The organism is Blochmannia endosymbiont of Camponotus pudorosus (assembly GCF_059934925.1).
This window is the reverse complement of the sequence record NZ_CP011793.1, coordinates 634,386-692,056: the sequence shown is the minus strand read 5'-3', so window position 1 is coordinate 692,056 and position 57,671 is coordinate 634,386. Positions and strand designations below refer to the sequence as shown.

The 57,671-nt window shown below is 26.7% G+C and carries 51 protein-coding genes and 7 tRNA genes (2 of these 58 cut by a window edge); 43 read left to right on the top strand and 15 right to left on the bottom strand.

The genetic code is table 11. From position 1 onward, the window contains the following. The 3 genes from ubiD to polA form a co-directional block, all read left to right on the top strand. Positions 1–927, top strand: the 3' portion of a protein-coding gene (gene ubiD, locus Bpudo544_RS03135; RefSeq protein WP_500825314.1) for a 4-hydroxy-3-polyprenylbenzoate decarboxylase. It extends 555 nt beyond the left edge of the window; the window shows 927 of its 1,482 coding nt (coding positions 556–1,482); the start codon falls outside the window, past its left edge; it ends in the stop codon at positions 925–927. 150 nt (positions 928–1,077) lie between these two features. Next, positions 1,078–1,722, top strand: coding sequence for a thiol:disulfide interchange protein DsbA (dsbA, locus tag Bpudo544_RS03130; protein WP_500825313.1), 645 nt, complete (start codon positions 1,078–1,080; stop codon positions 1,720–1,722). Between the two features lie 166 nt (positions 1,723–1,888). Next, a complete protein-coding gene (polA, locus tag Bpudo544_RS03125; protein WP_500825312.1) occupies positions 1,889–4,738 on the top strand; it encodes a DNA polymerase I in 2,850 nt (949 codons plus the stop codon). 460 nt (positions 4,739–5,198) lie between these two features. On the opposite strand, the gene rpoZ is transcribed toward polA, so the two are convergent. The 5 genes from rpoZ to dut all read right to left on the bottom strand — a co-directional run bounded on the left by rpoZ (position 5,199) and on the right by dut (position 8,859). Next, on the bottom strand, positions 5,199–5,381 hold the full coding sequence (rpoZ, locus tag Bpudo544_RS03120; protein WP_500825311.1) for a DNA-directed RNA polymerase subunit omega: 183 nt from the start codon (positions 5,379–5,381) through the stop codon (positions 5,199–5,201). Positions 5,382–5,476: 95 nt separating this feature from the next. Further along, complete coding sequence (gmk, locus tag Bpudo544_RS03115) at positions 5,477–6,109, bottom strand: guanylate kinase (protein WP_500825310.1); 633 nt, start codon at positions 6,107–6,109, stop codon at positions 5,477–5,479. 218 nt (positions 6,110–6,327) lie between these two features. Then, entirely contained in the window at positions 6,328–6,762 is a 435-nt protein-coding gene (locus Bpudo544_RS03110; protein ID WP_500825309.1) for a MarR family winged helix-turn-helix transcriptional regulator, read from the bottom strand. Positions 6,763–7,348: 586 nt separating this feature from the next. After that, positions 7,349–8,206, bottom strand: coding sequence for a YicC/YloC family endoribonuclease (locus Bpudo544_RS03105; RefSeq protein ID WP_500825308.1), 858 nt, complete (start codon positions 8,204–8,206; stop codon positions 7,349–7,351). A gap of 200 nt (positions 8,207–8,406) precedes the next feature. Next, complete coding sequence (gene dut, locus Bpudo544_RS03100) at positions 8,407–8,859, bottom strand: dUTP diphosphatase (protein WP_500825307.1); 453 nt, start codon at positions 8,857–8,859, stop codon at positions 8,407–8,409. A gap of 336 nt (positions 8,860–9,195) precedes the next feature. On the opposite strand from dut, the gene rpmB reads away from it, so the two are divergent. Both rpmB and rpmG read left to right on the top strand, forming a co-directional pair. Then, entirely contained in the window at positions 9,196–9,441 is a 246-nt protein-coding gene (rpmB, locus tag Bpudo544_RS03095; RefSeq protein ID WP_500825306.1) for a 50S ribosomal protein L28, read from the top strand. A 4-nt stretch (positions 9,442–9,445) separates the two neighbouring features. After that, positions 9,446–9,607 carry a 50S ribosomal protein L33 gene (gene rpmG / locus Bpudo544_RS03090; RefSeq protein WP_500825305.1) on the top strand — a complete coding sequence of 54 codons (162 nt, stop codon included), beginning with the start codon at positions 9,446–9,448 and terminating at the stop codon, positions 9,605–9,607. Positions 9,608–9,896: 289 nt separating this feature from the next. Here rpmG and waaA read toward each other — a convergent pair whose 3' ends face one another. From waaA to rfaD, 4 genes are all read right to left on the bottom strand, one after another. Further along, positions 9,897–11,186, bottom strand: a complete 1,290-nt coding sequence (gene waaA / locus Bpudo544_RS03085) for a lipid IV(A) 3-deoxy-D-manno-octulosonic acid transferase (protein WP_500825304.1) — start codon at positions 11,184–11,186, stop codon at positions 9,897–9,899. 422 nt (positions 11,187–11,608) lie between these two features. Then, a complete protein-coding gene (waaC, locus tag Bpudo544_RS03080; protein ID WP_500825303.1) occupies positions 11,609–12,598 on the bottom strand; it encodes a lipopolysaccharide heptosyltransferase I in 990 nt (329 codons plus the stop codon). A 27-nt stretch (positions 12,599–12,625) separates the two neighbouring features. Continuing rightward, positions 12,626–13,708 (bottom strand): lipopolysaccharide heptosyltransferase II, encoded by a 1,083-nt coding sequence (waaF, locus tag Bpudo544_RS03075; RefSeq protein ID WP_500825302.1) that lies wholly within the window; start codon positions 13,706–13,708, stop codon positions 12,626–12,628. After that, positions 13,686–14,681 carry an ADP-glyceromanno-heptose 6-epimerase gene (gene rfaD, locus Bpudo544_RS03070; protein WP_500825301.1) on the bottom strand — a complete coding sequence of 332 codons (996 nt, stop codon included), beginning with the start codon at positions 14,679–14,681 and terminating at the stop codon, positions 13,686–13,688. Before rfaD ends, waaF begins: the two co-directional genes overlap by 23 nt. Before the next feature lie 708 nt (positions 14,682–15,389). On the opposite strand from rfaD, the gene Bpudo544_RS03065 reads away from it, so the two are divergent. From Bpudo544_RS03065 to pfkA, 5 genes are all read left to right on the top strand, one after another. Continuing rightward, positions 15,390–15,872, top strand: a complete 483-nt coding sequence (locus Bpudo544_RS03065; RefSeq protein WP_500825300.1) for a rhodanese-like domain-containing protein — start codon at positions 15,390–15,392, stop codon at positions 15,870–15,872. 13 nt (positions 15,873–15,885) lie between these two features. Next, positions 15,886–16,155, top strand: a complete 270-nt coding sequence (gene grxC / locus Bpudo544_RS03060; protein ID WP_500825299.1) for a glutaredoxin 3 — start codon at positions 15,886–15,888, stop codon at positions 16,153–16,155. Between the two features lie 377 nt (positions 16,156–16,532). Further along, positions 16,533–17,573, top strand: coding sequence for an NAD(P)H-dependent glycerol-3-phosphate dehydrogenase (gene gpsA / locus Bpudo544_RS03055; protein ID WP_500825298.1), 1,041 nt, complete (start codon positions 16,533–16,535; stop codon positions 17,571–17,573). A 35-nt stretch (positions 17,574–17,608) separates the two neighbouring features. Further along, positions 17,609–18,358 (top strand): serine O-acetyltransferase, encoded by a 750-nt coding sequence (gene cysE, locus Bpudo544_RS03050; protein WP_500825297.1) that lies wholly within the window; start codon positions 17,609–17,611, stop codon positions 18,356–18,358. 420 nt (positions 18,359–18,778) lie between these two features. Further along, positions 18,779–19,741 (top strand): 6-phosphofructokinase, encoded by a 963-nt coding sequence (gene pfkA / locus Bpudo544_RS03045; protein ID WP_500825296.1) that lies wholly within the window; start codon positions 18,779–18,781, stop codon positions 19,739–19,741. 32 nt (positions 19,742–19,773) lie between these two features. Here the strand turns inward: pfkA and tpiA are convergent, their stop codons facing one another. Next, the gene (tpiA, locus tag Bpudo544_RS03040; RefSeq protein ID WP_500825295.1) at positions 19,774–20,580 is read right to left on the bottom strand and encodes a triose-phosphate isomerase; all 807 of its coding nucleotides are present in this window, start codon (positions 20,578–20,580) and stop codon (positions 19,774–19,776) included. Positions 20,581–20,838: 258 nt separating this feature from the next. Further along, a complete protein-coding gene (locus Bpudo544_RS03035) occupies positions 20,839–21,594 on the bottom strand; it encodes an FAD-binding oxidoreductase (RefSeq protein WP_500825294.1) in 756 nt (251 codons plus the stop codon). 438 nt (positions 21,595–22,032) lie between these two features. Here Bpudo544_RS03035 and rpmE point away from each other — a divergent pair, with 438 nt between their 5' ends. From rpmE to Bpudo544_RS02940, 19 genes are all read left to right on the top strand, one after another. Next, positions 22,033–22,272: a 50S ribosomal protein L31 gene (gene rpmE / locus Bpudo544_RS03030; protein ID WP_500825657.1), complete on the top strand. Its 240-nt coding sequence runs from the start codon at positions 22,033–22,035 to the stop codon at positions 22,270–22,272. Positions 22,273–22,400: 128 nt separating this feature from the next. After that, a complete protein-coding gene (metB, locus tag Bpudo544_RS03025; RefSeq protein ID WP_500825656.1) occupies positions 22,401–23,561 on the top strand; it encodes a cystathionine gamma-synthase in 1,161 nt (386 codons plus the stop codon). A 292-nt stretch (positions 23,562–23,853) separates the two neighbouring features. Further along, positions 23,854–24,753, top strand: a complete 900-nt coding sequence (gene metF, locus Bpudo544_RS03020; RefSeq protein ID WP_500825293.1) for a methylenetetrahydrofolate reductase — start codon at positions 23,854–23,856, stop codon at positions 24,751–24,753. 341 nt (positions 24,754–25,094) lie between these two features. Beyond that, positions 25,095–25,931, top strand: coding sequence for a glutamate racemase (gene murI, locus Bpudo544_RS03015; RefSeq protein ID WP_500825292.1), 837 nt, complete (start codon positions 25,095–25,097; stop codon positions 25,929–25,931). A 262-nt stretch (positions 25,932–26,193) separates the two neighbouring features. Then, positions 26,194–26,266 (top strand) — tRNA-Ala (locus tag Bpudo544_RS03010). Between the two features lie 173 nt (positions 26,267–26,439). Further along, positions 26,440–26,513, top strand: a tRNA-Asp gene (locus tag Bpudo544_RS03005). Positions 26,514–26,580: 67 nt separating this feature from the next. Then, positions 26,581–26,653: transfer RNA gene (locus Bpudo544_RS03000), tRNA-Trp, on the top strand. A gap of 396 nt (positions 26,654–27,049) precedes the next feature. Further along, positions 27,050–28,714, top strand: coding sequence for an acetolactate synthase 2 catalytic subunit (ilvG, locus tag Bpudo544_RS02995; RefSeq protein WP_500825291.1), 1,665 nt, complete (start codon positions 27,050–27,052; stop codon positions 28,712–28,714). Between the two features lie 57 nt (positions 28,715–28,771). After that, positions 28,772–29,011, top strand: a complete 240-nt coding sequence (gene ilvM / locus Bpudo544_RS02990; RefSeq protein ID WP_500825655.1) for an acetolactate synthase 2 small subunit — start codon at positions 28,772–28,774, stop codon at positions 29,009–29,011. A gap of 55 nt (positions 29,012–29,066) precedes the next feature. Further along, positions 29,067–29,990 carry a branched-chain amino acid transaminase gene (locus tag Bpudo544_RS02985; protein WP_500825290.1) on the top strand — a complete coding sequence of 308 codons (924 nt, stop codon included), beginning with the start codon at positions 29,067–29,069 and terminating at the stop codon, positions 29,988–29,990. A 108-nt stretch (positions 29,991–30,098) separates the two neighbouring features. After that, positions 30,099–31,955 (top strand): dihydroxy-acid dehydratase, encoded by a 1,857-nt coding sequence (ilvD, locus tag Bpudo544_RS02980; RefSeq protein ID WP_500825289.1) that lies wholly within the window; start codon positions 30,099–30,101, stop codon positions 31,953–31,955. 35 nt (positions 31,956–31,990) lie between these two features. Then, positions 31,991–33,541, top strand: a complete 1,551-nt coding sequence (gene ilvA, locus Bpudo544_RS02975; protein ID WP_500825288.1) for a threonine ammonia-lyase, biosynthetic — start codon at positions 31,991–31,993, stop codon at positions 33,539–33,541. A 63-nt stretch (positions 33,542–33,604) separates the two neighbouring features. After that, a complete protein-coding gene (gene ilvC / locus Bpudo544_RS02970; RefSeq protein ID WP_500825287.1) occupies positions 33,605–35,086 on the top strand; it encodes a ketol-acid reductoisomerase in 1,482 nt (493 codons plus the stop codon). A 220-nt stretch (positions 35,087–35,306) separates the two neighbouring features. Then, positions 35,307–35,648, top strand: coding sequence for a thioredoxin (gene trxA / locus Bpudo544_RS02965; protein ID WP_500825286.1), 342 nt, complete (start codon positions 35,307–35,309; stop codon positions 35,646–35,648). A gap of 352 nt (positions 35,649–36,000) precedes the next feature. Next, positions 36,001–37,260 carry a transcription termination factor Rho gene (rho, locus tag Bpudo544_RS02960; RefSeq protein WP_500825285.1) on the top strand — a complete coding sequence of 420 codons (1,260 nt, stop codon included), beginning with the start codon at positions 36,001–36,003 and terminating at the stop codon, positions 37,258–37,260. Between the two features lie 203 nt (positions 37,261–37,463). Then, positions 37,464–37,537: transfer RNA gene (locus Bpudo544_RS02955), tRNA-Arg, on the top strand. Positions 37,538–37,631: 94 nt separating this feature from the next. Further along, a tRNA-His gene (locus Bpudo544_RS02950) sits at positions 37,632–37,704 on the top strand. Between the two features lie 66 nt (positions 37,705–37,770). After that, a tRNA-Leu gene (locus tag Bpudo544_RS02945) sits at positions 37,771–37,856 on the top strand. Between the two features lie 63 nt (positions 37,857–37,919). Continuing rightward, positions 37,920–37,993: transfer RNA gene (locus tag Bpudo544_RS02940), tRNA-Pro, on the top strand. Positions 37,994–38,031: 38 nt separating this feature from the next. On the opposite strand, the gene hemD is transcribed toward Bpudo544_RS02940, so the two are convergent. Both hemD and hemC read right to left on the bottom strand, forming a co-directional pair. Then, the gene (hemD, locus tag Bpudo544_RS02935) at positions 38,032–38,790 is read right to left on the bottom strand and encodes a uroporphyrinogen-III synthase (protein ID WP_500825284.1); all 759 of its coding nucleotides are present in this window, start codon (positions 38,788–38,790) and stop codon (positions 38,032–38,034) included. A gap of 47 nt (positions 38,791–38,837) precedes the next feature. Continuing rightward, the gene (gene hemC, locus Bpudo544_RS02930) at positions 38,838–39,752 is read right to left on the bottom strand and encodes a hydroxymethylbilane synthase (RefSeq protein WP_500825283.1); all 915 of its coding nucleotides are present in this window, start codon (positions 39,750–39,752) and stop codon (positions 38,838–38,840) included. Positions 39,753–40,150: 398 nt separating this feature from the next. Between hemC and dapF the strand changes: the two genes are divergently transcribed. The 4 genes from dapF to Bpudo544_RS02910 all read left to right on the top strand — a co-directional run bounded on the left by dapF (position 40,151) and on the right by Bpudo544_RS02910 (position 44,407). Further along, entirely contained in the window at positions 40,151–40,984 is an 834-nt protein-coding gene (gene dapF, locus Bpudo544_RS02925) for a diaminopimelate epimerase (protein WP_500825282.1), read from the top strand. Positions 40,985–41,016: 32 nt separating this feature from the next. Continuing rightward, positions 41,017–41,760 (top strand): 5-amino-6-(5-phospho-D-ribitylamino)uracil phosphatase YigB, encoded by a 744-nt coding sequence (gene yigB, locus Bpudo544_RS02920; protein WP_500825281.1) that lies wholly within the window; start codon positions 41,017–41,019, stop codon positions 41,758–41,760. A gap of 686 nt (positions 41,761–42,446) precedes the next feature. After that, positions 42,447–43,388, top strand: coding sequence for a magnesium/cobalt transporter CorA (corA, locus tag Bpudo544_RS02915; RefSeq protein WP_500825653.1), 942 nt, complete (start codon positions 42,447–42,449; stop codon positions 43,386–43,388). 212 nt (positions 43,389–43,600) lie between these two features. Continuing rightward, the gene (locus Bpudo544_RS02910) at positions 43,601–44,407 is read left to right on the top strand and encodes a Cof-type HAD-IIB family hydrolase (protein ID WP_500825280.1); all 807 of its coding nucleotides are present in this window, start codon (positions 43,601–43,603) and stop codon (positions 44,405–44,407) included. Positions 44,408–44,805: 398 nt separating this feature from the next. On the opposite strand, the gene Bpudo544_RS02905 is transcribed toward Bpudo544_RS02910, so the two are convergent. After that, on the bottom strand, positions 44,806–45,399 hold the full coding sequence (locus tag Bpudo544_RS02905; RefSeq protein ID WP_500825279.1) for a YhgN family NAAT transporter: 594 nt from the start codon (positions 45,397–45,399) through the stop codon (positions 44,806–44,808). A gap of 225 nt (positions 45,400–45,624) precedes the next feature. On the opposite strand from Bpudo544_RS02905, the gene asd reads away from it, so the two are divergent. Then, on the top strand, positions 45,625–46,740 hold the full coding sequence (gene asd, locus Bpudo544_RS02900) for an aspartate-semialdehyde dehydrogenase (protein WP_500825278.1): 1,116 nt from the start codon (positions 45,625–45,627) through the stop codon (positions 46,738–46,740). Between the two features lie 161 nt (positions 46,741–46,901). On the opposite strand, the gene Bpudo544_RS02895 is transcribed toward asd, so the two are convergent. Further along, the gene (locus Bpudo544_RS02895) at positions 46,902–47,510 is read right to left on the bottom strand and encodes an NfuA family Fe-S biogenesis protein (RefSeq protein ID WP_500825277.1); all 609 of its coding nucleotides are present in this window, start codon (positions 47,508–47,510) and stop codon (positions 46,902–46,904) included. 798 nt (positions 47,511–48,308) lie between these two features. On the opposite strand from Bpudo544_RS02895, the gene aroK reads away from it, so the two are divergent. From aroK to tuf, 9 genes are all read left to right on the top strand, one after another. Beyond that, positions 48,309–48,869 carry a shikimate kinase AroK gene (gene aroK / locus Bpudo544_RS02890; RefSeq protein WP_500825276.1) on the top strand — a complete coding sequence of 187 codons (561 nt, stop codon included), beginning with the start codon at positions 48,309–48,311 and terminating at the stop codon, positions 48,867–48,869. Between the two features lie 63 nt (positions 48,870–48,932). Beyond that, on the top strand, positions 48,933–50,030 hold the full coding sequence (gene aroB, locus Bpudo544_RS02885) for a 3-dehydroquinate synthase (RefSeq protein WP_500825275.1): 1,098 nt from the start codon (positions 48,933–48,935) through the stop codon (positions 50,028–50,030). 189 nt (positions 50,031–50,219) lie between these two features. Next, on the top strand, positions 50,220–50,885 hold the full coding sequence (gene rpe, locus Bpudo544_RS02880) for a ribulose-phosphate 3-epimerase (protein WP_500825652.1): 666 nt from the start codon (positions 50,220–50,222) through the stop codon (positions 50,883–50,885). Between the two features lie 236 nt (positions 50,886–51,121). Beyond that, a complete protein-coding gene (trpS, locus tag Bpudo544_RS02875; RefSeq protein WP_500825274.1) occupies positions 51,122–52,120 on the top strand; it encodes a tryptophan--tRNA ligase in 999 nt (332 codons plus the stop codon). 201 nt (positions 52,121–52,321) lie between these two features. Beyond that, positions 52,322–52,906, top strand: coding sequence for an anthranilate synthase component II (locus Bpudo544_RS02870; protein ID WP_500825273.1), 585 nt, complete (start codon positions 52,322–52,324; stop codon positions 52,904–52,906). Positions 52,907–54,211: 1,305 nt separating this feature from the next. Next, positions 54,212–54,583 carry a 30S ribosomal protein S12 gene (gene rpsL / locus Bpudo544_RS02865; protein WP_500825272.1) on the top strand — a complete coding sequence of 124 codons (372 nt, stop codon included), beginning with the start codon at positions 54,212–54,214 and terminating at the stop codon, positions 54,581–54,583. Between the two features lie 144 nt (positions 54,584–54,727). After that, the gene (gene rpsG, locus Bpudo544_RS02860; protein WP_500825271.1) at positions 54,728–55,198 is read left to right on the top strand and encodes a 30S ribosomal protein S7; all 471 of its coding nucleotides are present in this window, start codon (positions 54,728–54,730) and stop codon (positions 55,196–55,198) included. Between the two features lie 164 nt (positions 55,199–55,362). Next, entirely contained in the window at positions 55,363–57,507 is a 2,145-nt protein-coding gene (gene fusA / locus Bpudo544_RS02855) for an elongation factor G (RefSeq protein ID WP_500825270.1), read from the top strand. A gap of 134 nt (positions 57,508–57,641) precedes the next feature. Next, positions 57,642–57,671 carry the start of an elongation factor Tu gene (tuf, locus tag Bpudo544_RS02850; protein WP_500825269.1) on the top strand. Its footprint extends 1,155 nt past the window's final position, so 30 of the gene's 1,185 nt are visible here — the first part of the coding sequence; its start codon is at positions 57,642–57,644; the stop codon falls past the right edge of the window.

Here is a 57,671-nt window from a genome sequence, read left to right as displayed (position 1 = left end):
ATTATCATAAGATGGCTTCCTCATCGAGGTGGAGCATTAGACTTTCAAGAATGGTATACAACTTCTTCGGAAAAAAAATTTCCTGTCGCTATAGCATTAGGAGCAGATCCAGCAACCTTAATTAGCGCAGTAATTCCTATTCCTAATTCACTGTCAGAATATGCTTTCGCTGGATTACTCAGAGGAAGTAAAACTGAAATTACAAAATGCATTTCATGTGATTTATATGTTCCATCAACTTCAGAAATTGTATTAGAAGGATACATAGAACGTGACAATATGGCCCCAGAAGGGCCATTTGGGGATCATACAGGATACTATAATGCTATTGAACAATTTCCGGTTTGCACTATCACTCATATAACTCATAGAAATAATCCAATTTATCACTCCACATATACTGGTCGACCTCCAGATGAACCTGCTATTTTAGGTATGGCCATGAATGAATTATTTATTCCAATTATACAAAAACAATTTCCAGAAATTATAGACTTTTATTTACCTCCAGAAGGTTGTTCCTACAGATTAGCTATAATTACTATAAAAAAGAAATATATAGGACATGCTAAAAGAATAATTTTTGGGATATGGTCTATTTTATATCAATTTATGTATACAAAATTGGTAATAATTTGTGATAACGATATTAATGCTAGAGATTGGCAAGATGTAATATGGGCTATTACCACTCGTATGGATCCAAATCGTGATATAATTATTGTAAAGAATACTCCCATAGATTATCTTGATTTTTCTAGTCCTATTTCTGGATTAGGATCAAAAATGGGAATAGACGCCACAAACAAATGGCCTGGAGAAACTCAAAGAACATGGGGTACTCCTATTAAAATGAATAAAGACATACAATCTCGCATTGACAATATATGGGATGAACTAAATATAATAAAATCTATTAAAAAATAATTTCTTACAAAGAAAAAGCATTCCCTTATTAAATTTATAAATGTGTAATGTGTTTTCAAAATACACAAAAATATTAACTTTTATTTATACAATTTTATTAAATGATTTAAACAATATATATTATATTAATAATAGCTGCATACACACTATATGACTAACAAAATTTTTATAAAAAAAATATATTTTTTAATAGTTATTTTTTTTATATCTTCAAATAATGTTATATCTTTACCAATTATAGAAGGAAGACAATATATTAAATTAAATAAACCTATTCATAACGCTCCAAAGATACTAGAATTTTTTTCTTTTTATTGTTCGCATTGTTATCAATTTGAACAAATTTATAATATTCCAAATACTATACAAAAAAAATTACCTAAAAATACTATTTTTTATAAATATCATGTAAATTATCTAGGAAATTTAGGAAAACAATTAACACATGCCTGGGCTGTAGCAATAGCCTTAGGAATAGAAAATAAAGTTAGCTCTATTTTATTTGCAGCAATACAAAAACAACAATCTATTCATACTGTAGAAGATATTCGAAAAATATTTATCAAATTTGGTATTGATGCTGATAAATACGATTCAGCTTGGAACAGTATTTTAGTTCAATCTTTAATTTTAGATCAAGAACAAGCAGCTATTAATTTTCAATTAAAAGGTATTCCTGCAATATTTGTAAATGGAAAATATATGGTAAAAAATGATCAATTAGATATTTCTTCAATTCCTGTGTACATCCAACAATTTTCTGAATTACTTAATTTACTAATAGAAAAAAAATAACAATACGTACTTATTAAAAAAAATATATAAACAAAAATAAACAGATATTTCAATATTTAGCCTTCTGTTTTAATAATAAATATGATAATTTAATTATCACAAATAAAATAGACAATGTCTTTTTATTCAATTCATATAAATAAATCATATGAAGTGAAAATATTGCATGATTAAAATTACGAATAGTCCAATTATTTTGATAGATGGGTCGTCTTACATATATAGAGCTTACCATGCATATCCATCTTTGACTACAAGTAAAGGATACCCTGTTCAGGTTATTTATGGGGTAATAAATATGATTACAAGTTTATTAATAAAATATCAACCTGATCGTATAGGTATTGTGTTCGATGCTCCAGGAAAAACATTTCGTGATGATTTATTTGAACAATATAAAGCACACCGATCTAAAATGCCTGCAGATTTATACACTCAAATTACTCCATTGAATAAAATAATTAGAGCAATGGGAATTTCTACATTCTATATATCTCATGTAGAAGCAGATGATGTTATTGGTACATTAGCCACTTTTTATGCTCAACGCAATGAAACAGTACTCATCAGCACTGGGGATAAAGATATGGCTCAAATTGTATCTTCTAAAATTATTTTAATAAACACCACATCAAATATGGTATTTGATTCCGCAGAAATAGAAAAAAAATTCGGAGTACCTCCGAATTTAATAGCAGATTATTTAGCATTAATTGGAGATCGTTCTGATAACATTCCTGGAGTACCAGGGATAGGAAAAAAAAACGCACAAATCCTATTGACTAAAATAGGAACTCTCAAAAAGATATATCAAAACTTAGATAAAATTCCTATATTAAATATTCGAAATTCTCAGTTCATTCAAAATTCATTAATCACAAATAAAAAGTTAGCTTTTCTTTCTTATAAATTAGCATCTATTAAAATAGATGTACCTTTAAAAAAATCTGATTATATATTATCAATACAAAATATTGATTTTAAAAATTTATTCCTATTATTCCAAAAATATGAGTTCAAGACATGGGCATCAGAATTAAAATTAGGTACATGGTTAAAAAAATATAAATATTATAAAAAATTAACTCAAAATTATCAGATAAAAAATATTTCGTTCTGTACAGACATGACACAACATACATTTAATCATTATTTATTTCACTCAAAAAAAAATACAAATTATATCATATCTAATATTTCATCCTTAACGGATTGGATACAACAAAACAACACCCATAATTCTTTTATATTCAATATATATGCAAATAATTCTAACATTTTTGAACCTCAAATACTTGGTTTATGTTTATCTACATATACTATGTATGCTATACATAATATATATATACCAATTAGTATTAATAATACTATCCTGAATAACAATAATGATAAATTAAAATACGGTTTAAATCTTACAGAGGTATTACCTATACTAAAACCAATTTTGGAAAATACAGAAATAAAAAAAATTGGACAAAACATGAAATTAAATTTTTCTTTATTAAAACAATATAATATTAATTTATCTGGATTAATTTTTGATGTAATGTTAGAACTATATGTATTATACGGAACTTCTGATTATCAAAATATAAAACGTTTCATACGTGAAAAAATAATATTGGATTCAATTTCAAAATTTAAACAAACCTATGATAATTATCATAACAGTTACATGATTAAAAATACTAGAAATATACAATTAGAATCATCATGTTCAGCACAGCTAATGTATTCTATATCAAATTTACACCATACTTTGTGGTCAGAAATTACAAAACATAACAAACTAAAAAAAATATTTATAAATATAGAAATGCCGTTAATTTCCGTTCTTTCCAGGATTGAAAATTATGGAGTACTAATAGATAAAAAATTTTTAACTTCTCACTCAATAGAATTAAATTCCCAACTAAATAATTTGCAAATACAAGCATATCAATTAGCCGGTACTTCATTTAATTTAGATTCAACTAAGCAACTACAAGAAATATTATACAACCAACAGAAATTACCAATTTTAAAAAAAACTCCTAATGGAGCTCCATCAACCAATGAAGAAGTATTAAAAAAATTATCCAAAACATACTCTATTCCAAAAATCATTTTAAAATACAGGAGTTTATCTAAATTAAAATCAACATATACAAATAAACTAATATCTATGATTAATAAAAAATCAAATCGAATACATACCTCGTACTATCAAACTAGAACTTCCACAGGACGACTTTCTTCTGCAAACCCTAATCTCCAAAATATCCCTAATCGAAATTACGATGGAAGGAAAATACGTCAAGCTTTCATTGCTCCATCAGATTCTTTAATTATATCAGCTGATTATTCTCAAATAGAATTAAGAATTATGGCTCATTTATCTCGTGATTTTAAATTAATTAACGATTTTCTTGAAGAAAAAGATATTCATACTACAACGGCCTCTGAAATATTCGTTACATCCTTAAATTTAGTTACAGGAGAACAAAGACAACGAGCGAAAACTATTAACTTTGGTCTAATTTACGGTATGACTGCTTTCGGATTAGCAAAACAGTTATCAGTTACATTTAAAGAAGCTCAAAAATATGTGGATCGTTATTTTCAACGATATCCAGGAGTTATGAAATATATGCAATATATTAAAGATAGTGTTTATGAATACGGGTATGTATCTACTTTAGATGGACGTAAATTATATTTACCAGATATTTATTCCTCTAATATATCTCAAAAAAAAAGCGCAGAAAGATCAGCAATTAATGCTCCTATGCAAGGAAGTGCTGCAGATATTATCAAAAAAGCAATGATAGCTATTGATTCTTGGATTCAAAAAGAAAATAATATTCCTATTCATATGATTATGCAAGTACATGATGAGCTAGTTTTTGAAGTTCAAAACACATTTGTAGATACTGCAATAAAACAAATAAAAAAACTGATGGAAGAATGTTTTATTTTAGATGTTCCTTTAAAAGTAGATATCGGAGTTGGTAAAAATTGGGAAAAAGCTCACTAAATACTAATTGTATTATTATATAATGCAATATATTATAGTTGGTATTGTTGTCGTATATAAAAATTACCTTATTCGTCGTCTTTAATCAATCAAGAATTATTTTATTCATTATAAAACTACTTGTTATACGATGCTAACAAAACTTTGATTTATTCATTACCTTATAAATAAGTACCTGTAATTATTAAAAATAATTATACATAACAATATTTAATATTCATGATGATACCTAAATTAAATGAAAACTTTTCGAAAGAAAATTTAAATAAAAAATCTTTATGAATAATTATGTTTATATTAATTTAATTGAATATATTACTGAGTTCGATCCTTATAATTATTTTATAAATAACCATACATAATTTACTAAAACAATACCGTATTACAATCAGTTAATACATAAACTTCTACTCTCATTTCTTAAATAAGAAATTAAGCAATTATAATACTTCATACTATATCATTCTTTCTTAATTATTTTTTTTAAGTATATATATTCTATTTCTTTAAGAGCACGAACAGTACATTTACTTTTAGGCTGTTTGATCATATAATTCTCTTTCTCTTCATTTTGTATTTGTCTTGCTCTTCTAGAGGCTTCTAATATTAAATCAAATTTATTACTAATTTCTTCTGCTTTCATATTTTTCTATATTTATTTCATCTATTTTTATCTTATACATAACAATAATTAAAGTATACACTATATCTTTGTTATATCTTATTTTTGATAATTATTCATTTAGATAATAAATCAACAATTAAGCTATTACGTTGTCTTTCTTGATATATTAAGCGTAATTGTTCAGATAGTATTATTGATTGCAGATGAACTAATGCAATATCAAAATTATCATTAATAATGATATAATCATACTCTTTAAAGTGACAAATTTCATTAATCGCTTGAGTCATTCTTTTAGAAATAATTGAATCCGTATCTTGTCTTCTTGAATACAATCTTTCTTTTAATTCTTTTTTTGAAGGAGGAAGAATAAAAATCGCATAAAAATTATTTTTCTTTTCTTTTATTTGTTGCAATCCTTGCCAATCAATATCTAAAATTACATGAATTCCAGAATTCAACATAGATTTAATTTTACTTTCTTTAGTTCCATAATAATGATTAAAAATTTTCGCATATTCAAAAAACATATTTTTGTTAATCATAAATTCAAATTCTTCTAATGAAATAAAGTAATAATCTCTACCATGTACTTCTCCAGAACGTTTTTTACGTGTAGTATAAGACACAGATAACTGAGTATCAAACAATAAACAATTTTTTTCTTTCAAAGCACGTATTAACGTTGATTTTCCTGTTCCACTAGGAGCAGATATAATACACAATGAACCTATATTTTTTTTCATAAAATAAAAATTATTCCATATCCCATATTAATACACATTATACCCTGTATAAATGATATCTTATATAGGGTATAATGTGATTTTATTTTCTCTCATAAATTCATTAAATAATAAATTTAAATTACTATTTAAAATCAGAAAAATATAAATAAAATATTTTATTATATCTCACATATTTATGTAATAATTTTTAATAAATAAAAAATGAGCATAATAATTTATCTAGCTATTTTTTGCTGTATTTCTAATAAATTGCACACCTCATAAAAGTTTTTAAGTTGCACATCAGATAAAGGAGAAAATATTCGATCTAAAATTACATTATGAGTATGTTTAGCTATACGTAACTTATCTTTGCCTTTTTCTGTAATATGCACATATTTTACTCGCCTATCTGTAAGACTTTGCTGTCTACGTAACATTTTATCTTTTTCTAATGCATCTAGCACTGTAACTACAGTCCTAGATGAAAATCCCATATAATTTTTAATATCTGTTGCACTAGTTTTACCGGTTGTAATAAGATGAAGTATTTTCATTTTAGACATCGATAAGCCTTCATTAATTAACTGTCCATTTACTTCTTTACGAAGACGATGATAAACTCGGGACAAAGATTCTACCATGTTTGAAATATCCGTTAATCTATTCATAATTATGTATCTCTAAATTTCATTAACAATGATCATAAGATTTTTATTTATAGCAACTCTATAGTTGTAATATCCTAAAAAACTTAAACAAGAAATTAATTGATATACTATATAGATTAAAATATAGTAATTTAAAAAATTTTCTTGTACCTATAGATGGTTTAATATCAATTAATAAATTATTATTAAATTTTTACCTCCTCGCTATAACTCAATAAACAATACACGTAAGCATCTATAAAAATTATAGATAATTTTTATTCTATCGAAGTTTTAAAAAATTTGAAATATTCCTGATTGGAAAAAGAATTACTAAAAAAAAGATTAATTTTGATATATTTTTTATATTTTATGAGTTTTTATTATGAAATTATTAGCATATATGCTAATAATTTCATAATATTTCAATATTTTTATAAGATATAGAAATATTTTTTTATATTTTTTTATATTTTAAAAAATAAAAAAAATATTTCTATATCTTATAAAAATTATATTTTATATTAATTTAATTTCAAAATTTATTAAATAAACTATCTAAAAAATTATTTTAAATAAAAACTGAAATAATTTTATATATTTTATATTATTCAATATTTTGTACTTGTTCTCGGATTTGTTCAATTAACACTTTTAAAGAAATAGATAAACGTATTATATTTGCATCTATTGATTTAGAAATTAAAGTATTAGTCTCTCTTTGCAATTCTTGAGTTATAAAATCTAATTTTCTTCCAATAGGTCTCAACTTTTCAGAAAAAATACAATTATTCATACTGTCAACATGGATAATAATACGATCTATTTCTTCTGAAATATCAATTTTTTGAGTGATTATTAACAATTCTTGTTCTAGTCTTGTTCTATCTATCGTAGCGTAAATACCTTGTACCTGTTCTAAAAGTTTCTTTCTTTTTTTTATTAGAAAATTAGGAACGACTAGCTTAATATCTGCTATTATTTCTGAAATTTTTAATAACCTACTAATTAGATGATTTTTTAATAAAATTCCTTCTTCATTTCTACTGTTTATCAATTTATTTAATACTGTTTTAAAACTTATTAATAATTCCTTATTAATAAGATGTGTATCCTGTCGTTTACAGGAAATTACTCCTGGGTAAAATAAAATCTGAATAGGATCAATATTCCCTTCTTGAGTCTTTAATTTAATTTGTTTTGCTGAATTTATTAAAAATTCAATTAAACTTTCATTAATAAACAAATTATTTTTATAACAAGAATCCATATTAATCTTTAAATTACATTCAATCCTACCTCGAAATATTTTATTCTTAATTATTTGTCTGATTTCCCATGATAAATCCTGAAAATTTTTAGGTAAATCAATACCAATATCTAAATAACGTTGATTTAAAGAACGAATTTCCCAAAATCCATATCCCCATGTGCAAGATATTTCCTGCCTTGCAAACGCAGTCATACTATTAACCAAAATTTCCACTCACTCATATATAAATACTAGTTATTAACAATAATGTATACAAATTATTTTATATTACTTATTAATTCATATAATCGACATATGATAAATAATAAAATTCACCCATTATCAAAACACAATTAAAGATTTTAAAAGATGAATACAATAATTAATAACATACTTTAAAAAATTTTTTCTATTTATGTAGAATGACCTAATCCTTTAGTCCCTCGTATACTACAAGATTTAAAAGATTCAACCAAATTAAATTTAATTTGAACAATAGATATAAATAATAATTGTGCTATTCTTTTCCCAGGAATAAGAATAAATTCCTTTTTTCCTCTATTCCATAGAGAAACTTTTATTTCTCCTTGGTAATCTGAATCAATTAATCCTATAGAATTACCTAAAACAATACCATGATAATGTCCTAATCCAGATCGAGGAAGTACAATTCCTGCTACTTTAACATCAGCAATATATATTGCAATACCAGTAGAAATAAGTTCAGTTTCTCCAGGAAGAATGCTAATAGAATTATCAAGACATGCAAACAAATCTAATCCTGCAGATCCTGGAGTTATATATGTAGGAATTAAAAAATCACTACAAACACGATTATTAATAATTTTAATATCAACAATTTTCATAGTTTATTATAAAATAATTACTAATATATTATCTCAATTATAAAAAAATAACTACCAATATTTATATATATTTATTTTTTGAGGAAATAATTGCTAATGTAGAATATAATATATCCTGATATAAATTAATATCATTTTCAATAAAACAATTAATTATACATAATTATATATATAAAATATAATCAAAATTAAATTATGAATTAGTACAAAAATATAAAAGTCACTATCAATGTTATATAAAAAAATTTAATAATACAGCAAAAATATATCATATTTATGACGATTAGTTTATACTATTTATAGAAATATAAATTTCGATAAATAGGAATAGAGGTTATGTCTAGAATATGTCAAATTACTGGAAAACGACCAATAAATGGAAACAAACGTTCTCATTCTATGAATGCTACTAAACGTTGGTTTATCCCAAATGTTCATTCTCATCGTTTTTGGATAAATAATAAAAAAAAATTTTATTCAATTCGTGTATCTGCAAAAGGCATACGTTTAATTAATAAATTAGGAATTGATCAATGTTTATTAAGTTTACTTTCTAAAAATAAAACAATAAAAAAGAAATAATACAATGGCGAAAGAAATTCGAGAAATAATTTACTTATTTTCATCCTCTAAAAGTGGACATTTTTACACTACTACAAAAAACAAACGTTCAAATCCTGAAAAAATAAAATTAAAAAAATTTGATCCTATTATACGAAAACACATAATATATATAGAAAAAAAATAGAGATAAAATTAATATTAATGCCGTATAATCTATATATACTAAACATATAGATTTAATTTTACCTCTATTTTACCTTTATATCTTAAATTTATTTTATTATAAAGTTTCATTAACTCTTTTAATTAAAAATATTGAAAATTTAATCTAAAATACGCAAGCAAAATACAATTTAATCAACACACTTAACAAATACAACAAAATTGTCATTTAATAAAATTAATATATACCATAATTTATACAATATTTTTAAATAAATATAATTACAGTTTATATGCTTATGATAATATCATTAATTCAAATAATTACACAAGACACTAAATGCTTTAGACGTAGCTCCTTGATTATCTTGTAATGCTTTATAAGCACAATTACCATAACGTAAACGCAGATCACGATCTTTCAATAAAATACACATAATATTAATTAAATCATCAGCATTAATAATGTTAATTAACCCTCCTGATTTATATAAGATAGAATAAATATTATTAAAATTAAAAGTATGAGGGCCTACAATTATAGGAATAGCATATATTGCTGGCTCTAACGGGTTGTGCCCTCCATGTTTTATTAAACTACCTCCGATAAAAGCTATATCTGAAATTCCGTATAACAACATTAATTCCCCTATAGTATCATTAATAATTACTTGGGTATTTGCTGATGGTATCATTCCGCTACTTTTTGTAATATAAGAAAACCCAGCATTTTTAGTAATATTTTTAATATCTAGAAAACGTTCTGGATGTCTTGGAGATAAAATCATAATTAAATTTGGAAATATAGTTAAAAGACTTTTATGTACTTTTAATAATACTTGTTCTTCCCCTTTATGAGTACTACCAGCTATCCATACTAAACGGTCTTTAATCCAATTCTTTTTAAAACATAAAATTTGATTTAATGTATCTTGAGTAACTGTAATATCAAATTTCATATTACCCATAATACATAACTGATCTTCTTTTAATCCTAATTTTAAAAATCTCATTTTATCTTCTTGATATTGTGCAGCAACCATAGTAATACGTTGAACAATATTGTAGAAAAAATAATTGAATTTTTTATATTTACTAAAAGAATTATTAGATAGTCGAGCATTAAGAATAATAACAGGAATTCTATACCGATATAATATATTAATTAAATTTGGCCATAATTCTGTTTCTAAAATAATAACTAATTTAGGTTGAATATGCTTGATAAATCTTTTTATAGCTCCAGACAAATCATACGGAAGATACATACATTGTATATTTTTAAAATTCAATGAAAGTTGTTTAGCTAGCTTTAAACCAGCTGGCGTCATTGAAGTAATTGTTATTCTAATATTAGGATAATTTTTTTGTAACTTATGAATTAAAGGAATTATTGATAATAGTTCTCCCACTGATACTGCATGTAATACTATACTATCCAATCTTCTAGCATTTAAATTATTTTGATAATAACCATAACGATTGGACCAATTTTTTCGATATTCAATCGTCTTTAAACTCAATCGCAATAGTCGAATCCAAATTATAGGTTGAATAACATATACAATTATATTGTATATAATAATACAGAGAATATACATTCTGTTATTTTTTATAGTTTTATTTGCCACGCTCTTTTTAAAATTAATTATCAATATTTTAATAAAATATTTGTAAAAATCATTAAATTGATGTTATTATATGTATAATATTAAATATTATACATATAATGTATCCTATAAGATTTTATATATAATATATCATGTTTAATATGGTTTTCTAGTTTTTAAAGAAATTAAGATAACAAAAATACAGGAGCGTCGTTATGTATAAAATTCTACTTAATAAATACCGAATTTTTATGAATAAATTAATCACTTTAATTTTAAGATATTTTAAAAAATAGATTAAACATTAACAACAAAAAATCAATTTTTCTGTTATTAAACTTTATTTAATAAAATACTATTTTCATTACTTCCGTAATTTTATTATACTACAATCTAAAAATGATGGACTAATATTATACAAATTTAATGTTGTTGTTCAAAAATTTTTTTTTAAATTTTTTCCAAACAAATTCTGGAGTAATATTCTTCATTTGATTGGTAGTTGATTTTATAATAGTTTGATTTAATCCGTATGTACCTATTAACGCTGGATCAGTTGGTCCATACAATGTTAGATTCGGACAATTAAGAGCCGCTGCTAAATGACTTAATCCTGTATCTACTGAAATAATTGCTGAAGCTTGTAAAATTTGAATGGAAATTTCCCATAAAGTCAAATTTGATAATATTAGAACTCGATCAAAATAATTTCCAAGACGCTTTGCTAATAATTCTTCTTGCTTTGTCCAAAATGGAATTTTTACATAATAAAAACCTGATTTTAATACTTTTTGGATAAAAACATACCAATTAAAATCAGACCAACGTTTTGAAAAACAAGAAGTAGAATGTAATAACAGTAAATAAGGCACATCACATTTCTTTATACAAGACTGAAATGTATTTTTAATATTATATTCTCCTGGATATGCTGGAACTGAATACCCTAAACTATAAGAAAACAATTTTCTTATACGTTCAATGGCATGTTGAGCTTTATTAACATAAAAACACTTATCGTAAAACTTACAACTTATAGGTTCTTTAGCGCTTAGTCGATCTAAACCACATTTTGTTCCAATAGCAAAATGTGTTGCAAACAAAGATGTTTTTAATAAACCTTGAGCATCAATTATTACATCGTATTTTTTAGATTGTAGTTGTTTAATACAATTAAAGTATTCTTGCCAAGAATATAAATTACACCATTTTTTTTTCCAAATCCTTAATTTAATAGGAATAACTTCATATACAGATGAATGCCATTGAGGAATATTAGAAAAAGTTTCTTCTACAATCCAATCAAACATTATATTCGGCACTAAACTTACAGCATCAGTTATTGCAGGTAAAGTATGAATAATATCTCCCATAGAAGAAATTTTTATAATTAAAACATTCATGCTATTATGATATTTATATAAATATTACTAATAATTTAATAATTTTTTTAATGTGTTAAATACTAGTATTGGAGTAATTTTGTTAAAATCTTTATAGTAACCATCATTATTGTACATATCTTGATTAGTTTTTTTTATTTTATTGTGTTTTAAATTAAGCGTTATATTATTATCACAACAAATTACTTTACTTTTTGAAAATAAAGGAGGAGTACAATACGGATTACTAGGTCCATATAGACTCACTACAGGTCGATTCAGAGCACACGCTATATGCATTAATCCAGAATCATTGCTTACAATACCTGAACAAACAGATATAATTATAATCGCTTCATCTAAAGAAGTCCGTCCAATAAGATTATGATAATTCTGTTTTAATTTTTTTAACTCATGAAACTTAGTCATTTTACTAATTAATATTCGATCTATATATGATCCTAATAAAATTACATGATAACCATGATAAATTAATTTTCTAGTCAAATCGATATAATGATAATGAGGCCAATTTTTTGATAATCCACATGCAGATCCTAGACATAATCCAATTAATTGATTTCTTTTTATCTTATTTAATTTAAATTTTACTAGTATATCTTGAATTTCTTTTGCTTCTATTTGTAATGTAGGTAATGGCAAAGGATCAGGTAAATCAAAAAAATGTTGTACAATCTTACAATTATATGCTAATGCAGCATATCTATGTATCATTAATGGAAATGATAATTTATTTAATATACGTAAATCATTTAATAATCCATATCTCATTTCTCCTCTCCATCCTGTTCTAATAGGAATATTAGATAAAAAAGGTATTAAAGCAGATTTAAATGAATTTGGAAGTACTATTGCTTGTTCGTAGTATTTTTTTTTGAGCAATTTTCCTAACTGATAACATTTTAATAATTCTAAAGTTCCATGAGTATACGGAATAATGAATATTTTTTTTACTTCTATCATTCTATTTAATACAGGTTTACACCACATTGGAGTAACAACATCTATTTTTAATTGAGATCCATATTTAATAACAAGTAATCTATATAAGGCATGCGATATAATCGTATCTCCTATCCAAGAGGGACTAATTATTAATATTTTTTTCATCACAATAAAAATTACTCATTTTTTTTGTATATGTATAAGTCAGCCAATTTAAATATTTATAAATACCTTCATTAACATCAATAAATTGACATTCATATCCTATATTTTTAAGTTGAGAAGTATTCGCTTTTGTAAAAAATTGATAATGTTTTTGAATCTCTTTTGGCATAGTAATGTATCTTATGGAAGTACTATGATTTAAATAATTTAGTGCAACATTAACAACAAATTCAAAAGATTTAAAATCACCTGTACCACAATCAAAAATTCCAGATACCTTATTATCCCAAACCCATAAATTTATTTTTACTACATCATCTATATATACGAAATCTCTTTTAAAGTATTTACTTCCTGTAAATAAAACAGGTTTTTTTTTATTTTTTATTTTTTTATATAAATTAAAGATAATACTAGCCATACGGCCCTTATGACACTCATAAGGGCCGTATATATTAAAATATCGTAATCCACATATTTGAGAATTTGCTTTTGGAAGTATATTTAATACATACCTGTCAAATAAAAATTTAGAATATCCATATATAGTTAAAGGATTCTCTTTAACTATATTATCCTTCTTTTCATAAAAAGGATTCATATAATTTCCATATACCGCAGCAGAAGAAGCATATATAAAAGGTATTTTATATTTTAGACAATACAGAAGTAATAATTTCGAGTACTCGAAATTATTACGCATTATATAATTACCATTCCACTCAAGAGTATTAGAACAAGCTCCCTCATGAAATATGACTTCTGCGTCTTTAAAATAATTAGGCTTATTTAATATTTTAGAAATAAAATAATCCTTATCTTCATAATCTAAAATATTTAATGTTACTAAATTAGTATATTTTTCTCCATTTCTTAAATTATCTACTACTAATATTTCTTTTTTATTCAATGCATTTAATTTCTTAATAATATTTCTTCCAACAAAACCAGCCCCTCCAGTGACTATAATCATAACTAACATCTCTTCTCAATTTTTTTAAAAAGTTACTTCATTTTTGTAACAGTACATTACTAATGTTTTTTCTGTTAATTTTTTTTTGTTATTCAATTCGCTCACTTACAAGTAATAATATAAATATACTACTTGCAAGTGTCACTGAGCCAATAAGAAATCCGATCTTATACAAATTGACATACAATCATAATAATTCACATCAATACTCGTTGGCAACTATTTATTTTTATCTTAAATACCCTATATTAAACCTCATAATTAATTAAACTATTAATGATGCACAATAATAACAGTTTTTCTCTTAAAGTGGCATAATTCATATTTTTTTCAATAGTAGTAGTTTTAGCGATAAGTTTTTTTTTGCTTGTTCATTATGTTCTCATTCTTGATTTATAGGTAGCATTTTAACTTAACAATTGTTGTTGTTTTCTGTCTAGTGTATATATTTTTTGTCTGTTATGTATTTATTATTATGTTGTTGTTGTTTAATTTAGGTTCAATTTTTTATCTTGCTAGAGTATACGAAGTAGTATCTCTGAATTTGAAGTTTTTTGTCAACTAGTATTATGGAATTGAGTGGTTTTTAATTTTTTACTACTCATCCTTCTATTTTTTATAAATAGAAGGATGAGTAGTAAAAAATTCTTTACTTCTTGTGATTTTAGTAGTAATATTCTCTTTTAGTTTATATGGTTAGGATAGAAGATGTTATCAGATGACATAATGGTATTTGTAGAAAGTCATATAGTGTTGGTTGCAGTGTGGAGTTTTGTTTTTGTTATTGTGGTGTATAATTTCTTAACGGATTGTGTGTTTAGTTATTTTGAAATATCTTGTGAAAAAGCTGTTTTTTTAATTAACACAAGGAATGCAGTAGTTTTGGACGTAAGGAGTTTAGATGAGTATTGGTCTGGTCACATTGTTAATAGTATTAATTTAACGATTAAAGAAATTAAGGATAAGGGGAGTGATGTATCTTTTTTAATGCATAACGGAGAAGTTAGAAAATCTTGGCCATTGATTGTTGTGCATACTATATTTAAGAGATGGTCGGTATTTTTATTAAGGAAATATTTGAATAAGTTAGGATTTAAGGAAGTTTACGTGTTAAAAGGTGGTATTATGAGTTGGAAGAGGAATTTACCTTTGTTATTAAGATCGGATAAGTTTAGTGTAAACAAAGAGTAATGGAAAAGATAAAATGTCGTATAATATAGAGATTTATACAAAAAAAGATTGCCCTTATTGTGTTAGGGCGAAAAATTTTTTGAAAGATAGGTTCTTGAGATTTAAAGAAATTTCTGTTGATGAAGGTTCTTCCAGTTTCAATTATTTAGAAATGTGTAATAGATCTGGAGGTTGTATCACTGTCCCTCAAATATTTATTAATGGACATCATATCGGTGGGTCGGATGATTTGTTGAAACTGAATGACGATTTGGACACTTTAAATACTTTATTAAAGATATAATAATTTTTCTCTATTTTAAAATCTTATTTAGATAGGTATGTGTGTTGAAATTAGATTTGTAGATAGGTTATGTAGAGTAGTTGTATATTTTGGTAGGAAAGAAAGTTTTTTATATTATTGATTTTAATTTTTAAAGTGACGTTAATATAATAACGATTATTTACATTTTTATTAATGCAGATTATTAATAAATGTGATGGTGATCTAATAGTTTTAATAAATACCATTATTCATATATACACTTGTGTAAGTGTTGAAAATTTGCGGTTTTTAAGTAAAAATTGTGTAGGTTAGTTTATTTTATTGAAGTTGTAATAGTTATCAGAATTAGTTTGAAATTAACAGGGGATATTTTTTAAAAAATTTGGTTGAGATAATTGTGTGCTGCTAGTTTTGTACAAAAATCAATTGTTGTTACTGTTATAGGGGCTGGGGCATACGGGACAGCTTTAGCTGTTGCGTTAGCTAAAGGTGGTAATACTGTTGTATTGTGGGGACATAATTCAAAACATATACAGATACTTAAGTTGCATCGATCTAATCCAGTAAATTTGCCAAATATTCCTTTCCCTCCTTTATTATATCTGGAAGAGTCTTTATCGGCAGCTTTAAGTTTTTCTAAGGATGTTTTAATTGCTGTTCCTAGCCATGTTTTTAGTTATGTGTTGATAAAAATAAAAATAAATTTAAAAAATGATATTCGTGTTATTGTTGCATCAAAAGGATTAGAACCGAAAACTGGTCGATTATTAAAGGATGTAGTTGATGATATTTTAGGAGCTGATATTCCTTTTGCTTTAATATCTGGCCCAACTTTTGCTCGAGAACTTGCTGAAGGTTTGCCTACAGCGATAACTTTAGCGTCTAATGATGATAAATTTGGTTATGATGTACAACAGTTATTATTTTCTATCAAAAATCTTCGGGTATATAGGAATACTGATATTATTGGAGTACAGATAGCAGGAGCAGTGAAGAATGTTATTGCTATTGGAGTAGGAATATCTGATGGAATAGGATTTGGAGCTAATGCTAGGACTGCTTTAATTACTCGTGGTTTGGTTGAAATGTCTAGATTAGGCATAGCGATGGGTGCTACTGCCAGTGTATTTGTAGGGTTAGCTGGATTAGGAGATTTAGTATTAACTTGCATTGATAATCAATCACGTAATCGTCGTTTTGGGGTATTATTAGGTCAGGGAATTGATATAAATCAGGCTAAAAAAAAGATTGGTCAAGTAATAGAAGGGATATGTAATGTGAGAGAAATATATAGGTTATCAATACGGTACGGAGTTGTTATGCCTATTACAAATCAAATATATCAAATATTATATAAGAATAAAAGTATTCATGAAGCAGTTTATGCGTTATTGAAACGGACACATGTTGATGAAATGAGTAATTTATCAAGTTAAATAATTAATTGTTGCATCATGATATAAGGGGATATATGTCTGTAAATAAAGTAAATATGATTTGGAATAATATGATACTTGAAGCTAAATCGTTAATGAGTTCTGAACCTTTATTAAGGAATTTTTTATATACATTTTTATTAAAGCATAATAGTTTTAAAGATGCTTTAGTTTTCATGTTGTCTAAAAAGTTAAATAGTTTAGATATAGAGGTAATTGATGTAGTGAGTATATTAAAAAATATATATGATACTGATGGTGATATTGTTACTTCTGCAGCGTGGGATGTTTATGTAATGCGGCTTAATGATCCATCTGTTTCAAAATATATTACTCCTTTTCTTTATTTTAAAGGATTTCATGCATTGCAAGCATATCGTATTACTCATTGGCTGTGGGAAAATAATCGTTTAGATTTAGCTATGTATTTTCATAGTTATATTTCTGTTATTTTTAATGTAGATATTCATCCTGCAGCAAAAATTGGTTGTGGGATTATGTTGGATCATGCTACTGGAGTGGTAATAGGAGAAACTGCAGTGGTAGAAAATAATGTTTCTATAATGCAGTCAGTGACGTTAGGTAGTACTGGGAAAGTCCATGGAAATCGTCATCCTAAAGTTAAACAAAATGTTTTAATTGGAGCTGGAGCTATTATTTTAGGAAATATTGAAATAGGTTATGGAGCTAAAATAGGAGCTGGTTCTATTGTATTACATTCTGTGCCTTCTTATTCTACAGTTACTGGAAAACCAGCTCAATTAGTGTCGGTTAATAATGCATAGTAATTATAGTGTGTATATAGTAACTAATGATTTTTTAAATAAAATATTGATTTATCTACAATAATTTAATTTTAAAAAATTAAATTATTGTAATGAATAATAATTGTTTTTTGATAAGTTGATTGGTTTTTATTTGAGTAAATAATTGAAATATTTGTATCATTGTATTTTTGTGTTGTAGCATGTGATTCTATTTTTAAATAGATTTAAAAATAATATATATTTGTTGTTTTTAGTGAATGGGTTGTCTAAAATAAAAAATAAATTTATTTTTATGATATATTTTTATATAGTATTATGATTGGCAGTATGCGGATAAGAATTGTATGTAAACATGATTTTATGTGGTTATAGGTATAAATATATGATTTTTTATGTAAATAGTGATTGTTAAGTTATAGTTAATTAAGTTGGTTATATATGATAAAAAGAATAGGAGTATTGACAAGTGGAGGGGATTCTCCAGGAATGAATGCGGCTATTCGAGGAGTAGTGCGTATGGGATTATCTGAAGGTTTAGAAGTATATGGCATATATGACGGTTACTTAGGATTATTTCAGAATCGTATGATTTTGTTAAATCATTGTAGTGTTTCAGATATCATTAATAGAGGTGGTACATTTCTTGGTTCTTCTCGTTTTCCTGAATTTAAGAAACATGCAGTAAGAGCAAAAGTCATTGATAATGTAAATAAACGTAATCTTGATGCTTTAGTAATTATAGGTGGCGATGGTTCTTATATTGGAGCGAAAAAACTTAGTGATATGGGCTGTCCTTGTATTGGATTGCCTGGAACTATTGATAATGATGTTGCTGGTACAGATTATACTATTGGGTATTTTACAGCTTTAGAAACAATTATTGAAGCAATTGATAGATTACGGGATACTTCTTCTTCTCATCAACGTGTTTCTATTGTGGAGGTTATGGGTCGTTATTGTGGAGATTTAACTATGGCTGCAGCCATAGCAGGAGGATGTGAATTTATTGTTATTCCTGAATTAAAGTTTCAGGTACAAGATTTGGTAAGTAAGGTTAGATTTGATATTTCTCAAGGCAAAAAACATGCAATCGTTGCTATTACCGAACATATTTGTGATGTATTTGATTTAGCGAAATATATTGAAGAAAAAACTGGAAAAGAAACTCGTGCTACCGTTTTAGGATATATTCAACGTGGAGGAAAACCAGTAGCATATGATCGTATTTTAGGATCTAGAATGGGGGTATATTCAATTGAGTTATTGTTGAAAGGATGTAGCGGATGTTGCATTGGAGTGCAAAATGAAAAGTTAGTATATCATGATATTAATAGAGCAATAAAGTATATGCATCGTCCATTTCGGAAAGATTTCTTTAAAACAGCAAAGAAATTATTCTGAAATTACAATTGTAGTAATCGTAATGATAATTATTAAGGTTTATTACGTATATATTGTTCGATAGATTTTATAATTTTTATAAAAAGATGTGTGTTTAAGGAAGCAGATCCAATTAATAAACCATCAATATCTTTTTGTGAAATAAATTGAATAGCATTACTTACGTTAACGGATCCTCCGTATTGAATTGATATTTGTTTTGAGATGTATGGATCGTGTAAAGCAATATGATTGCGTATAAATTTATGAATTGATTGTGTATATTTGGGACATGCGCTTGCTCCGCTTCCGATGGCCCATATAGGTTCGTAAGCAATAATTGTATTTTTGAATGCTTGAATTCCAATTAAGTTGATAACAGAATCAATTTGTTGAGAACATACCGATTCAGCAACTCCAGAATTGTGTTCTATTTGGTTTTCTCCAATACATAAAATAGGTATTAATCCAATTTTTTTTGAAATGTAAATTTTTTTTGCAATAAACTCATTGTTTTCTTTATGATATATTCTACGCTCGGAATGTCCAATAAGAACATATTGTACTCTTAAATCTTTTAGCATTACCGCCGAGGTATCTCCTGTAAATGCTCCTGATGAGTTAATATCAACATTTTGAGCGCATAATTTGATATGATTATCATTTTGGGAGGTAAAGTTAGGGTAATTATTTAGTAAATAATTACCAGTGAAATCTAAATATACCATAGGAGGAGCTATAGCAATATTGATATATTCAGATTGTACAATTTCTTCTTTAATTAATTCAGATAACAATTTTGTTATTGTGTTTTTAGTTCCGTTTAATTTCCAGTTTCCTATTATTAATGGAGGTTTCATATAATTTTCGTTATTTATAAAAAAGAATAAATATTGTATTCTATATATGTTTATACTTCAATATAGTATAAATATCATTATAAATCAAGATAATTATATAATATCTGTATAATGATGTATTTATGTATTAATTTTAAATATTTATTTTCTATTTGATTAGCGGTAGTAACTTGGATTAGGTAAAAAGTATATTTTTATTATATTGTTTTTGATAATTAATATAATTATCATTAAGAAGGGAATAATATTTATTATCAATTACCAGTATCGTTCTTGAATGATATGCGGAATTTTATTTTCAGGATAATTTTTAATTCCATATTTTTTATATAATATTTGTTTAGTATCAGATATCATATTAGGATTGCCACAAAGCATTATTCGGCTTTTGTTATTGAAATATAATCCTATAGTTTTCTCTAAAATATCGTTTTCTATTAAAATAGGTATACGGCCATATAATGAATTAGGGGATTTTTCTTGACTTAAAATTGTTTGTATAATTAATTTTTTTTTATATAAATCTTTTAATAGTTGCATATTATGTAGATAATTTAAATTTTTGGAGTATTTAGTTGCATGAATTAATATGATTTTTGAGAAATGGTTTAATCTTTTATTTAAGCTATTTAGCATAGATAAGAATGGACTGATCCCTGTCCCTGTAGCAATCATCCAGAGAAAATAACAATCATTAGTAATAGGAATTTTATCTATTGTAAATTGGCCATACGATTCTTTAGAAATTATTATAGTATCTCCAGAAGATAAGGAATGTAATAAAGTAGTTAATTTTCCAGAAATGACTTTTTTAATATAAAATTCTAAGTTTGATTTGTTTGAAGCATTGATATGAGAATACGCGCGTTGTATTACTTTATTATTAATTTTCAATCCAATTTTAGAGAATTGACCCGCGATAAATTTATTAATTTTAGCATTTATAATTATACTAAATAAATCGTCTGTCCAGTGTGTGATGGAAATAATTTTTCCAGGAGTCCATGTAGGCATATATTTTATTTTATTAAATTGATGTTGTATTAAAGAATATAAAATAATAGACAAAGTTGCATGGTAATTAAAATCTGTGATTGCAGTATCACAATGTTATTAATGTATAACATTTATTTTAAATGAATTCATTTTACTAGTTATTTTATTATGCGCATGAATATCATGAAAAAATTACGTTCATATTAAGTAAGTGCAATCATAAGTTACAAAAATAATTTTTTATTTATATGTGTATTCAGTGTAGCATATATGCTATATTAATATGTGTTTAAGCAACGTTGTTATATTTTTTAATAATTTAAATTTAATTAACTTATTAAATAATAGGAATCATTATTGTAAGGATAATTATAAATAGTATTTGATTATTTTACAATTATTATAAATTGATATATGAATAATAATTTTTTAATTATTTTAAGCAGTAGGGAAAAAATGAAAAAAAATATTCATCCACAATATAACTCAATAAAAGCAATATGTTCATGTGGCAATATAATTGATATTCGGTCTACTTTGAAAAATAATATTAATCTGGATGTGTGTAGTGTATGTCATCCTTTTTATACTGGTACACAGCGTATTATAGATACAAGAGGAAGAGTTAATTTGTTTAATAAACGCTTTAATAAGAATAATGATAACGATTTTTTATCTGTATCTGATAGTAATTAAATTATGAGGAAGTTAGTAAATTTTTTATTTTTATGTTATATATAAAAATATGTAATATTGTTATATTATTATATTTAATTAATTAAATTTTTTATTTTATATAAGTGTACTATTATATAATAATGGTTATGAAAATAAATCCAGCAACTATAAGTGTGAGGAGTGGATTAAACAACGATGAGAAACATGGATGTGTTGTACCCCCTATTACTCTTTCCACGACTTATAATTTTTTTGGTTTTAATAAACCGAGAATTTATGATTATTCTAGACGAAGAAATCCCACTCGAGATGTAACCCAGCAGGCTTTGGCTAATTTAGAATGGGGTCAGTATGCAGTAATAACAAGTAGTGGAATGTCTGCAATCTCTTTGGTATGTATGGCTTTTTTAAATTCAAATGATTTTTTAATAGCTCCTCATGATTGTTATGGAGGTACCTATCGTTTATTAGAGTCTTTAGATAAAAAAGGGATATGTAGAGTAAAGTTTATTAATCAATGTGATACAAAATCCACATTAAAGTATTTAAGTAAATATAATCCTAAATTAATTTTTATTGAAACACCAAGCAATCCAATGCTTCGTGTGACGGATATTTCTGCTTTATGTAATTTTAAGGGTAACGGTAGTAATGGGATCATTTATGCAGTAGATAATACTTTTATGACCCCTGTTTTTCAAAATCCATTAAAATTAGGAGCAGATTTGGTAATTCATTCTTGTAGTAAATATTTAAATGGTCATTCAGATGTAATATTAGGAGCAGTGATTACTAATAATGTTAAATTTTATGAAAAATTATCTTGGTGGGCGAATACGTTAGGTATCACTGGCAGTGCGTTTGATAGTTATCAATTATTACGGGGTATGCGAACATTGCTTCCAAGAGTACATCAGCAACAATTTAATACTAAAATTATTATAGATTTTTTTTTAAAGCAATCTAAAATTAAAGTTTTATATTATCCTGGTTTGTTAAATAATTTTGGGTATGAAATAGCTTGTAAACAACAAAAAGGATTTGGATCGATATTCAGTTTTGAATTAAAAGGTTCTGAAAATACATTAATTAAATTTTTAAAATCTTTAAAATTGTTTACATTAGCAGAATCTTTTGGAGGTGTAGAGAGTTTAATTGCTCATCCAGTTACTATGACTCATGCTTCTATGTCAAAAGAAGTCATGGATAAAGCTGGGATAAGTAATATGTTATTGCGTGTATCTGTAGGGTTAGAGGACAGTGTAGATCTTGTTAATGATTTGGATCAAGCATTTCAATCAATTTAATGAAATTAATTTTATATAGATAGTATTTCATATGTAATATGTGAAGTATAATTATTTTTGTAATATATAATAAAATTAATATTCTTATTTAGTCGAGTATAAAAATAAAAAAGGATTTTGATTATTTAATTTTTATAAAATAAGTTATTTGAAATATATTTCTATTTTATTAAATATTTGTCATATTATTATACAATATATATATTATATGTAATGAAATAAATTTTGTTTTATATTATTGTCTATCGTATATTATATATAGTGTTGTATTTTAATAATGAGGGTGAATTGTATGAGTATGTTTCATGCTATTCAGCAAGAAATCTTGAACTGTTATTTAGTTGAATTGCAAGAGAAGATTAGTGTATCATTTGAGTTTTTTCCTCCTAAAAATGAAGGGATGGAAAAAGTACTGTGGGATTCTGTAAATAAGTTAAGTAAATTTCATCCCAATTTTTTTTCAGTAACATATGGAGCTTATTCTGGGAAAAGAGATAATACTAATAGGGTTATTAAAGGTATAAAAAAACGAACTGGATTGCTAGTAGCTCCACATTTGACATGTATTGATGCAACACCTCAAATGTTGCGAGATATTGCATGGGAATATTGGAATGATGATATTCGTAATATAGTTGCTTTAAGAGGAGATCAGATAGCAACAAAATATCCATCATCTATGCATGCTTCAGATTTAGTTGCTTTATTAAGGGAAATAGGAGATTTTGATATTGCAGTAGCTGCTTATCCAGAAGTACATCCAGAAGCTAAAACACCTCAATCAGATTTAATTAATTTAAAAAAAAAAATAGATGCTGGAGCAAATAAAGCAATTACTCAATTTTTTTTTGATGTTGAACAGTATTTAAGATTTAGGGATTTATGTATTTCTATAGGAATTGAGATAGAGATTATTCCTGGAATATTACCAATTTTCAATTTTAAACAGTTGCAACGTTTTATTAGATTTACTAAAGTAAAAATACCGAAGTGGATGTGTATAATTTTTGATGGATTGGATGATGATTTAGATACTCAAAAGATGTTAGGAGCTTCTATTGCAATAGATATGGTCAAACTTTTAGTTAAAGAAGGGGTAAGGAATTTTCATTTTTACACTTTAAATCAATCAGATGTAACATATGCGATATGTCATGCGCTAGGAGTAATAAAAAATAAAAGAGATAAATAAATAAAATGAATGATATTTATATATTTTTATATTCAATAATATTAAAATTATAAAAGACTATGATTAATATGGTTATGATAATTATATAAATAAAATTGGAAATAATTATTGTTAATATTGTATTTGTTATATCGATATTTATATTAAAGATCGATTGATTTTATCAATCAATGATATTACTATATATTTAGTATAGTAATTGATAAAATTATGTAGTTTTTTAATGAATTCTAGAAGAGTGATTAAATTTATGATATGTGATTGATTGCATTGAGTATGTTTTTATTTTTTTTGGTATAAGCTTTTAAATTAGTTAAATATGTTCAATTTTTAATTTCGTGATGTGTTATAAAGATAGTGTTATTAGATTTTCGACTATTTTAATTTTGGATTCAGGGATTGGTGGATTGTTTTTTTATGAAGTAATTCGAAGAATATTTCCGTTTATTAATTATTTGTATTTGATTGATAATAAATTTTTTCCTTATGGAATGCGTTCAGAAAAATTTATTATTCAACGTGCAATATGGATTATAGAAAATACATATAAATATTTTAAATTTGATTTAGTCATTATTGCATGTTGCACCATTAGTGTGTGTGCGCTACGTATACTGAAAGTTATTTTTAGATTTCCCATTATAGGAGTTATACCCGAAGTTCAGTTAGCTTGTAAATATACAAAAAATGGAGTAATAGGATTATTAGGAACATATCGTACTGTAAATAACCAATATACTTTAAATTTGATAGAGCGTTTTGCATATCAAAAAAGTATAATTTTATTAGGGACTTCCAGATTAGTAAAATTGGCTGAATTGAAAGTACATGGGAATTTAATTTCGAAATTAGAGTTGATTAATATCATTTATCCTTGGTTCAGTCTTAAAAAATTTCCTGATACAATAATATTAGGTTGTACTCATTTTTCTTGGTTAAAAACAGAATTACAATCGGTGTTACCAATAACTAGTAATTTAATAGATTCTAGTAATAGTCTTATTGGTTGTATTAAATATTTACTAGATAATAATATTCAAAAAAATAATAAATATTGTTGTCATATGTTTTATCAAAATAAAGCGTATTATACTATGTATACTTCAGATATTATAAAATTACGATCAGTTCTGTTGATGAGTTATAATTTTTTTTCTTTAGAAGAGTTAAAAATATAAGAATTAAATATGTTATTAGATAATTAATAGTAATTTTTATGTGTTGAGGGATATGATGAATAATTTAATATAATATTTCATATTTGCAAAAATGATATTAGTTTTTTATGTTTGACTATTATTGCAGATGGTAGTAATGTTATACTAAGATTATATAGTAATTTTTTAAAGATTGTTAATATTATTGATAATCATGTTTATAATACTATGTTTATATATTGTGTGTTTTATGCCTCTATATTCGTAGAAGTAGTTGTGGAATGGGGCTATAGCTCAATTGGTAGAGCATCTGTTTTGCACGCAGAAGGTTAGCGGTTCAATTCCGCTTAGCTCCATGAATAATAATTTATTGAATAAAATGAAATAGATGTAATTATGATTGCTGAAGAATAGGTGTGTTATAAAAGATGAATATTGTTTTTGTATAGTAATGAAAATAATTATTATCTTTAAAGAGTGCTAGTCTATTCTGTTATGTATCATTTTATTGAATCAAATAAAAAGAGATGGTGCGATAGTTCAGATGGTTAGAATATCGGCTTGTCACGCCGGAGGTCGCGGGTTCGAATCCCGTTCGCACCGTTTTTGTTGTTTTTCCTTTTTATTTAAATATACGAAATATACAAAATATGATTTTTAATATTTTATCAGGGGTGTAGTTCAACTGGTAGAATATCGGTCTCCAAAACCGAGGGTTAGGAGTTCAAGTCTCTTCACCCCTGTTTATGAAATATATAATAAGCTTTATCGTATATGTATGTTATAGGTATATAGGGGAGTATTAATATTGTCGAAAGGGTTAAGGTATAGTTAATGATAATTTTTAGAGCAAAATGAATGTAGTTGAAATTAATGTATTAAGATGTTTATATAATGTAGTAATTAAAGAAGTTAAAGTGTTATTTTATAATATTTTATATGTAATAATTGTTGTAAGTTATATTATTTTTATTTATAAAAGTAATTTTATTCAATATAAACTATTGAACAGTATATAATTTCCATTGTGTTGTACAATTAAAAACAATGTATGATATTGTTGAATTCAAGTGAATAAAATGTATTTATTAATTGTTTGTTTATGTTAATTAAAATTATGATAATAAGAAGAAATTATTATGAATGGAGCTCAGTGGATAATTAAAGAGCTACAGCAGAGAGGAGTAGATGTAATTTTTGGTTATCCAGGAGGAGCAATTATGCCAATATATGATGCATTATTTGATTCTAAAATTAAGCATTTATTATGTAGGCATGAACAAGGAGCGGTAATTGCAGCTATTGGATATGCTAGAGCTACAGGTAAAGTGGGGGTGTGTTTTGCTACATCTGGTCCTGGTGCAACTAATTTGATTACTGGATTAGCTGATGCATTATTAGATTCAATTCCAATAATAGCTATTACTGGTCAAGTTGGATTAGAATTGATTGGCACTGATGCATTTCAAGAAATTGATGTTTTGGGTTTATCATTGGCATGTACTAAACATAGTTTTTTAGTAGATTCTTTAAATACATTACCTAAAATTATTGATGAAGCGTTTAAAATTGCATTATATGGTAGACAAGGTCCAGTTCTTATAGATGTTCCGAAGAATATTCAATTAGCTCATGGTATTTTTTGTAATTTTCCAAAAGAAATCATAAAGAATAAACAGTATGATATATTTAATAATTGTAGTAAAAAACAAGATAATATTGATTTAGCTCGTATATTAATATCTCGATCAAAGTGTCCTATAGTTTATGTGGGTGGTGGAGTAGGAATGGCTGGAGCAGTGTTGTCATTACGGAAGTTTATTTCTAATACCGGCATACCTACTGTGGTGACATTAAAGGGATTAGGGGCTTTGGATTACACTGAAGATTATTATTTGGGTATGTTGGGTATGCATGGTAATCAGGCAGCTAATTTAGCGGTACAACAATGCGATTTATTGATTGCAATTGGAGCAAGATTTGATGATAGAGTTACTGGAAAACTAGAAACTTTTGCTTCAAATGCAAAAATAATTCATTTAGATATTGATTTTGCAGAATTTAATAAGTTACGTACAGCACATGTTTTTATATCAGGCAGTTTAAATGATTTATTATTAGCATTAACTCAATCGTTGTCTATTCAGGCATGGCAAAAACAAATAAAATCATTAAAATTGCAATATCATTGGTCTTATAAATCTTATAATGATAAGATTTCTGCACCGATTTTGTTAAAAACAATTAGTGATAATGCACCTGTTGATACAGTGGTAACTACTGATGTGGGTCAGCATCAAATGTGGGCTGCACAGCATATGCAATTTAGTCGTCCAGAAAATTTTATTACTTCTGGAGGGTTAGGGACGATGGGTTTTGGTACTCCTGCAGCTATTGGAGCTCAAATAGGACGTCCTGATCATATGGTAATATGTATTTCTGGAGATGGGTCATTTATGATGAATATGCAAGAATTAGCCACTATTAAACGAAAAAAATTGCCTATAAAAATTGTTTTGTTAGATAATAAGCGTTTGGGAATGGTTCGTCAGTGGCAAGAATTATTTTTTGATAAACGTTATAGTGAAACTATTTTAAATGATAATCCAGATTTTTTGGCTTTAGCTAAATCCTTTGATATCAGTGGGATGTGTATTTCTCATCAATCTCAAGTGTTAGATGCAGTTAATATGTTATTTTCTTATAAAGGACCGTTTTTATTACATGTATTAATTGATGAAAGTGCGAATGTTTGGCCGTTGGTACCCCCTGGATCTTCAAATGATGCTATGTTAACGCAATAATAATAAAAGGGTTATATACTTAATATATACAGTAGGAATTTAACAGTTATAATGGTGATAATGTATCATTCTTTGTTTATAAAAGCTAGGTTTTGCCCAGAAGTAGTTGAACGTATTCTTAGAGTTACTCGGCATCGTGGATTTGAATTATATGCGTTAAATATGCTTGTGTGTAATGCTGCTACAAATGATAAACAGGTAACTTTATTGTTAACTATAACTAGTGATCGATCAATACATTTATTATTTAATCAATTGCATAAGTTAATAGATATAAATTATATTGAAATTAGATGAATAATAGCTTCAGAAATATGATCGATTGAAATTTATTTTTTGTAGAGTAATAAATATGATTAATAAATCAAATTTTATTTGGATAAACGGAAATATGGTGCCATGGGATGAGGCAAATGTACATGTTACATCGCATGCTTTACATTATGGATCTTCAGTATTTGAAGGAATTCGTTGTTATAAATCATATAAGGGATCAGTGATATTTCGTCTTCAAGATCATATTAAAAGATTAGTTAATTCTGCAAAGATTTATCATATGCCTATTTCTTGGAGTATTCAAGAAATTGTAAAAGCGTGTAAAAAGGTTATTCGAAATAATAATTTATTTGATGCATATATTCGACCTTTAGTTTTTGTTGGAAATGTAGGGATAGAAATTGATCCTATTGCTCAATATAATGCTGATCTTGCTATAATTGCTTTTTATTGGAAATCATATTTGGGAAAGGAATCTTTAGATTTAGGTATTGATGTTATGGTTTCTTCTTGGAATAGAGTTCCAGCAAATACTATTCCTAATTTAGCTAAAGCTGGAGGTAATTATTTATCTTCTATGTTAATTAGCAATGAAGCACATAGATATGGTTATCATGAAGGAATTGGTTTAAATACATATGGTTATATTTCAGAAGGTGCTGGTGAAAATTTGTTTATGATTAAAGATGGTATTATATTCACACCTTCATGTGGAGCTTCTATATTACTTGGAATAACTCGAGATTCTATTATTAAATTAGCAAAGAGTGTTGGATTGGAAGTACGAGAATGCATGTTACCTCGTGAGTATTTATATATAGCAGATGAAGTTTTTATGGTTGGTACAGCTGCAGAAATTACACCAGTGCGCAGTATTGATGGTATACAAATTAGATCAGGGAAGAAAGGTCCTATTACTTCAGAATTGCAGAAATTATTTTTTGGGCTATTTAGTGGAAAGATTAAAGATCAATGGGGTTGGTTAGAACAAGTAAATTAAAAAAATTTTTTAAAAAATTATTATAAATGAATATGTATTAATTTTATAGGAATTTATATATTTAAGTATTGTTTGTTAAATAAGATTATTAATGTGAGATAATAATGTATGCCTAAATATCGTTCTTCTACTACTACTCAAGGTAGTAATATGGCTGGGGCTAGAGCTTTGTGGCGAGCTACAGGTATGACTTCTAAAGATTTTAATAAAATTATTGTTGCTGTGGTAAATTCATTTACTCAATTTGTTCCAGGTCATATTCATTTAAGAGATGTAGGTAAAATAATTTCAAAAGAAATTAATAATAATGGAGGAATTGCAAAAGAATTTAATACTATTGCTATTGATGATGGAATTGCGATGGGGCATAGTGGGATGTTATATTCTTTACCATCTAGAGATTTGATTGCTGATTCTGTAGAATACGTAATTAATGCTCATTGTGCTGATGCTATGGTGTGTATTTCTAATTGTGATAAGATTACTCCTGGAATGTTAATGGCAGCACTACGATTGAATATTCCAACTGTTTTTGTATCTGGTGGTCCAATGGAATCTGGATCAGTACAATTATCTGGAAGTAATAATAATCATATTAAATTAAGTTTAGTTGATGCTATAGTTTCTTCAGCTAATTCAAGTATTTCTAAAATAGATAAAGAAAATATTGAGTCATCGGCATGTCCTACATGTGGTTCTTGTTCAGGGATGTTTACTGCAAATTCTATGAATTGTTTAATGGAAGCATTAGGATTAGCTCAACCGGGAAATGGATCATTATTAGCAACTCATCGTGATCGTAGAAAAATGTTTGTAAATGCTGGTAAAAGTATTATGCAGTTATCTAAATTGTATTACGATGAGGATAATTATTCTGTTTTGCCCCGTAATATAGCAAATAAGTTAGCTTTTGAGAATGCGATGATGTTGGATATTTCTATGGGAGGATCTACTAATACTGTGTTACATTTATTAGCAGCCGCTCAAGAAGGGGAAATACAATTTACTATGAAAGATGTAGACAGGTTGTCTAAAAAAGTACCTTATTTATGTAAAATTGCTCCAAATTCTCAACGATACTATGTAGAGGATTTTCATAGAGCTGGAGGAGTTATAGGTATACTTGGTGAGTTAAATAGTTGTGGTTTGTTACATACAAGTGTGCGTAATATATTAAATCAATCTTTATTAGAAACATTGTCAAAATACAATATTATATCATGCAGGGATGTAACAGTGAAAAAAATGTATGCTGCTGCTCCTGCTGGAATGCGTACGGTTAAAGCATTTTATCAAAATAAAAGATGGAGTGCATTAGATATAGATCGTTGCTCTGGGTGTATTAGAAGTCGTGTTTATGCTTACAATCAGGATGGAGGATTAGCTGTATTATACGGGAATCTTGCTCCAGGAGGTTGTCTTGTAAAAACAGCAGGGATTTCTTCTACAAACTTAAGAAAATTTCGAGGACCTGCTAGAGTATATGAAAGTCAAGAGGAATCTGTAGAAGCCATTTTGTCAGGTAAAATAATTTCAGGAGATGTGATAGTTATTCGATATGAAGGTCCAAAAGGAGGTCCTGGAATGCAAGAAATGTTATATCCTACTTCTTTTTTAAAATCTATGAATTTAGATTTATATTGCGCATTAATTACAGATGGAAGATTTTCTGGAGGAACTTCAGGTTTATCAGTTGGTCATATATCTCCAGAAGCAGCATCTGGAGGTTTAATAGGTTTAGTGCATGATGGAGATATGATCAATATTGATATTGATGAACGTAATATAACATTAGAAGTATCTGATTATGTTATAGAAAAACGTAATGAGTTAGAAGTGAATCGTGGAATAAAAGCATGGACTCCAATTAATAGAAATCGGGATGTATCTATATCTTTAAGAGCGTATGCTAAGTTAGTTACTAGTGCTGATAAAGGAGCTGTACGTGATAGATCTCAATTATAAGGATAATATAAAAAAGAATATAAGTAGAAAAAATAATGAATAAATATGTATTTTCTACTTTGAAAGAAGGTAGTCCATTGTTGTATTTAAAAACTGCTTTACATTCTCATGTATATGAGGTAGCTCAGGTTACTCCACTACAAATTATGGATAAATTATCAAAAAGATTAAAAAATATAATTTTAGTTAAACGCGAAGACAGACAGCCAGTACATAGTTTTAAATTGAGGGGAGCGTATGCAATGCTTTCAAGTCTTACTGCAGCACAGAAGTCTTCTGGAATAATTACAGCATCTGCTGGTAATCATGCTCAAGGAGTAGCTTTTTCAGCTAAATATCTTGGTATTAATTCTTTGATTGTTATGCCTATTAATACTGCTGATATTAAAGTAAATGCGGTACGTCATTTTGGAGGGAAACCTTTGTTATGTGGTTCAAATTTTGATGAAGCTAAAATAGAAGCTGTGCGTTTAGCTGAAAAGCATCATTTAGTTTTTATTCCTCCTTTTGATCATCCACTTGTTATTGCTGGTCAAGGTACTTTAGCAATGGAATTATTGCAACAAGATGCTCATTTAGATCGTATTTTTGTGCCTGTAGGAGGTGGAGGATTAGCTGCTGGAATTTCTGTTTTGATTAAATATCTTATGCCTCAGATTAAGGTAATAGGTGTTGAAGCAGAAGAATCTGCTTCTTTATGTGCTGCTCTGTTAGCTGGATCTCCTGTTTGTTTAAGTACAGTTGGATCTTTTGCAGAAGGAGTAGCTGTACGTCGAGTGGGAAATGAAACATTCCGTTTGTGTAAAAAATACCTCGATGATGTTATCACTGTAGATAATGATGCAATTTGTGCTGCTATAAAAGATTTATTTGAAGATGTGCGAGCTGTCGCCGAACCTTCAGGAGCATTGGCATTAGCTGGAATGAAAAAATATATTCAACAAAATAAGATACGTGGGGAAAGGTTAGCTCATATTTTGTCAGGAGCAAATATTAATTTTCATGAATTAAGATACATTTCAGAGCGTTGTGAATTAGGAGAACAAAGAGAAGCTTTAATGGTAGTTACTATTCCAGAAAAGAAAGGCAGTTTTTTAGAGTTTTTTAAAATTTTGGAAGGTAGGTCAGTAACAGAATTTAATTATCGTTATAGTGGGGCTAGTAGTGTTTGTGTTTTTATAGGAATACTTTTGAAAAATGGTTATTATGAAAGAAATTGTATAGTACAAAACATTTTAAAGTATGGTTTTTCGGTTATAGATGTTTCTGATAATGAAATGGCTAAATTACATGCTAGATATATGGTAGGATCTTCTCGTTCGTTATATTCTTTGCATGAACGAATTTTTAGTTTTGAATTTCCAGAATTCCCTGGAGCTTTGTCAAAATTTTTAAATACTTTAGGTAATAAGTGGAATATTTCTTTGTTTCATTATCGCAATCATGGCACTGATTATGGTCATGTTTTAGCAGGGTTTGAATTAACTGATCAGGAATTTAAATTTGATCGATATTTATCGCAATTAGGATATGCATATCGTGATGTTACGACTAATCCAGTATTCGAGTTTTTGAAGACTAATTAGAGCAATATTATTTAATATTTTATTAATGAATTTTAGGGTAGTTAATAGAGGTTTTACATTATTATGAGTAATTATTTTAATAGGTTAAGTTTTATAAATAAATTAAAACATTTGGGAAAATGTCGATTAATGAATCAAAGTGAGTTTTCTAGAGGAATTCAATTATTGGTGTCTAAGAAAATAGTGATAATTGGTTGTGGATCTCAAGGATTAAATCAAGGTTTAAATATGCGTGATTCTGGTCTAGAAGTTATGTATGCTTTACGTTCAGAATCTATTACCAAAAAGACAATATCTTATATTAATGCGGTACAGAATGGTTTTATTGTAGGCACTTATGATGAATTAGTACCTGATGCAGATTTTATTATTAATCTGACACCAGATAAGCAACATGATTTTGTTATTCAGCAGATAGAACCTTTAATGAAATATAGATCGATCTTAGGTTATTCACATGGTTTTCATATTGTAGAAATTGGCAAGAAGATTCGTAAAGATATTACAGTGATTATGGTAGCTCCAAAATGTCCTGGAACAGAAGTTCGTCAAGAATATAATAGAGGTTTTGGAGTGCCTAGTTTAATTGCTGTACATGAAGAGAATAATATGTATGGTATAGGTATAGAAGTAGCTAAATCTTGGGCTTTTGCATTAGGTAGTCATAGAGCTGGAGTATTAGAATCATCATTTATAGCGGAAGTAAAATCAGATCTTATGGGAGAGCAAACTATTTTGTGTGGGATGCTTCAAGTTGGATCGATTTTATGTTTTGATCAAATGGTTAAGTATGGTATAAATTCAGCGTATGCAGGAAAATTAGTTCAAAATGGATGGGAAGTAATAACTGAAGCATTAAAACAAGGTGGTGTTACATTAATGATGGATAGGCTATCGAATTTTTATAAATTGCGTGCTTTTGAATTGTCTGAGCAATTAAAGAAAATTTTGAGACCGATTTTTGAGAAACACATGGAAAATATATTGACTGGGATTTTTTCTAATGAAATGATGTTAGATTGGAAAAATAAAGATTTTAATTTATTAAGTTGGCGTGCAGATACTAGGAGATTGTTGTTTGAACAAGCGCCTATATATGATAAGAAAATTCCGGAACAGGTATATTTTGATTATGGAGTTTGGATGGTAGCTATATTGAAAGCAGGTATAGAATTATCTTTTGATATTATGATAGAATCTGGGATCAAAGCAGAATCTGCATATTATGAATCATTGCATGAATTACCTTTAATAGCTAATACTATTTCCAGAAATAGATTATATGAAATGAATATGATAATTTCGGATACTGCAGAATATGGGTGTTATGTATTTAGTAATACTGTTCTTCCTATTTTAAAGAAGGAGTTTGTATCGCTTTTGAAAGAGGAAGATTTAAATATAGTTAATGGTAATAATTCAGTTATTTCAATTAATAATATTATGTTGCGTGACGTAAATAATATGATACGGAATCATCCTGTTGAAAAAGTTGGAGCATATTTAAGAGGTTATATGAAAAATATGATAAGTTTAGAGTTTTAAGTAATGGTAAGAGTTTGATGATTTTATTATTATAAATTAATTGATTTGAATATGAATTTGATGTTGTTAGATTAGTATTAATAATTAGGAAAGTTATTGTGTGTTTTTAAATATCAATAATGATATTTTTCATGTTGTAAATATTTTTTATAATTATCTTATATAAGATAATATATTCAATATTAAAGATGATTAATAAATAATAATAGGATAAAATTAAATGAATCAAAAAATATTATGTCTAACGGATGCTAATTTTGCAGAGCATGTTTTAAATTCTATTGATACTAAAAGTAATATTTTATTTTTAATTGATTTTTGGGCAGAGTGGTGCAATCCTTGTAAGATGATTGCTCCTATTTTAGAAGAAATAGCTGTTGAGTTTGACAGTAAAGTACAGGTGTCAAAATTAAATATAGATAATAACCCTATAATTACCAAGAAATATAATATTAGAAGTATTCCTACTTTATTGCTTATTAGAAGTAACGAAATTTTAGCTACTAAAGTAGGTTTAGTATCTAAACAACAATTGTGTGATTTTATAAATACATATGTGTGATTATATTTTTAATATTTTTGAATAAAATTATCCATAGTGTAGTAGACGTATGCTATAGATTAAGATACAATGTTTCCTTTATGCTATAGTTTTTATTGTATAAGTATACTAAATAAGTAGTACGGTTAGGATCGTATGTAGATAATTGAGTATATAAGGCTTTTGAATGGTTACTGTTATTTTAATAGCCAAATATTATTTATATTTATAATGATGTTTTTATCTTCTTTTGATAAAAAGAAGAATTAGAGTGAATTTGATAAAATACGTTATAATCAGCATGTACTGTTTGCATGATATGCATATCTTAAAATCAATAGTGTAAATTGTCTCAAATTAAGAATCCACTATTATGAATCTTACTAAATTAAAAAATATACCAGTGTCTGAATTGGTTAAGCTTGGGGAAAATATGGGTCTAGAAAATTTAGCTCGTATGAGAAAACAAGATATTATTTTTGCAATTTTTAAACAGCATGCTAAAACTGGAGAAGATATTTTTGGAGATGGAGTATTAGAAATTTTGCAAGATGGATTTGGGTTTCTTCGTTCTAGTGATAGTTCATATTTAGCAGGACCGGATGATATTTATGTTTCTCCTAGTCAAATTAGACGTTTTAATTTAAGAACTGGAGATACTATTTCTGGTAAAATACGACCGCCAAAAGAAGGGGAACGTTATTTTGCTTTGTTAAAAGTGAGTGATGTCAATTATGATAAACCAGAAAATGCGAGAAGTAAGATTCTATTTGAAAATCTTACTCCATTACATGCTAATTCCAGATTGCGTATGGAAAGAGGAAATGGATCAACAGAGGATTTAACAGCTAGAGTGTTAGATTTAGCTTCTCCTATTGGGAGAGGGCAAAGAGGGTTAATAGTAGCTCCTCCAAAAGCTGGTAAAACTATGTTGCTACAAAATATTGCACAAAGTATTAGTCATAATTATCCAGATTGTGTGTTAATGGTATTATTAATTGATGAAAGACCTGAGGAAGTGACTGAAATGCAACGTTTGGTTCATGGAGAAGTTATTGCATCAACTTTCGATGAACCTGCTTCTCGTCATGTTCAAGTATCAGAAATGGTTATTGAAAAAGCTAAAAGATTAGTAGAACATAGGAAAGATGTAATTATTTTATTAGATTCTATTACTCGATTAGCGAGAGCTTACAATACTATAGTTCCTGCGTCTGGAAAAGTGTTAACTGGAGGAGTAGACGCAAATGCTTTACATCGTCCTAAGCGTTTCTTTGGAGCTGCTAGGAATATGGAAGAAGGGGGAAGTTTAACTATTATTGCTACTGCTTTAATTGATACTGGATCTAAAATGGATGAAGTGATTTATGAAGAGTTTAAAGGAACAGGAAATATGGAATTACATTTGTCAAGGAAAATTGCTGAAAAACGCGTTTTTCCTGCTATCGATTATAATAGATCTGGAACAAGAAAGGAAGAGTTGCTTACTACTCATGATGAACTTCAAAAAATATGGATTTTACGTAAAATAATTCATCCTATGGGTGAAATTGATGCTATGGAATTTATGATGAATAAGTTGTCTATGACTAAAACTAATGATGAGTTTTTTGACATGATGAAGCGTTGTTAATATAATAATCGTTAAAATTATTTATATGATGTAGAATTATATTTCTGTGGGTTATGTGTTTTTTATATTTTTGTTTAGGTTTTAACAGTTTAAATTAGGTTATTTTTATTTTTAAGGTTTAAGTAAAATATTTTAAAGAGTGCTTTTAACAGAACTTTTATATGAGAGAGATGTGTTTTCGTAAAGATATAATTTTCAGACAAGCGTCCGTGGCTTAAATGGATAAAGCATTGCTTTCCGAAGGCAAAGATTTCAGGTTCAAATCCTGTCGGGCGCATTTTTATTTTTATGGTGGTTTGTACATGTAGATGAGTAAAATTAAAATAGTTTACTTAAAATTGATAATAATCATGAATATTATAATAAAGAAGGTGATTGTAGCTCAGTTGGTAGAGCCCTGGATTGTGGTTCCAGTAGTCGTGGGTTCGAATCCCATCAGTCACCCATGTAAAATTATTTTTTACAAATAAAATAATTAATAGTTTTGACTCATAAAGTTAGTATGCATTAGCGAAGGTGGCGAAATAGGCAGACGCATTAGCTTCAGAGGTTAGTGTCTTGATAAAGACGTAAGGGTTCAAATCCCTTCCTTCGCATTTTCGTTTGAATAAAGTAAAAAAAGTAATTATATTGTGAATAATAATACTTTTTATTATTTTCGGCGAGTAGCGCAGTTTGGTAGCGCGTCTGGTTTGGGACCAGTAGGTCGGGGGTTCAAATCCTCTCTCGCCGAAAATAATACCTCTTTTATTAAAAGATAATAAGGTTGTTTTAAAAAGGATGTTTAAGTGTATTAAAAATAGTGTTATTATTTGCTGAGTTAGTTATAATTATGTTTTTTTTATTCCACCCTAAATTTTTTGCTAGATTTGCTAATCGAGTGCTTACAACGATTAATTGACATTGTGTTAACCATGTGTTTCGATAGCATTGAGGAATTAAATAATACAGTTGTGTTAACATTTCTTTAGTGGTGATTACTATAGTAGTAATGTTAAGAGTTGACATTAAATTAAATTGTTCTTGGCCGTTGTATTTGACAGGATTTCTAGTATAACATTCACAAGATAATACCAATGCACCTCTTTTTTTCAGGGTGTTTTTTAAGATAGTTCGTCCATTATTACCTTTTAAAATAAGAGCTCGTCGTCCAGAAATATTTTTTATTAATTCTGGAAGTTGTAATAAGTTTTCACTAGTTTCTTCATTATGTGGATATTTAGATAGAATTCCTGATAATGTATACATTTTTAGACTAGTTTTTGCTCCAATAGAATAATACGTTATTGTAGAAGGCCAATGACCTCCTGTTTTTATTAATTCGAAATGAGCATATTCAACAGCATGTTGAGATAAAAGAAATAAAAAGTCTCCTGTATTGAGTAAGTTTAAATATTTTTTTATCATCGATAAGGTTTGACCAGAAGAAAAATAAATTAATGGCAAATGATGAGCGGACTTTCCAATGGAAAGTAATTTATTTACTAGTTCTTCTCCATCAGGGGAAGGTCGAGTTACTAGAATATTCATAAAAATTTTTATTTTGTAGAGTTATAATTAATTTTTATAATTTGATATTAAGTTTGAGTAATTTTTTTAAATTGATTTAGTAAATCTTTAGCAAGAGCTAACCCTAATTGTTCTGCTTGACTTAATGGAGCATTACCTTCGGTTCGAATAATTTTACTACCATCAGGTAAGCCTATAAGAGCTCTTAACCATATTTGGTTATTTTTAATTTCAGAATAACTAGCGATTGGTAGTCGGCAATAGCCTTCTAAGTAAGTAGTAACTGCTCGTTCTGATTTAATTCGTAAAGAGGTTTCTTCGTGGCATAAAGGAGATAGTAAAGATATAGTACTAATGTCATCTATACGACATTCTATAGCGATGGCTCCTTGACCCATTGCTGGCAATAAATCTTCTGGATCTATATATGTTTTTATGTATTTTGTTAAATGTAGTCTATTTAATCCAGCTACTGCTAAAATTATTGCATCATATTGTCCATGATGTAATTTTTTAATTCTTGTATCTATATTTCCTCGTAGATCATGTAATATTAAATCTGGATATCTAGCTCGAATTTGACATTGTCTTCTTAAGCTAGATGTTCCGATTATACTACCTGGAGGGAGTTTAGTGATATCTGAATATTTGATACTAATAAAAGCATCTCTTGGATCATTACGTTTGCATAATACTGGAAGAATTAGTTTACTAGGTAGTGATGTGGTTATATCTTTCATAGAATGCACAGCAATGTCTGCTTGATTTTTAACTAATGCATATTCTAATTCTTTGATAAACGCACCTTTTTTAATTTTGTTTTTTAAAACAAAATTAAAAAATTTATCTCCTGATGTTACAATAGGTATCAATTTTGTTTTTATATTTGGATAAAAACGTTTTAATTCATTACAAACATATTCTGCTTGACAAATAGCTAATCGACTTTTCCGAGTAGCAATTCTTAAAATTTTAGTATTCATAAATATAATTATATTACGAATGTATGTTGAAATACTATATTTTATTTTTAATTATTATAACTATATACAATATATGTATTAATTCATATAAATGCTATTAGGAATATAATTGTAAAGGTTAAATATTTTTTATTTAGGTGAATAATTGATTATATATGCAATAGTTAGAATTAAAAATGTATGGAATAAAATAAATTAGGTATATATTTGAATATATATATATTATAATTTATGAAATTAAATATAATGTGGTAATATACTATGTTTTTTTGTAATTTTAATTTATAGATATATATTATAATATTACATAAATGAATATTAAGGTGTTAAGAAATAAGATAGTATATATTATCATAGTTTATTTTTTGGTTTAATTTAATAGTATTATATGAGGATATATGCAATTTTCAAAAATGCATGGGTTAGGTAATGATTTTGTCATTGTTGATTCTATTACTCAAAAGGTTCATCTTACTTTTGACACGATTCAATGGTTATCTAATAGACATCGTGGTATTGGATTTGATCAATTATTGACAGTAGAACCTCCATATGATCCTACTATTGATTTTCATTGTCGAATTTATAATGCAGATGGATCAGAAGTATATCAGTGTGGCAATGGGATACGTTGTGTTGCTAGATTTGTATATATGAAAAGATTAACTAATAAACAAAACATTAGGATTAGTACTAATTCTAAAAATATGTATGTATCTATTATAGATGATAATTTTGTATCTATAGATATGGGGGAACCAATATTTGATCCGAATAAAATACCTTTTGTTTTTTCTCAATATCAAAAAAATTATATTTTGTATTTGCCAACACAAACAATATTATGTGGGGTAGTTTCAGTTGGTAATCCACATTGCATTGTTTTAGTGGAATCTATCCAATCAATTTCTGTGGATACATTAGGGTTTGCTTTGGAAAATCATCATTGTTTTCCTAAAAAATCTAATATAAGTTTTATGAAAATTATTAATATGGAGAGCATTGAACTTCGGGTATACGAACGTGGAGTAGGCGAAACTCAAGCTTGTGGTAGTGCTGCGTGTGCAGCCGTTGCTTTTGGAATACAGCAAGGATTATTAGTACAACAGGAACGATCAGTACAAGTATCTTTACCAGGAGGGAATTTATTTATATCTTGGAAAGGTATAGGTCATTCATTGTATATGATGGGCCCTACATCATATATATATGATGGATGTATTTATTTTTAAAATAATTTGTAATATTAATTATTAATTTAGGAATGTTGAAGTTGAAAAAATTGATTCAATTTTATCGATCTATTAAACCTTTTTATGCTATTACTTTAGATTTAGATAATACTTTGTATAATAACAATCCAATTATTTTTAGAGCTGAAGAAGAGTCAATATCTTTTTTAAGAAAATATCATCCTGCTTTATTTAATTTAAAAAAGGTAGATTTTTCTTTTTCTAAGAAAATAGTAAAATTATTAGATCCTGAAATTTATCATGATGTGAATGATTGGAGATGGAAATCCATAGAAAATGTTTTATTAAAATCCGGTCTTTCTAAACATGATGCACAATTGGGAGCAGATTATGCGATGGAAATAATTATGTATTGGAGAAATCAAATTAATATTTCTGTGAATACAATTAAAGCATTGGAAGTATTAAGTTCTAGATGGCCTTTAATTGCTATTACTAATGGTAATGTAAATCCTATATTGTGTGGTTTAAATAAATATTTTAGTGATATTTTAAGAGCAGGTGTGCATGGTCGATCTAAACCTTATGAAGATATGTATTTTTTATCATCAAAATATTTTGGTATTTCTTGTAAATATATTTTACATATAGGAGATGATTTACAATCTGATATTAAAGGTGCAATATTGTCTGGAATGCAATCTTGTTGGATTCAGAAATATACTTTAAATTCGGAAAGTGGTATACTTTTTGGAACTAAATTATTACCACATTTAGTAATTTCTGATTTGATGTCTTTAACGCATTTTTTATAAAAAATTCAAATTTTATTTATAAAATAAAATAAAGTGTATAAAATACTGAAATGATGAAATAGATATATTAGATGAATACTTGAGATAATTGGATATACGTTGATTGATGAAGTGAAAATAAAGAGTATTTTACTATAAAGATTTAATATCTTTATTTATAATTCTTGTATTCATATGTTTCTGTAGTAATTATACATGTTGATATTTGTACATAATTAAATAATTAGATCATATTTTATATATGACATGATAATGTTTTGTATTGAATATAATTAAAAATTTTTATTCTATATTTTATAGGGTATCAGTATTATTTATATTTATATTGATATAATCAATGTGTTACATATTTTATATGTAGATAGTTATAACAGTAAGTGCTTGTATTTTTATTCAGAAAATTGAAATAAAAAATATATATAGTTGCTTAAAATATATGTGTAAATTAAATAAAATATCTTTATTAAATATAGATGATTGTTAATAGAGTTAGTTGTATAGACATATTAGGTATATATGTTTTATTTTTTGGTTTTGTTGTATTTATTGTAAATGTGTTTTTGAATTTATTTCATATGATAATTATATATGATATAACCTGCCGTTGATCCTATTGTTTGATTGTTGATTATTTTAAATTTAATTCAAATATATATTAGTAATAATGAAGAAGTGATAGTATGAATATGCTTAAGGTATTTCAATTAAAAAATAATCGTTTATTTCGTATTGATGAAAAAGATATATCTAGTTCAGTTAATAATATTATTTGGGTGGATATAGTTCAATCAAGTGATAATGAAAATTATTATACACAACATATATTAGAACGATATAAATTAAATTTTTTTGAATTTAGTAATATAAAAAATAAACGTTTTTTTAATGATACATATTGGATTCATATTCGATCTTTCTTTTTTTCGTATGACGATCATGATCAAATAAATAATACAATTGTATCTTTTGTTATATATAATGATTGCTTATATACACTATGTAAATCAAGATTTCCAGTATTTTGTATGTATCAAAAATCTTTACATCATCATTTATTAGTTGATGGCAATGCATATGAATTGTTATTGAATTTATTTTCGTTAAAGCTTAATGATTTAACAGATAAAATAGAACATATTTATTCTACTTTAGAAGCATTGAGTTTTGTAATTATGGGAGGTCAGCAAATTGATGAGTATGATAGTATACTTTCTAATTTAGCTGAATTAGAAAGTATAAGTTGGAAAATTCGTATAAATTTATTGGATACTGAAAGAGCAATGAAATTTTTGTCCCGTCAATCAAAACTTCCTGTAACTCAAAAACGATATGCTAATGAAATTTTGAGTGATATAACCTTGTTATTACCATATAACGAATGTATTTTGCAAAAAGTTAGTTTTTTGACTCAATCAGTAATGGGATTAATTAATATAGAGCAAAATCGTATTATAAAAATATTTTCAATTGTTTTTTTACCACCTACTTTGATAGCGTCTAGTTATGGAATGAATTTTGAGTTCATGCCAGAATTAAAATGGTCATTTGGATATCCTAGTGCAATTATTTTAATGATTTTAACTGGATTAGCTCCATATTTGTATTTTAAATATAAAAATTGGTTATAATATTATTTATAATTGTATGTTTTGTTATAGTTTGTTAACTATAACATGTTTGATGTAAACAAGTATAAATATAGATTTAAATTTATTAATATCGCATATATAACGTGATATATAATTGATATTACTTTTTTAAGTGGTGTTGTATGTGTGTTATTTAAATTTTTGATAGTATTGTAATTAAATTTTTGTTAATGATTAAATAGAGATTGTGTATGTTTTGTATTGTTGTATCAGATTTAGATGGTACGTTATTAACGCCAAGTAATCAATTAACGTATTTCACTAAAAAAATTGTAAATTTATTGGTTAATACTTTTAAAATTCATTTTATTTTGGCTACTGGAAGACATTATATTAATGTGTTAGCAATACGCGATTATTTAAATATTTATGATTATATTATCACTTCGAATGGATCAAGTATTTATAATGCTGATAGTAAGTTAATTATTTCTTATGTTTTGGATTTAGAAATTGTATATGATTTGTTGAAAATAGCACAGTATGATTCACAAATAATTACTAATTTTTTTAAACATGATAATGAATGGGTAATTAATAAATATTCATATAATCATATGTTTTTTTTAAAAAATTTTGTTTCATATTATGAAATATATGAAAAAAAAATCTTATCCTTACATGATGTTAGTAAAATATATTTTACTAGTGAAAATTATCAAAGATTATTTTTGTTAGAAAAAAAAATAATTGAACGTTGGGGTTGTCGAGTAAATGTTAGTTTTTCGTTTCCAACATGTTTAGAAGTAATGCCTGGTGGAGTATCGAAAGGATCTGCGTTAAAGAAAGTAGTAAATTTTTTGGGATATCAACTGAAGGATTGCATATCGTTTGGAGATGGCATGAATGATCAGGAAATGTTATCGATAACTGGAAAAGGTTGTATCATGTATAATGCTTCGAGGAGTTTAAAAGAAGCATTACCATTTCTTGAGATTATTGGAAGTAATGCAAATGAATCGGTACCTCATTATTTAAAGTATATGTATTTTTACTAAGTATTTTAATAAACAAAAAAATTATTAAATTATAAGAATAATATGATTATTGGTTCTGATTTTTTGTTATGCACGTATATATAAAACAAATTTTTAAAAAATTTATAATTTTTATTTTTATAGTATCTTCAAAAGAAGATGTATTATGTTTTTGATAAATTATATGAATAGTAGTATATCTAATTAATTTTGGTATAGAGGATATAAAGTAAAAAAACAACTAATTGGTCTATTTATATTATTTGTACGGAATATCAGAAATTATTCATAATGTAAATCGTGTATAATTTAAAATATAATTAACAATTAACCGGCTTTTTGTTATGAGTTGTTGTGTTTTTTAAAAGCTCGGTTAATTGTTTTTTATGTTTATAGTAATAATACTTATTATATAGTATTTATGGATATAGATAGTTGCGTATACCATCGAGAAGCATTTGAGTAGAAATCATGATTAGTAATAATCCCATCAATCGTTCTAATGCATTAATACCTTTATTACCCAACAATTTAGAAAGCAAATTGGATAGCATTAAAATTAATATAGATAATCCCCAAGCAATAATTAATGCGATGATTAATAAATTAGTATGGTGAGGATATTGATGAGATAATAGTAATAATGTTGCTAAGACTGATGGTCCTGCGACTAATGGAATAGCAAGTGGAACTAAAAAAGGTTCTTCTTCATTAGAAAATCCAGAATTATTTCCTTCTTGTTCAGGAAAAATCATTTTTATAGCGATTAAAAATAAAACGATTCCTCCTGAAATTGATACCGTTTCTGTATGTAAATTAAGAAAGGTTAATATATGTTCTCCAACAAATAAAAATCCTAACATTAGTAATAAAGCAATTATCATTTCTCTAATTACTATGATTTGACGTCTTTTTGGTGACAAATCTTTCAGTATGGACATAAAAATTGGTAAATTTCCGATGGGATCCATTATTAAAAATAATAGAATTGTAGCAGATATCATTTCATTCATTATTATTTTCCTAAAAGTTATATTTATTTTATGTACTTTCTTTCTTATGTAAGATAAATTATTAATTATATTAATATAGAGTTATATAAAATTTTGGTAATTAGATATTGTATATATATCATAGATATGTTTTTTGTTTTTAACAAAATTTAGTTTTTAATTATCACGATATATATAAATTATGTTTTATCAAATATATTTAATAGAATTTAAGAGATAATAGTAATGAAAAAGGTTGGTCTTATTGGTTGGAGAGGTATGGTAGGTTCAGTTTTAATGAATCGAATGAAGGAAGAGTATGATTTTAATCGATTTTATGCAATTTTTTTTTCTACATCTCAAATAGGAGAAAAATCGCCTGAAGTAATTCGAAATCAACAAAATTTAATTTTACAAGACGCCTGGGATATAGAATATTTAGAATCATTAGATGTGATTATTACGTGTCAAGGCAGCACATATACTAGATTTATATATCCAAAGTTAAGAAAAATAGGTTGGACTGGATATTGGATTGATACAGCTTCCTATTTAAGAATGCATCAGGATGCTGTAATTGTTCTTGATCCTGTAAATAAATTGGTAATAGAAAGAAGTATAAATAATGGAATTAAAACATTTGTTGGAGGTAATTGTACTGTAAGTTTAATGTTAATGGCATTAGGTGGTTTGTTTGAACAAAATTTAGTTGAATGGATTTCTGTTGCTACTTATCAGGCAGCTTCTGGTTATGGAGCTCAAGCTATAAAAGAATTATTAGTGCAAATAGGACAAGTGTATAACATAATTTCAAATGTATTAAATAATTCACAAATGACTATTTTAGAAATTGAACGTGTTATTACTGAATTTAGTAAGACTGATGCTATTATGACAGATTGTTTTAAGAAACCGTTAATTGGAAATGTATTACCATGGATCGGAGAAGAATATATCCAACATAGAGGACAATCACAAGAAGAATGGAAAGGACAGTTGGAAACTAATAAAATTCTCAATACGTCTGAATTAATTCCAATAGATAGTTTATGTGTCCGAGTGTGTTCATTACGTTGCCATAGTCAATCTTTAGTTATTAAATTAAAAAAGAAATTATGTTTAACAGAAATAGAAAATTTGATAGGCTCTCATAATGTTTGGGTTGATGTTGTCCCGAATCAATTTAATTTATCTATTGATAAATTGACTCCTTTATCAGTATCAGGTACTTTAAGGATTGCAATTGGTCGGTTACGTCAAATGAATATAGGTAATGAGTTTATTTCTGCTTTTACTGTAGGGGATCAATTACTTTGGGGAGCAGCAGAACCTATACGTAGAATATTAAATTGGTTATTATAGATTGTATATTATTAATATAATGTAGACGATTATTATATTAAAATTACTATAATAATCGTCTTAGTTTTTCAAAGTAAATCATATATAATATAATTAATAATTGTTATATTCAATAATATTGAATTTGATTTATAAAAGCGCAATGTGTGAGTATCTATGCTTTAATAATAGGAATGTCTTCCTCTTTGATGTGAGGTAGAATCAATTACTCCTTTTAGTTCCGGAAAAAGCTTTTTTAAGGTGGTTTCTATGCCTTCTTTAATAGTATAAAAAGCCATAGCACATCCGTTGCATCCTCCATGAAATTGAAGAACTGCTAATAAATCTTCTGTGATTTTTATTAAAGATATGCTTCCTCCATGTATTGCTAGTTGTGGATTAATTTGATATTCTAATACGTGTTTTATTTTATTTTCTAGTGAAGCGTCATTATTTATTTCATTGTTTATATTATCAGAATTGTTAGTTGATTTTTTTAGGTTAGGAGATTGAATAGTAATTTGAATTCCTAAATTATCAGAAATAATATCTATTTTAGTGTTTTGAATAAAAGGTATTATTTTTTTTTCTATATATACATCAAATTGATCAAATTTAATTTTTAAGTCATTAGCAGTATGAGATGATTGTGTTGGAACATAATAACTAAGATTACATTGTGCATATAATGTTCCTGGGTTTTTTGCAGAAAGACGTATTTGAGTATTTTTGTTTTGTTTACTTAAAAGATCAGTAAGATGTTTTTGGGCAGAGTCGGTAATATTTAACATTTTTTATATCTCATTTACTAAATAATTATATATAATAAATTTTACTAAATTTTAAATGAATATTACATGTGTATTTTGAAAAAAATTGGATTTCATTAAAGAAATATTTATTTATATATAAGAATAAATATTCAGTGCATTGATAATGACAAAAATTAAAAATATTATATATTTTATATCAGTAATGAATGAAATTATTTTTCGTTTTTACACAATATATATACGTAGTAATAAGTTTTTATAAATATAATTAAGTCGATTTTTTAGATGGTAATATGGATATCAAAAATATTAAATTAATATGTAATTTTTAAAATTATACAAAATTAATGCAAGAAATATTTAAGTTAGTATTATTATTTCTACAAATTATGTTATATATTAAATAAAATGAATGAGTAAGCAATCAATTAGACAAACAAATAGATATACAATGCATATATGTATTGATTAAATGTATCTTTAATATTATTGATATACATTATATAATCTATATTATATGTGTTTTCTATTATTATTTTGGGTACCAAGAGTGGTGTGTTAGGAATAGAGTATAAGTTTTATAATTGTAATTTATAGACAATTTATAATACAATGCAATTTAAATATTTTAAAATGGTTTGATTGGTTGATATTTTTAAAAAAAAAGATATGGTATTATTTATTATGTCAATATATATTAAGTTGATTTTTTGTTTTTTGGTGTAAAAGTTATTTTTAATGTGGGTTATAAAAATATTTGAAGCGCTGGAATGAATAATATTCATATCAATACACTTTATATATAGAAATTATATTATGTTAGTAGAAAGACAAAATATTTTTTTAGTTGGCCCTATGGGAGCTGGTAAAAGTACAGTAGGTCGTCATTTAGCTAAACAATTGGATTTATTATTTTTTGATTCTGATCAAGAAATTGAAAGGCGTACAGGAGCAAATATTAGCTGGGTATTTGATGTAGAAGGTGAATCTGGTTTTCGTGATCGCGAAGAAAAGATAATTAACGAATTAACAAAGAAAAATGGGATTGTTTTAGCGACTGGAGGAGGATCGATTATATCCAGTATCACTAGAAATCATCTTTCTACTAGAGGGTTAGTAATATATTTAAAAACAACTATCGATAAACAATTAATAAGAACTAAGCGTGATAAAAGGAGACCATTATTGCAATTATCTAATAATAATGGTGCATCCAATAATGATAAAAGTATTAGGGAGATATTGGAGTCTTTAGCTAAAGAACGAAATCCATTGTATGAAGAAATTGCAAATATAATTGTATCTACTGATGAACCAAATGTTAGATTTGTAGTGAATAAAATTCTTCTATTATGTAAAAAAAAGCATATTACGTAGAAATGATATTTATAATAAAAATTGGTGTATTTTGTTCATTAATATTTAAATAGTTTATTTATTATGAAAGAAATTATTATTAAATTAGGAGAAAGAAGTTATTCTGTTTTTATAGCTCATGGTATTTTAAAAAATACGAATTTTTTTAGGGTTTTGAAAAAGGGAGATATAGTAGTATTTATTACGGATGTTCAAGTTGCTTCTTTGTATTTGGATACAATATGTAGTACATTAAATTCACTTGGCATTATAACTGATCAGTTAATTTTACCGATAGGTGAACAAAATAAGTCTTTATCTACTTTAGATCAAATTTTTACAAAATTATTGAATAATAATTCTGATCGAAACACGGTATTAATTGCATTAGGAGGAGGTGTGATTGGAGATGTTACTGGATTTGCTGCAGCAATATATCAAAGGGGAATACGTTTTATTCAAATTCCCACAACTTTGTTAGCTCAAGTAGATGCATCTATTGGTGGCAAAACAGGAATTAATCATATACTCGGTAAAAATATGATTGGAGCTTTTCATCAGCCTGTTTTGGTAGTGATTGATTTAGATTGTTTGTTCACTTTGCATACAAAAGAGTTTTCTTCTGGACTAGCAGAGGTGATTAAGTATGCTATTGCTTTTGACTCTAATTTTTTTAATTGGTTAGAAAATAATTTAAATGATTTGTTGAAGTTGAATCCTGCATCTTTAATGTATTGTGTTTATCGTTGTTGTGAATTAAAAGCATCTGTAGTGTCATTAGATGAACGTGAAACAAAAGTAGGGAAAAGGAATTTATTAAATCTTGGACATACTTATGGTCATGCAATAGAATCTTATTTAAAATATAGCACGTGGTCTCATGGAGAAGCAGTATCGGCGGGAATAATGATGGCAATTAATACTGCGCTACATTTAAAAAAGTTTATAAATGTTAGGGATGCTATACGAGTTAAATTGTTATTAAAAAGAGCTCATCTTCCTGTATTCGGGCCTAAGGAGATGAAAGCAGAGGATTATATTGAGTATATGATACGTGATAAAAAATCAAAATTAGGAAAAATTAATTTAGTGTTGCCTACAGCAATAGGTAGTGCAGGGGTTTTTATGGGTGTTAGAGAAAATTTAGTACTAAGCTCCATAAAGAATAATTTAATTAAATGAATATAAATCTTGTTAATGCTTTCAGATTTTTATTATTGTTATATTAATTATATAATGCAATATTAAAATTTAAAAGTAAGTTTCACAATATATGTTGATTGATATGCATGTGAAAGATATCATTATAGTTTATTGATTTAAAAATAAACATAATATTCAATAGATATGAATAATTTTAAAAAAAAAATAATAACTCAATTTTTAATAGAGCCTTCTATATTGTCTGCTGATTTTTCAAAATTAGGAGAGGAAGTATCATGTTTAATATCTGCTGGCGCAGATATTTTGCATTTTGATATTATGGATAATCATTATGTTCCTAATTTAAGTATTGGGCCTATGGTATTAAAGTCATTGCGTAATTATGGTATTGCCATTCCTATTGATGTGCATTTAATGGCAAAACCAATAGATAATTTAATACTAGATTGTGCTGATGCAGGCGCAACTTGTATTAGTTTTCATCCAGAATCAACAGAAGATATAGATCGATCAATACAATTAATTAAAGAGAATGGATGTAATGTGGGATTAGTATTAAATCCTAAAACAACTCTTGATTGTTTGAAATATGTAGTTAATAAAATTGATTTAATAATATTAATGTCAGTGAATCCGGGATTTGGAGGACAAGTATTTTTACCTGAAATTTTGAATAAGATACATAATGCTCGAAAATTAATAGATGAAGTAAATAGTAATATTAATTTAGCAGTAGATGGAGGAATTAATTTAAAAAACTTTGATTTAGTTTATCAAGCTGGAGCAAATGTTTTTATTATAGGTTCAGCAATTTTTAATTCTTCAAATTATCATGATGCTATTCATATGTTTCGATTGATGCTGCCAAAATGATTTTTTATTGTGATATATATTGAAATATTATACAAAATTTTTTAATAAATATCATTATTATATATTGAGTGGTTTATTTAATATAAATTATTTGTCTTATTCGGTAATTTTAAGTAAAAGTATATGTGTATTAATTTAAATAAAGTTCTAACTAATGTAAAATTGTAGAATAGATTTAATGTGCATTTTAAATATAATATTTTATATATTAAAGTTAAGAGATATTTACCATAATTATGGCTAAGTTAATTGTATTTAGTGGTACACAGCCATCAGGAAAGTTAACTATAGGTAATTATATTGGAACTATCCGTCATTGGGTGAAAATGCAGCAATATTATGAGTGTATGTATTGTATAGTTGATTTACATTCAATTACAACTACTTCAGGCACTACTAGTACTTCTTTAAGAGAGGTATCTTTAGATACATTAGCGTTGTACTTAGCGTGTGGTGTGGATCCTAATGTTAGCACAATATTTGTACAATCTCATGTCCCTGAGCATAGTCAATTAAATTGGATATTGAATTGTTATACGTATTGCGGAGAATTGAATCGAATGATTCAGTTTAAGGAAAAATCAAGATGTAAAAAAGATAATATTAATGTGGGATTGTTGTCTTATCCAATATTGATGGCTGCTGATATTTTATTATATCAAACTAATTTTGTTCCTGTTGGGGATGATCAAAAGCAACATTTAGAATTAGTTTGTAGTATTGCTCGAAGGTTTAATAAAAAATTTGGAAAGATTTTTACTATACCGAAGGTGTTAGTGCCAAATTTTGGATCTCGTATTATGTCATTATTAAATCCATCTAAAAAAATGTCTAAATCAGATCAAAACGCTAATAACTATATTTCTTTATTAGACAATATTGATCTTGTTTCTAAAAAGATTAAATCTGCGATTACGGATTCTGATCAACCTCCAACAATTTATTATGATCCTATAAATAAACCAGGAATTTCTAATTTATTAACTATTTTTTCTGGAATTAGTGGAAAATCTATAAGTCATTTAGAATCTATTTTTAAGGGCAAAACGTATTTTCAATTAAAGAGTAATTTAATGCAATCGCTATTTTTGGTTCTTAATCAAATACAAAAGCGTTATTTTAGTGAACGTTCTGATGAAAATAGATTAAATCGTATATTATGTGTTGGCGCACAAAGAGCACGTCTTAAAGCTAATTTAATTTTAAAGAAAGTGTATCAATCAATAGGTTTATAATATACAAAATGTATTTTATATAAAAATGATTGATAAATTATTGATTTAATAAGTGATTAATAGATTTAAATTAGTTTAATAGATTATTTTTAGTTTTTATGATTTTTAAAAATATAGATATTGTATCAGTATGTGTAGAAATAATTGAAAGTATAGTATTTTTAATTTAAGTGAATTGTGTGTGAAGTAGAGTATGGTTGTATGAATAAGATTTTGATAATAGACAATTATGATTCTTTTACTTGGAATTTATATCAGTATTTTAGAGAAATGGGTGGAATCGTGGAAGTAAAAAGACATGATTCTATTAATTTATCAGATTTAGATCATTTAACTCCAGATCGATTAGTAATTTCTCCTGGTCCTGGAACTCCAGGAAATTCAGGTATTTCTTTGCAAGCAGTTAGTTATTTTTGTAATAAAATTCCAATTTTTGGAATATGTTTAGGACATCAAGTTATTGCTCAATTTTTTGGAGCTAGGTTGAAATGTGCTCAAGTAATAATGCATGGAAAATCTTCTGTTATTTCTCATAATAATAAAGGAGTATTTTTTGGATTAATGCAATCTTTATGTGTGGTTAGATATCATTCTTTATTAGTAGATTTAAATAGTATTCCTATATGTTTAGAAGTAACAGCGTGGAGTATATGCAGCGCTAGCAAAGATCAAGAAATTATGGGAATTCGTCATCGTAGTTTATTTATAGAAGGAGTTCAATTTCATCCTGAAAGTGTCTTGACTGAACAAGGATATCAAATGTTGTTTAATTTTATGCATTATTGAAATAACAAATAATAAGTAAGTATTATAGTGTAATTATGGTATTTCTGTATTTTATATTAGAGGTATAAGGTAGAAAGTATTTTTGTTATGTTAAGAATGTAATGTAAGTAGTAGTTTTTATTTTGTAGTGGATAATGAAGTGATTTTATAATATGAGCAATTATAATTTAATTCTTTCTTATATGTTGTGTATATCAAGTATGTATTTATGCAGATATTAAGTAATAGTCACATTATAGTATTTTATTTTAAAAATTTATATTTTTATTAGATAAATTTCGATACAATTATTTATATATTAATAAATTTTAAGTATACGAGAGTAAAAATTGTTTTGTTGCAGTAAACAATAGATATATGTATCTATATATGTTTTTTTACATAAAAAATCAAAATAATGGTGTTATATTATGTTTTTGTGTAGAAAAGACAATATAGTGTAAAAATTAATGCATATTAAACTCATTGCGTTATATATGGAATATAATATATATTTTTATTTAAAATTAAATTTTGTATAGTATTTTGTGTGTTAAATATTTTAAGTAATTAGAAGTATTTAAAGAAACAGCATATTTATTCATATAAATAAAAGATCATAATATATAACATTATGAGTGTTATTGTTATTTGTAATAGTATGGAAATTATTATGTTTAATGTTTAATTTAATAATTTTTAGGATACTGTGAATAATAGTATGTTATTATTTTAGTAGTATATTGAGGAATAGTCTTAGATGTATTAGAATGAAAAATATTGTTACATATAAAGTATATTGTAATTATTTTAATAGAATTTTGATTCTTAATAAGTATTATGAAGAGGAAGATAATGAAACCGTTGTTTGTTAAATTTATTTTGTTTGTATCAATTATTTCTATTGCTTTGACTGGTATTATTTGTTGATTTGGATATATTTATATTTTTAATTTATTAAATTGTATTGAGTGAAGTATATGATTATTGATTGATATAATTTATTAATGTTTGTGTTTGATGATAATATAGGCGTGAAATTTTTGTATAAATAGTAATTATGTTAAGTGGTGTTTATAAATTTTATAATTGAATGTTGTGATAAGAGTTGTTATCATAGTATTAGTAATGTTATAGCTATTTATGTGTAAGAGGAGTTTTATTTTAATTTTTCTTGACTTTACTGTTGGCTAGTACTAAATTAAGGCAAGTTAGTATTATAGAATACTTTTAAAATGTTATGGATATGTGTGTTTTATTGAAAATAATAGTAATAGTTTAGTATAGATATAAACAATTAGGATTTAAATATAAGATAATAAGAAGATGGTTACTATAAATCAGCTTGTTCGTAATTCTCGTTCTGTTAGAATGTCAAAAAGTAATGTTCCTGCTTTAGGTGGATGTCCTCAAAGAAGAGGAGTGTGCGTTCGTGTATATACTACAACTCCAAAAAAGCCAAACTCTGCTCTTAGAAAGGTGTGCAGAGTGCGTTTAACTAATGGATTGGAGGTGACTTGTTATATTGGTGGAGAAGGTCATAATTTACAAGAACATGCTTCTATTTTGATTAGGGGAGGAAGAGTTAAAGATTTACCAGGAGTAAGGTATCATGTTGTACGTGGAGCTTTAGATTGTGCTGGAGTGAAAGATAGAAAAAAAGGAAGATCTAAATATGGCGCTAAGAAACCGAAATAGTAATAGAAGAAGTTGATAGATTGTGTTGTGTTGTTTTTTTGAATGAGGGAGAGAAGTGTGTCGTATTTAATTAAAGTTTATAATTAATTGAACAGTGCAGTTTTATGGTATATTTAGTTGATATATGAAAGGGATGGTAGGTATATGTCGCGTCGTCGTGTTACTGAAAAACGTATGATTATTCCTGACTCAAAGTTTCAATCAAATCTTTTAGCAAAGTTTATTAATATATTAATGTATAATGGGAAGAAATCTATAGCAGAATTTATAGTATATTCTGCTTTAGATATTTTGAAGGGTAAGTCTGGAAAAGATTGTATAGAATTATTTGAAATAGCTTTAGATAATGTTCGTCCTGTGGTAGAAGTAAAATCCAGGCGTGTAGGGGGATCAACATATCAGGTTCCGGTGGAAGTTAAAATGATTCGTAGAAATACTTTAGCCATGAGATGGATTATTGAATCTGCTCGAAAAAGACAAGATAGGTCTATGGAAATTCGTTTAGCGAATGAATTGTTAGATGCTTCAGAAGGTAAAGGAAATTCGGTGAAAAAACGTGAAGAAGTTCATCGTATAGCAGAATCTAATAGAGCATTTGCTCATTATAGATGGTAAGTAATGTGTGGTTTATAAAAAAATTATGTATATGAGCGCATAAGATATATGCAAGTTGTTTTTATATATATTTATTTTGTATATAGATGATTGTTATTTTATATATTAATAATGTTTTGTTTGTATTAGTGTAGTTTATAATTTTAGATGTATTTGAGGGTATAATGAATAGTCGAATAACTCCAATTATATATTATCGTAATATTGGTATTAGTGCTCATATAGATGCAGGTAAAACTACTACTACTGAAAGAATTTTGTTTTATACTGGAGTCAATCATAAGATTGGAGAAGTGCATACAGGATCTGCTACTATGGATTGGATGGAACAGGAACAAGAACGTGGTATTACTATAACTTCTGCTGCTACTACATGTTTTTGGTCTGGCATGGAAAATCAATTTCCATTACATCGGATAAATATAATTGATACTCCTGGACATGTTGATTTTACTATCGAAGTAGAACGATCAATGCGTGTTTTGGATGGAGTAGTCATGGTATATTGTGCTGTTGGAGGAGTACAACCACAATCAGAAACCGTATGGCGTCAAGCAAATAAATATAAAGTACCTAGAATAGCATTTATAAATAAAATGGATCGTATAGGTGCTGATTATTTACGTGTAGTAGAAGAATTAAGAACTAAATTATGTGCTAATCCTGTTCCTATACAGTTAGCTTTAGGTTCAGAAGATAAATTTACTGGAATTATTGATTTAATAAAAATGAAATCGATTAAATGGAATGATCATGATCAAGGAGTGAATTTTTTTTATGAGGATGTACCGGAGAATTTGGTTGATTTATCAAATTTATGGCGTAAAAATTTAGTAGAATCTGCTGTTGAAGAATCGGAAGAATTATTAGATAAGTATTTATCTAATGGTGATGTATTTACCGAGAATGAAATAAGAAAAGCATTGCGTAAGAGAGTATTGAAAAATGAAATTCTTTTAGTAACTTGTGGTTCTTCGTTTAAAAATAAAGGTGTTCAGGCGATTTTAGATGCTGTAGTAGAGTATTTGCCGTCTCCTATTGATATTGTATCAGTTACAGGAGTATTAGATGATGGATTGACTAAAGTAGAACGTTATTCTAGAGATGATGAACCTTTTTCAGCATTAGCGTTTAAAGTGGCTAATGATCCGTTTGTAGGTAATTTAACTTTTTTTCGTGTGTATTCAGGAGTAGTAAATTCTGGAGATAATATTTTTAATTCTGTTAAAGGAAAAAGAGAAAGATTTGGAAGAATTGTGCAAATGCATGCAAATAAGAGGGAAGAAATTAAATCAGTGTATTCAGGAGATATTGCAGCAGCTATTGGTTTAAAAGATGTGTCTACTGGAGATACATTATGCGATCCAGTGAATCCTATTATTTTAGAACGTATGGAGTTTCCAGAACCTGTTATTTCTGTTATGGTTGAAGCTAAAACTAAGTTAGATCAAGAAAAGATGGGAGTAGCTTTAAATCGTTTATCTCAGGAAGATCCATCTTTTAGAGTATGGATAGATCAGGATTCAGGGCAAACTATTATTGCAGGTATGGGTGAATTGCATTTAGAAATTTTAGTAGAGCGAATGAAAAGAGAATTTAATATAGAAGCTAATGTAGGAAGGCCTCAAGTTGCTTATAGAGAAACAATTCGTTCTTCCATAAAACAAGAGGGTAAATTTATTCGTCAATCAGGTGGAAGAGGTCAGTTTGGTCATGTATGGTTGCGTATTGAGCCTATTATTGATTTAAATGTAAAGAAGGAGGTCAGTGTTCCTTATAAGTTTGTGAGTGAAATTGTGGGCGGTGTGATTCCTAAAGAGTTTATTCCTGCTATAGATAAGGGAGTTCAAGAGCAAATCAGTAATGGAGTTTTAGCGGGTTATCCTATTGTAGGGGTGTGTGTAACTGTATTTGATGGTTCTTATCATGAGGTTGATTCTTCAGAAATAGCTTTTAAAATAGCGGGCTCTATGGCTTTTAAGGAGGGTTTTATGAAAGCACATCCTGTTTTATTAGAACCTATTATGCAAGTGAATATTGAAACTCCAGAGGAATATATGGGTGATGTTATTTCTGATTTAAATCGTCGTAGAGGTGTAATAATGAATTTAGAGAGTAGCGGTGTTACTGTTGTCGGAAGTGGAAGAATTGTTTGCGCTCAAGTTCCTTTATCTGAAATGTTTGGTTATGCCACTGCATTACGTTCTAAGACGCAAGGACGAGCCTCACATTCTATGGAATTTTTAAAGTATAATGAGGTACCTCATAATATAGCGCAATCAATTATAGATGCTCGTAGAATTAGATAATGAAATTAAAGTGTTATTATATTATAATAGTATGTCTGTTTTAATTGTGATAAATTAGTTTATTGTGTTGTGTATAAGCGTAATGTGTTTATTAAATAGGTGTTAAAAATAAATAAAGATTAAGGAGCGTAGAGGTGTCTAAAGAAAAATTTCAACGTATTAGG

Coding starts and splice junctions, on each gene's coding strand:
- dsbA (WP_500825313.1), top strand. CDS start 1,078: ATGACTAACAAAATTTTTATAAAAAAAATATATTTTTTAATAGTTATT.
- polA (WP_500825312.1), top strand. CDS start 1,889: ATGATTAAAATTACGAATAGTCCAATTATTTTGATAGATGGGTCGTCT.
- rpoZ (WP_500825311.1), bottom strand. CDS start 5,381: ATGAAAGCAGAAGAAATTAGTAATAAATTTGATTTAATATTAGAAGCC.
- gmk (WP_500825310.1), bottom strand. CDS start 6,109: ATGAAAAAAAATATAGGTTCATTGTGTATTATATCTGCTCCTAGTGGA.
- Bpudo544_RS03110 (WP_500825309.1), bottom strand. CDS start 6,762: ATGAATAGATTAACGGATATTTCAAACATGGTAGAATCTTTGTCCCGA.
- Bpudo544_RS03105 (WP_500825308.1), bottom strand. CDS start 8,206: ATGACTGCGTTTGCAAGGCAGGAAATATCTTGCACATGGGGATATGGA.
- dut (WP_500825307.1), bottom strand. CDS start 8,859: ATGAAAATTGTTGATATTAAAATTATTAATAATCGTGTTTGTAGTGAT.
- rpmB (WP_500825306.1), top strand. CDS start 9,196: ATGTCTAGAATATGTCAAATTACTGGAAAACGACCAATAAATGGAAAC.
- rpmG (WP_500825305.1), top strand. CDS start 9,446: ATGGCGAAAGAAATTCGAGAAATAATTTACTTATTTTCATCCTCTAAA.
- waaA (WP_500825304.1), bottom strand. CDS start 11,186: ATGTATATTCTCTGTATTATTATATACAATATAATTGTATATGTTATT.
- waaC (WP_500825303.1), bottom strand. CDS start 12,598: ATGAATGTTTTAATTATAAAAATTTCTTCTATGGGAGATATTATTCAT.
- waaF (WP_500825302.1), bottom strand. CDS start 13,708: ATGAAAAAAATATTAATAATTAGTCCCTCTTGGATAGGAGATACGATT.
- rfaD (WP_500825301.1), bottom strand. CDS start 14,681: ATGATTATAGTCACTGGAGGGGCTGGTTTTGTTGGAAGAAATATTATT.
- Bpudo544_RS03065 (WP_500825300.1), top strand. CDS start 15,390: ATGTTATCAGATGACATAATGGTATTTGTAGAAAGTCATATAGTGTTG.
- grxC (WP_500825299.1), top strand. CDS start 15,886: ATGTCGTATAATATAGAGATTTATACAAAAAAAGATTGCCCTTATTGT.
- cysE (WP_500825297.1), top strand. CDS start 17,609: ATGTCTGTAAATAAAGTAAATATGATTTGGAATAATATGATACTTGAA.
- pfkA (WP_500825296.1), top strand. CDS start 18,779: ATGATAAAAAGAATAGGAGTATTGACAAGTGGAGGGGATTCTCCAGGA.
- tpiA (WP_500825295.1), bottom strand. CDS start 20,580: ATGAAACCTCCATTAATAATAGGAAACTGGAAATTAAACGGAACTAAA.
- Bpudo544_RS03035 (WP_500825294.1), bottom strand. CDS start 21,594: ATGCCTACATGGACTCCTGGAAAAATTATTTCCATCACACACTGGACA.
- rpmE (WP_500825657.1), top strand. CDS start 22,033: ATGAAAAAAAATATTCATCCACAATATAACTCAATAAAAGCAATATGT.
- metB (WP_500825656.1), top strand. CDS start 22,401: ATGAAAATAAATCCAGCAACTATAAGTGTGAGGAGTGGATTAAACAAC.
- metF (WP_500825293.1), top strand. CDS start 23,854: ATGAGTATGTTTCATGCTATTCAGCAAGAAATCTTGAACTGTTATTTA.
- murI (WP_500825292.1), top strand. CDS start 25,095: ATGTGTTATAAAGATAGTGTTATTAGATTTTCGACTATTTTAATTTTG.
- ilvG (WP_500825291.1), top strand. CDS start 27,050: ATGAATGGAGCTCAGTGGATAATTAAAGAGCTACAGCAGAGAGGAGTA.
- Bpudo544_RS02985 (WP_500825290.1), top strand. CDS start 29,067: ATGATTAATAAATCAAATTTTATTTGGATAAACGGAAATATGGTGCCA.
- ilvD (WP_500825289.1), top strand. CDS start 30,099: ATGCCTAAATATCGTTCTTCTACTACTACTCAAGGTAGTAATATGGCT.
- ilvA (WP_500825288.1), top strand. CDS start 31,991: ATGAATAAATATGTATTTTCTACTTTGAAAGAAGGTAGTCCATTGTTG.
- ilvC (WP_500825287.1), top strand. CDS start 33,605: ATGAGTAATTATTTTAATAGGTTAAGTTTTATAAATAAATTAAAACAT.
- trxA (WP_500825286.1), top strand. CDS start 35,307: ATGAATCAAAAAATATTATGTCTAACGGATGCTAATTTTGCAGAGCAT.
- rho (WP_500825285.1), top strand. CDS start 36,001: ATGAATCTTACTAAATTAAAAAATATACCAGTGTCTGAATTGGTTAAG.
- hemD (WP_500825284.1), bottom strand. CDS start 38,790: ATGAATATTCTAGTAACTCGACCTTCCCCTGATGGAGAAGAACTAGTA.
- hemC (WP_500825283.1), bottom strand. CDS start 39,752: ATGAATACTAAAATTTTAAGAATTGCTACTCGGAAAAGTCGATTAGCT.
- dapF (WP_500825282.1), top strand. CDS start 40,151: ATGCAATTTTCAAAAATGCATGGGTTAGGTAATGATTTTGTCATTGTT.
- yigB (WP_500825281.1), top strand. CDS start 41,017: ATGTTGAAGTTGAAAAAATTGATTCAATTTTATCGATCTATTAAACCT.
- corA (WP_500825653.1), top strand. CDS start 42,447: ATGCTTAAGGTATTTCAATTAAAAAATAATCGTTTATTTCGTATTGAT.
- Bpudo544_RS02910 (WP_500825280.1), top strand. CDS start 43,601: ATGTTTTGTATTGTTGTATCAGATTTAGATGGTACGTTATTAACGCCA.
- Bpudo544_RS02905 (WP_500825279.1), bottom strand. CDS start 45,399: ATGAATGAAATGATATCTGCTACAATTCTATTATTTTTAATAATGGAT.
- asd (WP_500825278.1), top strand. CDS start 45,625: ATGAAAAAGGTTGGTCTTATTGGTTGGAGAGGTATGGTAGGTTCAGTT.
- Bpudo544_RS02895 (WP_500825277.1), bottom strand. CDS start 47,510: ATGTTAAATATTACCGACTCTGCCCAAAAACATCTTACTGATCTTTTA.
- aroK (WP_500825276.1), top strand. CDS start 48,309: ATGTTAGTAGAAAGACAAAATATTTTTTTAGTTGGCCCTATGGGAGCT.
- aroB (WP_500825275.1), top strand. CDS start 48,933: ATGAAAGAAATTATTATTAAATTAGGAGAAAGAAGTTATTCTGTTTTT.
- trpS (WP_500825274.1), top strand. CDS start 51,122: ATGGCTAAGTTAATTGTATTTAGTGGTACACAGCCATCAGGAAAGTTA.
- Bpudo544_RS02870 (WP_500825273.1), top strand. CDS start 52,322: ATGAATAAGATTTTGATAATAGACAATTATGATTCTTTTACTTGGAAT.
- rpsL (WP_500825272.1), top strand. CDS start 54,212: ATGGTTACTATAAATCAGCTTGTTCGTAATTCTCGTTCTGTTAGAATG.
- rpsG (WP_500825271.1), top strand. CDS start 54,728: ATGTCGCGTCGTCGTGTTACTGAAAAACGTATGATTATTCCTGACTCA.
- fusA (WP_500825270.1), top strand. CDS start 55,363: ATGAATAGTCGAATAACTCCAATTATATATTATCGTAATATTGGTATT.